Genomic DNA, 57,061 nt, shown 5'->3' on the forward strand with positions numbered 1-57,061 from the left:
TCTGGGCACTGGTTCGGCGACGCCCGCGCAAGGCCTGGTCGAGCGCGGCCGTCTCGGGTGGCTGGCTCAGCCGCGTGCGGCGGCCGAGTCTTGTGTGGTCGCGGCCGGGGGCCAGATCGGACGGCTCGGCCGCGGTCCTCCAGCCGGGCTCGGACCGCCGCCGAGCAGGCGCCGACCGCCGCGGCCTGGGTTCCGTGGGCCGAAGGCGGTGGATGCCACCTTGAGGAACTCGAAGTCGGCCGCGGTCTTCCAGGCGGCTCCGGACCTCTGGGCACTGGTTCGGCGACGCCCGCGCAAGGCCTGGTCGAGCGCGGCCGTCTCGGGTGGCTGGCTCAGCCGCGTGCGGCGGCCGAGTCTTGTGTGGTCGCGGCCGGGGGCCAGATCGGACGGCTCAGCCGCGGTCCTCCAGACGGGCTCGGACCGCCGCCGAGCAGGCGCCGACCGCCGCGGCCTGGGTTCCGTGGGCCGAAAGCGGTGAAGGCCACCTTGAGGAACCCGAAGTTCCCCAAGGTGGCATCCACGGCTTCCGGCACCGGGAACTGTCGGACCCCGCGGCTAAACTGGAGACCGGGGGGCGCAGCCCGTCACGCCAGCTCCGCCCGCACCTCCGCCGCCGCGGTGACCAGGTTGCGCAGGGCCGGTTCCACCTCCGCGTAGCCGCGTGTCTTCAGGCCGCAGTCCGGGTTCACCCACACCCGCGAAGCCGGCACCGCGCCCACCGCCGTCCGCAGCGACTCCGCCACCTCGGACACCGGTGGCACCCGCGGCGAGTGGATGTCGTACACCCCCGGGCCCACGCCGCGGGCGAAGCCGGCCGTGGCGAGGTCGGCCAGCACCTCCATCTTCGAGCGGGCCGCCTCGATCGACGTGACGTCCGCGTCCAGCGCGTCGATCGCCGGGAGGACCTCGCCGAACTCCGAATAGCACATGTGCGTGTGGATCTGGGTCGTGTCCGCGATCCCCGACGTCGCCAGCCGGAACGCCGAAACCGCCCACCCGAAGTACTCCGCGTGCGCGGAACGCCGCAGCGGCAGCAGTTCCCGCAGCGCCGGCTCGTCGACCTGGACGATCCGGATGCCCGCCGCCTCCAGGTCGCGGACCTCGTCGCGGATCGCCAGCGCCACTTGCCTTGCGGTCTCGGCCAGTGGCTGGTCGTCGCGGACGAACGACCACGCCAGGATCGTCACCGGGCCGGTCAGCATCCCCTTGACCGGCTTGCGCGTCAGGCCCTGCGCGTACCGGGCCCACGCCACGGTCATCGGCGCCGGCCGCGAGACGTCGCCGTAGAGGATCGGCGGGCGGACGCAGCGCGAGCCGTACGACTGCACCCAGCCGTGCGCCGTCGCGGCGAACCCGCCCAGCTGCTCGGCGAAGTACTGCACCATGTCGTTGCGCTCCGGCTCGCCGTGCACCAGCACGTCCAGCCCGAGCTCCTCCTGCAGCCGGACGACCCGCTCGACTTCGCGGCGCATCGCGGCGTCGTAACCGGCGTCGTCGAGCGTCCCGGCCCGGTGCGCCGCCCGCGCCCGGCGCACCTCGGCGGTCTGCGGGAACGAGCCGATCGTCGTGGTCGGCAGCGGCGGCAGCCCGAGCGCGGCCTGCTGGGCGGCGGCGCGCTGCTCGTAAGGCGCCCGGACGTCCTCCTCGAGCGCGGCCAGCCGGGCCCGGACGCCCGGATCGGCCAGCTCGGCCGCCGAAGCCCGGTCCGCGACCGCCGCCCGCGCCGCGGCCAGGTCCGGCGAGCCGCCCCGCAGCGCGCGCCCGAGCAGCACGACCTCGTCGACCTTCTGCCGCGCGAACGCGAGCCAGCTCTTCAGCCGCGGGTGCAGGTCTTCGCGCGAGACGTCGTAGGGCACGTGCAGCAGCGAGCACGACGTCGAGACGCTCACGGACTTCGCGACGCCGAGCAGCGTCGCGGCCTTGCTCAGCGCCCGGTGCGGGTCGGTCCGCCAGACGTTGCGCCCGTCGACGACCCCGGCCACGACCTCCTTGTCCCGCAACGCGGGCTCGGCCGCGACAGTGTCCACAAAGGACTCATCGCTGACGAGGTCGACGGCCAGCGCGTCGATGGGCGCGCGGGCCAGCACGCCGAGCCCGCGGCCCAGTCCGCCGAAGTAGCCGGCCACCAGCAGCTTCGGCCGGGCCGTCGCCTTCCCGAGCCAGTGGTACGCGCGGATCAGCGCGTTCAGCTCGGCCTCGGTGCGGTCGGCGGCGAACGCGGGTTCGTCGAGCTGGACCCACTCCGCGCCCTCGTCGTGCAGCTTCGCGAGCAGGTCGGCGTAGCGGGGGAGCAGCGCGTCGAGCAGTTCCAGCGGGGCGAACCCGCCGGTTCCCTTGCTCAGCAGCAGGAACGTGACCGGGCCGACGAGCACCGGCCGCGTCTCGATCCCGAGGGCGCGGGCCTCCCAGTACTCGTCGAGGGGTTTGGTGCCGGCGAGCGTGAACTCGGTGTCCGGGCCCAGTTCGGGGACGAGGTAGTGGTAGTTCGTGTCGAACCACTTCGTCATTTCCAGTGCCGGCGCGTCCTGCACACCCCGCGCCGCGGCGAAGTAGGTGTCGAGCGGCGAAAGCCCCGGCCGGGCGGGCAGCGCACCGAACAGTTCGGCGGTGTCGAGCACGTGGTCGTAGTGCGAGAACGTGTTGGACGGGATCGAGTCCAGCCCGGCGTCGCGCAGTTCGCGCCAGGTGCGTTCGCGCAGGTCCCGGCCGGTGGCGAGCAACGCGGCCGCGTCGATCCCGCCCGCCCAGTAGCGCTCGAGGGCGCGTTTGAGCTCCCGGTCCGGGCCGATCCGGGGGTAGCCGAGCACAGTGGTGCCGATGGTCACAGCTCTCTCCTCGCGAGCTAGTCCGAAGAGCCCGGACGCGCGCGAAGGCGAGCGTTTCGGTCGTGCCCATCCCGCGAGGCCCGGACTCGCGCACGCCGTCGGCGTCCGCACCACGGGCAGGTCTTCGGACTCGTGGGCGCACTGCGCAGTTCTACCGGCCGTCGCTTCCCAAGCTCACGCTCAGTGCTTCATGACGGCTTTCGTTCCCACTCACCGCTGCGGGGCAGTCCCGGATTCGCACCGGGTTCCCTGTTGCCTCCCCCACGACGCAGCTCGGCCACGCCCTGGGGGAACCAGTGGCGTGGCCGAGCCTAGCGGGAGAGGTCAGTCCCAGTCGAGAGCGCCGCCCGACTGGTACTCGATGACGCGGGTCTCGAAGAAGTTCTTCTCCTTCTTCAGGTCCATCGCCTCGGACATCCACGGGAACGGGTTCTCGGTCTCACCGAAGATCGGGGCGAGCCCGATCTGCTGCGCGCGGCGGTCGGTGATGAAGTGCATGTACTGCTCGCACAGCTGCGCCGACAGGCCGAGCATGCCGCGCGGCATCGTGTCGCGGGCGTACTTGACCTCGAGCTCGCACGCCTCCTTCAGCATGCCGCGGATCTCTTCCTGGAACTCGGGGGTCCACAGGTGCGGGTTCTCGATCTTGATCTGGTTGATGCAGTCGATGCCGAAGTTCAGGTGGATCGACTCGTCGCGCAGGATGTACTGGTACTGCTCGGCGATGCCGACCATCTTGTTGCGGCGGCCCAGCGACAGGATCTGCGCGAAACCGGTGTAGAACCACATGCCCTCGAAGATCACGTAGAACGCCACGAGGTCACGCAGGAACGCCGTGTCGGCCTCCGGCGTGCCGGTCTCGAAGTCCGGGTCCTCGAGGTGCTGCGTGTACTTCAGCGCCCACGCGTCCTTGTCCGAAATGGACGGAACCTCGCGGTACATGTTGAACAGCTCGCCCTCGACCAGGCCGAGGCTTTCGCAGATGTACTGGAAGGTGTGCGTGTGCACGGCTTCCTCGAACGCCTGGCGCAGCAGGTACTGGCGGCACTCGGGGTTGGTGATCTGGCGGTACACCGCGAGCACGATGTTGTTGGCCACCAGGGACTCCGCGGTCGCGAAGAAGCCCAGGTTGCGCTTGAGCATCTGCCGCTCGTCCTCGGTGAGGCCGTCCTTCGACTTCCACAGCGCGATGTCCGCCTGCATGGCGACCTCGGTCGGCATCCAGTGGTTGTTGCAGCCGGCCAGGTACTTCTCCCAGGCCCACGTGTACTTCATCGGCAGCAGCTGGTTGACGTCGGCGCGCGCGTTGATCATGCGCTTGTCGTCGACGTTGATCCGGGCGGCGCCGACCTCGATCTCCCCGAGGCCGGTGGCGCCCGTCGTCTCCACGTTGGTCATGTTCTTCGGGTTCCTTACTGGCAGGATTCGCAGTCGGGGTCGTCGATGCGGCAGGCGGCGCCGTCGGTGGCGACGAAGTCGACGTCGGGCTCCGGCTTGGGCGCCGGGGCGGGCGTCGGGACCGGGGCGGGGGCCGGGGTGGCCGCCGCGGGGGCCGGGGTGGCCGAGACGGCGTTCAGCTTGCCGTCGGTGCCGCGCAGGGTGCTCTTCTCCACGTGCGTCGCCGACTGCGCGCGCAGGTAGTACGTGGTCTTGAGGCCCTTGTGCCACGCGTAGCGGTACAGCTGGTCGAGCTTGCGGCCGCTCGGCGCCGCGATGTAAAGGTTCAGCGACTGCGCCTGGTCGATCCACTTCTGGCGCACCGAACCGGCGTCGACGATCCACTTCGACTCGATCTCGAACGCCGTGGCGTACAACGCCTTCAGGTCGTCCGGCACGCGGTCGATCTGGCCGAGGCTGCCGTCGAAGTACTTCAGGTCCGACACCATGACCTCGTCCCACAGCCCGCGCTGCTTGAGCGAGCGGACCAGGTGCGGGTTGACCACGGTGAAGTCGCCGGACATGTTCGACTTGACGAACAGGTTCTGGAACAGCGGCTCGATCGACTGCCCGACGCCGGAGATGTTGGAGATCGTCGCGGTCGGCGCGATCGCCATCACGTTGGAGTTGCGCATGCCGACGGTCTTGACGCGCTCGCGCAGCGGCGCCCAGTCCAAAGTGGACGAGGTGTCGACGTCGAGGGCGTCACCCTGGCGCGCGTCGATGAGCAGCTGCAGCGAGTCGATCGGCAGGATGCCCTTGCTCCACAGCGATCCCTCGAACGACTGGTACTGGCCGCGCTCCTCGGCGAGGTCGGTCGACGCCGAGATCGCGTAGTAGGACAGGTGCTCCATCGAGACGTCGGCGAACTTCACGGCCTCGTCCGAGGCGAACGGGACGCCGATCTCGAACAGCGCGTCCTGGAAGCCCATGATGCCCAGGCCGACCGGGCGGTGGCGCAGGTTGGAGCGGCGCGCCTCCGGGATCGTGTAGAAGTTGATGTCGATCACGTTGTCCAGCATGCGGACGGCCGTGCGCACGGTCTTCTCGAGGCGCTCGGTGTCCAGACCGGACGGGGTGACGTGCTTGAGCAGGTTCACCGAGCCGAGGTTGCAGACCGCGACCTCTTCGCTGTTGGTGTTCAGCGTGATCTCGGTGCACAGGTTGGACGAGTGCACGACGCCGACGTGCTGCTGCGGCGAGCGCAGGTTGCACGGGTCCTTGAACGTGATCCACGGGTGACCGGTCTCGAACAGCATGGTCAGCATGCGGCGCCACAGCTCCACCGCGCGGATCTTGCGGAAGACCTTGATCTCGCCGCGCTCGGCCTTCGCCTCGTACTCGCGGTAGCGGGCGGCGAACTCGTTGCCGTAGAGGTCGTGCAGGTCCGGCGTCTCGTTCGGCGAGAACAGCGTCCACTCGGCGTTGGCCTCGACGCGGCGGAGGAACTCGTCGGGCACCCAGTTCGCGGTGTTCATGTCGTGGGTGCGGCGGCGGTCGTCACCGGTGTTCTTGCGCAGGTCGAGGAACTCCTCGATGTCCACGTGCCACGTCTCGAGGTACGCGCACGCCGCGCCCTTGCGCTTGCCGCCCTGGTTGACCGCGACGGCGGTGTCGTTGGCGATCTTGAGGAACGGCACGACACCCTGGGACTGGCCGTTGGTGCCCTTGATGTGCGCGCCGAGGCCGCGGACCGGGGTCCAGTCGTTGCCGAGGCCGCCCGAGTACTTCGCCAGCAGCGCGTTGTTCTTGTACGCCTGGAAGATCGAGTCCAGGTCGTCGTCCACCGTGGTCAGGAAGCAGGACGACAGCTGCGGGCGCGTGGTGCCCGAGTTGAACAGCGTCGGCGTGGACGCCATGAAGTGGAAGCTCGAGAGCAGCTCGTAGAACTCGATCGCGCGGGCTTCCTTGTCGGCCTCGCGGATGGCCAGGCCCATCGCGACGCGCATGAAGAACGCCTGCGGCAGCTCGAAGCGGGTGCCCTCGTGGTGCTGGAAGTACCGGTCGTACAGCGTCTGCAGGCCGAGGAAGCCGAAGTCGAGGTCGCGCTCGGGCCGGATCGCGGCGGTGATCTTGTCCAGGTCGAAGCGCAGCAGCTCGGCGTCGACCAGCTCCAGCTCGACCGCGCGGCGCAGGTAGGCGCGGAAGTACGGCGCGTACTCGGTCGTCATCTCGTCCTGGCTGGCCTGGCGCGGCTTCTTCGCCAGGTAGCTCAGCGCCTCGCCGCGCAGCTTGTCCAGCAGCAGGCGGGCGGAGACGAAGGAGTAGTTCGGCTCCTGCTCGACCAGCACGCGGGCGGCCAGGACCTGGGCCAGGGCCAGCTCGTCGGCGCTGATGCCGTCGTAGAGGTTGCGCTTGGCCTCGGCCAGCACCGGCTCGGCGGAGACGTCTTCGAGGCCGGCGACGGCCTCGCCCACGACGTGGGACACACGCGCCCAGTCGAGCGGGCGCAGGACGCCGTCGGCGCCCTTGACGTTCAGCGCGGCTTCGGTGGTGGCGGGCTTGGCGGCCTCGCGGGCCTTGCTGCGCTCGTCGCGGTAGAGGACGTAGGCGCGGGCGACCTTGTGGTGCTCGCCGCGCATGAGGGCGAGCTCGACGATGTCCTGGATCTGCTCGATGTGCAGGGCGGTCTCGGGGCCGGCGTGGCGCAGCAGGGTGGCCTCCACCTGCTGGGTCAGCTCCGCGACGACGTGGTGCACGCGGGAGGACGCGGCGGCGTCGCCACCCTCGACCGCGAGGAACGCCTTCGTCAGCGCGACCGAGATCTTCCCGGCGTCGAACGGCGACACGCTGCCGTCCCGCCGGATGACCCGGATCGCGGTGGGCGTGTCGGCGGCGGCAGGCCGCTGACCGGTTTCGACTGACATGCGTGTCTCCAAATTTGGGCGCGTTGGATCGCCACACGGCCTCACGAGGCCGTGCGCAGGTCTTTCTCCAGGCTGCTTGGCAGGTCTTGCGCAGCGGTCTCCCCGTCGCTGGGGCCTGCCGGTTCTCAGAGACTACATGTAGGGGTGCCTGCCCGCACGGGCCCCCAGATGGCGTGTCGCGAGTTCACTCTGACGGGATTGCGTGATCACCCAGAGAAGCACTTCACCGCGCGATCGCGGGGTCTCGCGGGTAGGTTTCGCAGCCGTTCAGGCGCCGAAGCGCAACGTCGAAGAAGGAAGTTCGAGGCTCGCCACCGGGCGGCGGCCGTCGAGGTAGCCGAGCGGGCCGTCCGGGTTGAAGCTCCAGTCCGCCGACGCCGGGCGCGGGCGGACCTTCGCGCCCACCGGGGTCCGCAGCAGGCCGTCGCGCTCCTGGACGACCTCGAACGACGTCGGCAGCCTGACCGGCAGCGCGGGGCGGCGCTTGAAGGCCGCCGTCGCGATCCAGTGCTCGGCCGTCGCCGCGGTGGCGGTGAAGGTGGGGCCGCTCGTGAAGTCCAGGGTGGCCAGGCCCTTCGGGATGGCCCACAGCTCGCGGCCGCCGGCCATCGAGGCTTCGCTGTCGACCCAGATCCCGGTGATCGAGCAGGAGACCCGGCGCGCCTTGACCGACACCGCGGCCAGCAGTTCGTGGTACGCCAGCTGCCCGGGCGGGGTGTAGTCGATCCACGCCGTGAACACCGACGCCCGCCCGGCGACCAGCAGCGGTTCGGCACCCGCGGGCAGGGCCGGGAGTGCGGCGGGCGGCACGCGCCAGATCGAGACGCGCGCGTCGGCGGTCAGGTGCCAGGGCTGCGGCGGGTAGAGGCTCATGCGTCCAACCAGGGGAGGTACGGGGGCAGGTCTTTCTCGACGCGCATGCCGAACTCCGGCGGGCGCTTCTGCAGGAACGACATGACGCCTTCGACGGCGTCGGGGCTCGCGCCGAGCCCGCCGATCAGCTTCGAGTCGAGTGCGTGCACGGGGAACGGCGACTCGGCGCCCGCCATCCGGTAGAGCAGCTGACGGGTCACCGCGACCGACACCGGCGCCGTCGTCGAGACGATCTCGCGGGCCAGCGCGTACGCCTCGTCGAGCACGGTGCCGGCCGGGAAGACCTTGTGCACCAGGCCTTTTTCGAGGGCTTCGGCGGCGGTGAACACCCGGCCGCTGATCATCCAGTCGAGTGCGGTGCCCATGCCGACGAGCCGGGGGAGGAACCACGCGGACGCGCCTTCGGGGTAGATCCCGCGGCGCGTGAACACGAAGCCGAAGCGCGAGTCCTCGGCGGCGAGCCGGTAGTCGCACGACAGCGTGATCGTGACGCCGCCGCCGACCGCGGCGCCGTGCAGGGCGGCGATCACCGGCTTGTTCATCGTGAAGATCCGCTTCGAGCACCGGCCGGCGGGCTCCTGCCACGCCGCGTCGGGGCCGGTCGACGGGTCGAAGTCGAAGCCGCCCTGGGAGAGGTCGGCGCCCACGCAGAAGTCCTTGCCGGCGCCGGTGAGCACGACCACGCGGACGTCCTCGTCGCGGTCGGCGCGGTCCATCGCCGCACCGAGCTCGTCGGCCATCCGGATCGTGTAGCCGTTGCGCGCTTCGGGGCGGTTCAGCGTCACGGTCGCGATCCGGTCCGCGACGGCGTAGGTGATCTCGGCGTAGTCGGCCATGGCGACGAACGTATTGCAGCCCGACGCTACTGGCAAGATGTCAATAGTGTGTCCGCAGCGTGCCGGGCGAAACAATCAGGCGTGCTTGATTTTTCCGCCGGCCGGTGCGACGCTGGGCGCCAGGACGCAAGGAGGCGGCTGATGGCGGATCTCGGCGTGATCCTCGGGGATCTCGACGCGGAGACACGGACGATCGACGACGTGGTGGCGGACCTGCCGGCGGCGGACTGGGCGCGGGCGACCCCGGCGGCGGGGTGGACCGTCGCGCACCAGATCGCGCACCTGGCCTGGACCGATCGCAAGGCCCTCATCGCGGCCGCGCACCCGGAGAACTGGCAGGCCGAGGTCGAGGAGCTGCTCAAGGCGGGGGAGACCTACGTCGACGACGGCGCCGCGGCGGGGGCCGAACGGCCGCCCCGGGAGGTCCTCGAAGACTGGCGGGCCGGGCGCGCGGCGCTGGCCGAGGCGCTCGCCGCGGTGCCGGCAGGGCAGAAGGTGCCCTGGTACGGGCCACCGATGAGCGCCGCCTCGATGGCGACCGCGCGGCTGATGGAGACCTGGGCGCACGGGCAGGACGTCTTCGACGCGCTCGGGCTGGTCCGCGAGCCGACCGCGCGGCTGTGGCACATCGCCCGCTTCGGCACCCGCACCCGCGACTTCGCCTACAAGGTCCACTCGCTCGCGCCGCCGGCCGAGGAGTTCCGAGTCGAACTGAGCGCGCCCGACGGCACGACCTGGGCGTTCGGCCCGGAGGACGCCGAGCAGAAGCTGACCGGCAGCGCGCTGGACTTCTGCCTGGTCGTCACGCAGCGGCGGCACCCGGCCGACACCGATCTCGTGGCCCACGGCGCCGGCGTCGAAGAGTGGCTGACCATCGCGCAGGCCTTCGCCGGGCCTCCTGGCGAAGGGCGGAAGCCGGGGCAGTTCGCATGACCTACCGCATCGGCAACGCGTCGGGGTTCTACGGCGACCGGTTCTCCGCGGTCCGCGAAATGCTCACCGGCGGGCCCCTCGACGTCCTCACCGGCGACTACCTGGCCGAGCTGACCATGCTCATCCTCGGCCGCGACCGGATGAAGGACGCCCATCGCGGCTACGCCAAGACGTTCCTGCGCCAGATGGAGGAAAACCTCGGCCTGGCGCGGGAAAAGGGCGTCAAGATCGTCGCCAACGCCGGCGGGCTCAACCCCGCCGGGCTCGCGGACGCCCTGCGTGAGCTGGCCGCGAAGCTGGGGCTCGACGTCCGGATCGCGCACGTCGAAGGTGATGACCTGGTGGCCCGCGCGGACGAGCTGGACCTCGGGAAACCGCTGACCGCCAACGCCTACCTCGGCGCGTGGGGCATCGTCGAGTGCCTGAACGCGGGCGCCGACGTCGTCGTCACCGGGCGCGTCACCGACGCCTCCGTCATCGTCGGCCCGGCCGCCGCGCACTACGGCTGGGCCCGCGACGACTTCGACGCCCTCGCCGGCGCGGTCGCCGCCGGGCACGTCATCGAATGCGGCGCCCAGGCCACCGGCGGCAACTACGCCTTCTTCACCGAGCACACCCTGGGCGTGCCGGGCTTCCCGATCGCCGAGATCGAGGCCGACGGCACCAGTGTCATCACCAAGCACCCCGGCACCGGGGGCGTGGTGAACACCGGGACGGTCAAAGCGCAGCTGCTGTACGAAATCACCGGCGCGCGGTACGCCGGCCCGGACGTCACGACCCGCTTCGACAAGCTCTCGCTGACCGAAGACGGCCCCGACCGCGTGCGCATCTCCGGCGTCCGCGGGGAAGCTCCGCCGCCGACGCTCAAGGTCGCGCTGAACACCCTGGGCGGGTTCCGCAACGAGACGACGTTCGTCCTCACCGGACTCGACATCGAGGCGAAAGCCGCACTGGTGCGAGAACAGCTCGAAGCGTCCTTGAAGGACCGGCCGCCCGCCGACGTCCGCTGGACCCTCGCGCGCACCGACCACGCCGACGCCGACACCGAGCAGACCGCGAGCGCGCTGCTGCACGTGGCCGTGAAGGACGCCGACCCGAAGGTGGCCGGCCGCGCGTTCACCGGCGCCGCGGTCGAGCTGGCGCTGGCCAGCTACCCGGGCTTCCACGTCACCGCGCCGCCTTCGGACGCCTCGCCCTTCGGGGTCTACACCGCGGCTTACGTGCCCGCGGACCAGGTGCCCCACGTCGCCGTGCTGCCGGACGGGATGCGGGTCGACATCGCGCCCGCGCTGTCCACTCAGGACCTGTCCGAAGTGGACGAGCCCGCGCTGCCCGAGCCCTTGGCCCACGGACCGGTGCGGCGCGTCCCGCTGGGCACGATCGCCGGGGCCCGCAGCGGGGACAAGGGCGGCAACGCCAACCTCGGGGTCTGGGTGCGCTCCGAAGCGGCGTGGCGCTGGCTCGTGCACCGGCTGACCGTCACGGAGTTCAAGCTGCTGCTGCCCGAGACCGCCGACCTGCCCGTGACCCGCTACCTCCTGCCGAACCTGTGGGCGATGAACTTCGTCGTCGAGGGCATCCTCGGGCAGGGGGTCGCGTCGCAGGCGCGGTTCGACCCGCAGGCCAAGGCGTTCGGCGAATGGCTGCGCTCCCGCGAGATCGACGTTCCCGAGGTGCTCCTGTGACCGACCCGTTCCGGACCCCCGAGCGGTCCGAGCTGCGCAAGACCGTCCGCAAGTTCGTCGAGCAGGAGGTCCTGCCGCACCTCGACGACTGGGAGCGCGCCGGCGAACTGCCCCGTGACCTGCACCGCAAGGCCGGTGCGCTGGGCCTGCTCGGCGTCGCCTTCCCCGAGGAGATCGGCGGCGGCGACGGCAACTACCTCGACGCGCTGGTCGTCGCCGAGGAGATGCACTACGCGGGCGGCTCCGGCGGCCTCTTCGCGTCGCTGTTCACCTGCGGCATCGCCGTCCCGCACATCGCGGAGGCCGCCGATCCCGTGCAGCTCGAACGCTGGGTCCGCCCGACCCTGGCCGGCGACAAGATCGGCTCGCTGGCCGTCACCGAGCCGGACGGCGGGTCGGACGTCGCCGGGATCCGGACCACCGCCGTGCGCGAGGGCGACGAATACGTCATCAACGGCGCCAAGACCTACATCACCTCCGGCTGCCGCGCGGACTTCGTCACGACGGTCGTGCGCACCGGCAGCGACGGCGTGCACGGGCTGTCGCTGATCGTCGTCGAGCGCGGGACGCCCGGGTTCACCGTGTCCCGCAAGCTCGAAAAGATGGGCTGGCTCTGCTCCGACACCGCCGAACTGTCCTACGTGGACGTCCGGGTGCCGGTGGAGAACCTGGTGGGCACCGAGAACAGCGGGTTCGCGCAGGTGGCCACCCAGTTCGTCACCGAGCGGCTTTCGCTGGCCGTGCAGGCGTACGCGCACGCCCAGCGGGCCCTAGACCTGACGCTGGACTGGTGCCGGCTGCGCGAGACGTTCGGCCGCCCGCTCGTTTCGCGGCAGGTCGTGCAGCACAAGCTCACCGAGATGGCGCGCAAGGTCGACGTCGCCCGGACCTACACCCGGCAGGCCGCGATCCGGCACGTCTCGGGCGAAGAGGTCATCGCCGAGGCCTGTTTCGCCAAGAACACCGCCGTCGAGGCCGCCGAATGGGTGGTCAACGAAGCCGTCCAGCTGCACGGCGGGCTCGGCTACATGCGCGAGGCCGAGGTGGAACGGCACTACCGCGACGTCCGGATCCTCGGCATCGGCGGCGGTACCAACGAGATCCTCACCGGCCTGGCCGCGAAGCGATTGGGATACACCTCGTGACTACCTTGAGGTCCACTGTGGACACGCGGGCCGCCGAGTTCGGCGCCAACCGCGAGGCGATGCTGGAGAAGCTCGCCGAGATCGGCACCGAACAGGCCAAGGCCGTGGCCGGTGGCGGCGAGAAGTACGTCGAGCGCCACCGCAAGCGCGGCAAGCTCCTGGCCCGCGAGCGGATCGAGCTGCTGCTCGACCAGGACTCGCCGTTCCTGGAGCTCTCGCCGCTGGCCGCGTGGGGCACCGACTACCGCGTCGGCGCGAGCCTGGTCACCGGCATCGGGGTCGTCGAAGGCGTCGAGTGCCTGATCTCGGCCAGCGACCCGACGGTCAAGGGCGGCGCGAGCAACCCCTGGACGACGAAGAAGTCCTTCCGGGCGGCGGACATCGCCGCGCAGAACCGGCTGCCGTCGATCAACCTCGTCGAGTCCGGCGGCGCGGACCTGCCCACGCAGAAGGAGATCTTCATCCCGGGCGGCCGGATCTTCCGCGACATCACGCGGGCTTCGGCCGCGGGCTGCCCGACGGTCGCGCTCGTCTTCGGCAATTCCACCGCGGGCGGCGCTTACCTGCCGGGCATGTCCGACTACGTCGTGATGGTCAAGGAACGCGCGAAGGTGTTCCTCGGCGGGCCGCCGCTGGTCAAGATGGCGACCGGCGAGGAGTCCGACGACGAGTCGCTCGGCGGCGCCGAGATGCACGCGCGGACGTCCGGCCTGGCCGACTACCTGGCCGTCGACGAGCAGGACGCGATCCGGCTCGGGCGGAACATCGTCAAGCGGCTCAACTGGACCAAGCAGGGGCCGGCGCCGAAGCCGGACTACGCCGAGCCGCTGTACGACACCGAGGACCTGCTCGGCATCGTGCCGACCGACCTCAAGGTGCCCTTCGACCCGCGCGAGGTCATCGCCCGGGTCGTCGACGGCTCCGACTTCGACGAGTTCAAACCGCTGTACGGCTCTTCGCTGGTCACGGGCTGGGCGAGCATCCACGGCTACCCGGTCGGCGTCCTCGCCAACGCCCAGGGCGTGCTGTTCGGCGAGGAGTCGCAGAAGGCCGCGCAGTTCATCCAGCTGGCGAATCAGATCCACACGCCGCTGGTGTTCCTGCACAACACGACCGGGTACATGGTCGGCAAGGAGTACGAGCAGAGCGGCATCATCAAGCACGGTGCGATGATGATCAACGCCGTGTCGAACTCGAAGGTGCCGCACCTGTCCGTCCTCATGGGAGCGTCCTACGGCGCCGGGCACTACGGGATGTGCGGCCGGGCCTACGATCCCCGCTTCCTGTTCGCGTGGCCGAGCGCGAAGTCCGCGGTGATGGGCCCGGCGCAGCTGGCCGGCGTGCTGTCCATCGTGGCCCGCGCGGCCGCCGAAAGCCGCGGCCAGGAGTACAACGAGGAGCACGACAAGGCCATGCGCGCCATGGTGGAAGGCCAGATCGAGGCCGAGTCGATGCCGATGTTCCTCTCCGGCATGCTCTACGACGACGGCATCATCGACCCGCGCGACACCCGCACCGTGCTGGGGCTGAGCCTGTCCGCGATCCACAATGGACCAGTGAAGGGCGCCGAGGGCTTCGGCGTCTTCCGGATGTGAGTGAGCGATGATCCAGAACCTGCTGGTCGCCAACCGCGGCGAGATCGCCCGCCGCGTCTTCTCGAGCTGCCGCGACGCCGGGATCGGCACGGTCGCCGTGTTCTCCGACGCCGATGCCGCCGCCCCGCACGCCCTCGAAGCCGACGCGGCCGTCCGGCTGCCCGGCAACGCGCCGAGCGAGACGTACCTGCGCGCCGAGCTGCTGGTCAAGGCCGCGGCCGACACCGGCGCCGACGCCGTCCACCCGGGCTACGGCTTCCTGTCCGAGAACGCGGCCTTCGCGCGGGCTGTGCTCGACGCGGGTCTCACCTGGGTCGGGCCGCCGCCCGAAGCCATCGAGACCATGGGCTCCAAAGTGGAGTCGAAGCGGCTGATGGCCGCCGCCGGCGTGCCCGTGCTGTCCGAACTGGACCCGGCGTCGGTGACCGAAGCCGACTTGCCGTTGCTGGTCAAGGCGTCCGCCGGGGGTGGCGGGCGCGGGATGCGCGTGGTCCGCGAACTCGGTGAGCTGGCCGAGGCGGTGGAAGGCGCGAGCGCCGAGGCGGGGTCCGCGTTCGGCGACCCGACCGTCTTCTGCGAGCGGTACCTGGAGACCGGGCGGCACATCGAGGTCCAGGTCATGGCCGACCGGTTCGGCACGGTGTGGGCGGTGGGCGAGCGGGAGTGCTCGATCCAGCGCCGTCACCAGAAGGTCGTCGAAGAGGCACCTTCGCCGTTCGTCGACGACGCGATGCGTGCGGAGCTCTTCGACGCCGCGCGCAAGGCCGCCCAGGCGATCGACTACGTCGGCGCGGGCACGGTCGAGTTCCTCGCCGGGCCGGACGGGCGGTTCTACTTCCTCGAGATGAACACCCGGCTGCAGGTCGAGCACCCGGTCACCGAGAACGTCACGGGGCTGGATCTGGTCGCGCTGCAGCTGCGCGTCGCGGAAGGGGAACGGCTGCCCGCCGACCCGCCGCCGACCGTCGGGCACTCCATCGAGGTCCGGCTCTACGCCGAAGACCCGGCCGCGAACTGGCAGCCGCAGAGCGGCACCCTGCACACCCTGGACGTGCCCGAGGTGGACCGTGCGTTCACCCACGGTCCCGGGCTGCGCCTGGACTCCGGCTTCGAGAGCGGGTCCGTCGTCGGCGTGCACTACGACCCGATGCTGGCCAAGGTGATCACCTGGGCGCCGACCCGCGCCGAAGCGGCCCGGCGGCTCGCGAAGGCACTGGCGGCGGCGAAGATCCACGGCGTCGTCACCAACCGCGACCTGCTGGTGACCATCCTCCGGCACGAAGCCTTCCTGGCGGGGGAGACCGATACGGCGTTCTTCGACCGCCACGGCCTCGACACCCTGGCCGCTCCGCTGGCCACTGTGGACACCGAACGGCTCTCCGCTCTCGCGGCAGCCTTGGCCGATGCGGCGGGTAACCGGGCGTCGGCGACCACGCAGGGCCGGCTGCCCAGCGGCTGGCGCAACGTCCGCTCGGCCGGGCAGCGCAAGGTCTTCACGGTGGCCGACCGCGAATACGAGATCGTCTATTCGCTGACGCGGGACGGTCTGAAAGCGGACGGTTTCGAGGCCGAGCTGGTCACCGCCGAACCCGGCCGGGTCGTCCTGGACGTCGCCGGAGTGCGGCGCACCTTCGACGTCGCCCGCCACGACGGCGTGTCCTACGTGGACTCCGCGCTCGGCTCGGTCGCGCTGACGGCGGCGCCGCGGTTCGCCGACCCGGACGCCGCGCTGGCCGCCGGGTCGCTGGTGGCGCCGATGCCGGGCACCGTCGTCCGGCTGGCCGTGCAGGCCGGGGACCCGGTCAAGGCCGGCGATCCGCTGCTCTGGCTCGAGGCGATGAAGATGGAACACCGGATCGCCGCCCCCGCCGACGGCGTGGTGACGGAACTTCCGGTGACGGTCGGACAGCAGGTCGAAGTGGGCACGATCCTCGCGGTGGTAGGAGAAGAAGCATGAACGCGATGAACTTCATCGAGCCGGAGGAGCGGATCGCGCTTCGCAAGGCCGTCGCCGAACTGGGCACCAAGTACGGGCACGAGTACTACGCGCGCAAGGCGCGGGCGGACGAGAAGACCCACGAGCTGTGGGACGAGGCCGGCCGGCTGGGCTACCTCGGCGTCAACATCCCCGAGGAGTACGGCGGCGGGGGCGCGGGCATCGCCGACCTCGCCGCGGTGCTCGAAGAACTCGCCGCGGCGGGCTCGCCGCTGCTGCTCATGGTCGTCTCGCCGGCCATCTGCGGCACGGTGATCTCCCGGTTCGGCACCGACGAGCAGAAGAAGCAGTGGCTGCCCGGGATCGCCGACGGCAGCAAGCGGATGGTCTTCGCGATCACCGAACCCGACGCCGGGTCGAACTCGCACAAGATCACCACCACCGCCAAGCGCGACGGCGACGGCTGGGTCCTCAGTGGACGCAAGGTCTACATCTCCGGCGTCGACGAGGCCGACGCGGTGCTCGTCGTCGGGCGCATGGAGGACTCGAAGACCGGCAAGCTCAAGCCGGCGCTGTTCATCCTGCCGACCGGCACCGACGGCTTCGAGTACACGAAGATCCCGATGGACATCATCGCGCCGGAGAACCAGTTCTCGCTGTTCCTCGACGACGTCAAGCTCCCGGCCGAGGCGCTGGTCGGCGAAGAGGACGCGGCCATCGCGCAGCTGTTCGCGGGCCTCAACCCCGAACGCATCATGGGTGCGTCGTTCTCCCTCGGCATCGCGCGCTATGCGTTGAGCAAGGCCGTCGGCTACGCGAACCAGCGGCAGGTCTGGGGCACCCCGATCGGCTCCCACCAGGGCCTCGCGCACCCGCTGGCCGAGATCAAGATCGAGCTGGAGCTGGCGAAGCTGATGACGCAGAAGGCGGCGTCGCTCTACGACTCCGGTGACGACTTCGGCGCGGGGGAGTCGGCCAACATGGCCAAGTACGCCGCCGCCGAGGTCGCCATCCGCGCGACCGACCAGGCCGTGCAGACCCACGGCGGCAACGGCCTCGCCACCGAATACGGCCTCGGCACCCTGGTCACGGCGGTGCGCCTGGGCCGGATCGCCCCGGTCAGCCGCGAGATGGTGCTCAACTTCGTCGGCCAGCACAGCCTCGGCCTGCCCAAGTCCTACTGACCCGAGGCGGCACTTTCACGTGAAAGTGCCGCTTCTTCACGGAGGTTTCACATGGCTGGATTGGACGGCAGGACGATCATCATGTCCGGTGGCAGCCGGGGGATCGGCGAAGCGATCGCGCTGCGGGCCGCGAAGGATGGCGCGAACGTGGCGCTGCTGGCCAAGACCGCCGAACCGCACCCGAAGCTGCCCGGCACGATCTACACGGCCGCGGAAGCGATCGAGAAGGCCGGCGGGCACGCCCTGCCGATCCTCGGCGACGTCCGCGACGACGAGGGTGTCGCGGCCGCCGTGGCGAAGACCGTCGAGCAGTTCGGCGGCATCGACGTCGTGGTGAACAACGCCAGCGCGATCGACCTGACGCCGACCGAGCAGGTCGGCATGAAGCGCTACGACCTGATGCAGGACATCAACGCGCGCGGCACGTTCCTGCTGTCCAAACTGGCCATTCCGCACCTGCGCGCTTCGGAGAACGCCCACATCCTGACGCTGTCGCCGCCGATCAGCCTCGACGAGAAGTGGTTCACCGCCGGGCACCTCGCGTACAGCATCGCGAAGTACTCGATGAGCCTGGTGACCGTCGGGCTGGCGGCGGAGCTGAAGGGCGACGGCGTCTCGGTCAACTCGCTGTGGCCGCGCACGACGATCGACACCGCGGCGATCCGCAACGTCGTCGGCGCGGAGCTGGCTTCGCGCAGCCGCACGCCGGAGATCATGGCCGACGCCGCGTACGCGATCCTGACGAAGCCGAGCGGCGAGGCCACCGGGAACTTCTTCCTGGACGACGAAGTGCTGCGCGCGGAGGGCGTCACCGACTTCGCGAAGTACCGCGCCGGCGACACCGCGGAGGAAGACCTGCAGCTCGACTTCTGGGTGGACCCGGCTTGACCGGCGTCCGCGAACCCCAGCAGGAGCGCAGCCGCACCACGCGGCGGCGGCTGATCGAGGCCGCGCTCGACAGCTTCGGCGAGCGCGGCTGGCACGGCGTGACGGTGGCCGGGATCGCCGAGCGGGCGGGCGTTTCCCGTGGCGCGGCCCAGCACCACTTCCCGGCCCGCGAGGACCTCGTGGTGGCGGCGGTCGACCTGCTCGGCCAGTCCCAGATCGACGAGCTGCGCGCCCAGGCGGCGGACCTGCCGACCGGCGCGTCCCGGATCGAGCGCGTCGTCGAGATGGTGCTGAACCTCTACACCGGCCCGCTGTTCCGCGCGGCCCTGCAGCTGTGGGCGGTCGCGGCGACCGACGACGCCCTGCGCGAGGTGCTGGTGCCCCTGGAGGCCCGGGTCGGCCGCGAGGCGCACCGCGTGACGGTCGAACTGCTGGGCGTCGACGAGTCCCGGCCCGGGGTGCGCGAGCTCGTCCAGGCCACTTTGGACCTGGGCCGCGGGCTCGGGCTGGCGAACCTGCTGACCGACGACACCAAGCGGCGCAAGCAGATCGTGCGCGAGTGGGCGCGGACGCTGGAGCTGCGGATCGCGGTCACCGGAAGCGCTTGAGGTCCTCGAGGGCGCCCGTGGTTTCGGGGTGCTCCGGTCCGAGCACGCGGCGCAGAACCGGGATCAACTCCTCGAGCGCCGCCACGGCTCCGGACGGGTCCCCGGTTTCGCCGCGCAGGGTGGCGTGGGTGTGGCGAGCCGTCAGCGTGGTGGGGTGCTCCGGCCCGAGGACGCGGTCCAGGTCCGGCAGGAGGTTCTCCAGTGCCGCCAGGGCTCCCGCCGGATCTCCCGCCCAGCTGCGGAAGCGCGCGAGGTTGTGCCGGGTGGTCAGCACGTTCGGGCTGCCCGGCCCGAACACGCGGCTCAGGTCCGGCAGCATCTCCTCGACGACGGCCGCCGCTCCCGCCGGATCCCCGGCTCTGGCCCGCAACGCGGCCAGGTGGTGCCGGCTGGTGAAGAGGGCGGGGTGGTCCGGGCCGAGAACGCGCTGCTGGTCCTGGAGCAACGTCTCGTAGGCGGTCACGGCCGGCGCCGGATCGCCGGCCAAGCCCCGGAACCACGTGAGGTGGTGGCGCGTGTCCAACGTGTCGGGGTGGTCGGGACCGAGTACGCGTTGCTGGTCCTGCAGCAGGAGTTCGAGCCGGGCGGTCGCTCCGGCCAGGTCCCCCGACTCGGCCTGCAGCACGGCCGAAGCATCGCGGGTGGTCAAGGTGGCGGTGTGCTCCGGCCCGAACACCCGCTCCAGGTCCGGCAGGAGGCTCTCGTAGGCGGCCAGCCCGCCGGTGAGGTCCCCGGTGGCGGCCCGGAGCCGGGCCGCGGCGATGCGGGTGCTGAGGGTATCGGGGTGGTCCGGTCCGAGCGCGCGATGCCGATCCTGGGCCAGCCGCTCGACCTCGGCCAACCCGGACGGGTCGCCGGCGGCGTCCCGCATGACCGCGAGGTTCTGCCGGCTGGCCGAGGTGGCTTGGTGCTCGGCCCCGAGCACCCGCTCGAGGTCCGGCAGGAGGCTCTCGTACACCGCCACCGCCCCGGCGAAGTTCCCCGTCTCGCCCAGGTACCTGGCCAAGGTGCTGCGCGCGGTCAACGTCAGCTGGTGCGTCCGCCCGGGGACCCGGTCCAGATTCGCGAGGAGGGCGCTCAGCGCCTCGACAGCTCCGCGCGGATCGCCGGCGGCGCCCAGGGAAGCCGCCAGGTCGTAGCGTGCGATCGAAGTGTCGAGGTGCTGGGCGCCGAGCCGATCCGCCGCGGTGCGGCCGAGCTGCCGGAAGTACGTGATCGCCGGGCCGAGTTGCCCGTTCTCGCGGAGACTCCGTCCCGCCTGCAGGAGCACCACGTGACACCCCCGGCGCCAGAGCTGCTGGGGGTCACCGGTGGCCTGCAACGCGAAAGTGCTGCGCCGCAACGCCTGCGCCAGCGTCCGGTCCGACTCGATCTCCGGCCACGCCTGCGTCAGCGCGTCTGCGGCGGCCCGCGTGATCCGCGCGAAGTCCTTGGGGCGCAGGTCGTCCCGGGCCGCGCGCTGCACCAGTGCGTGGACGCGGACCGCGTGCGGGTCGAGGCCGACGAGGTTCAGGCGGTGCAGGCAGCCCAGTGCGTCGCGGGCGTCTTCCGCGGTCGGGCGCCGGCGGGTTGCTTTGCGCAGGAAGTCCAGCGCGGCCGGCGCGGTGAGCACGGAATGGGGGATGCCGTGGGGATCGAGGACGCTCAGGAACCGCAGCAGCGGGCCGGCCAGGCCCGCGGGTTCGAGCCGGTCGGCGTGGGCGATCGACAACGCCCAGGTCGCCGTCACCGTGGCCTGGTGGTCGTCGGGCAGGACCGCCGCCAGCTTGCGTTCCCGGAACCGCTGACGGTACGCCGAACAGGGCAGCTCGCGGTCGAGGACGTACGCCGCGGCCTGGGCGAGCGCCAGCGGCAGGTGCCCGAGGTCGTCGGCCAGCCCGGCGACGTCGTCGGCCAGGTGCGGGCGGGCGGCGAGCTTGCGGTTCAGGTACGCCCGCGACTCCGCAGCGGTGAACTGGCCGACGTCGACGATCCGCCGCCGGTCGCCGGCGAGTGCGGCGTCGCGCCGCCGGGTCGTGAGGACCACCCGCCCGGCGGCCGGTGGCCAGAGGCCGTGCAGGTCCGCGGGGTGCTGCACGTCGTCGAGCACCAGCAGCCAGCGCTTCGGGGTCGAGGCGAGCCACTCCAGGAGACGGCGCGCGCCCTGCTCCGGGTCGGCGTCGTCGATGCCGGTGAGCGTCTTCGCCAGCTGCGCGTAGGCCGTCAGGATCGCGTCGCGGGACTCTGCGGTGATCCAGGCCAGGAGGTCGACTTCGCGGGCGGCCCACGCGCGTTCGGCGAAGTCCGCGGCCAGCTGCGTCTTCCCGACGCCGCCCAGTCCCGACAGCACTGTGATGGCGTCGAGCGTGACTTCGCGGTCTTGGAAGCCGTCCGCGCGGGCGGGGACCACGCCGGCCCGGTGCGGCCAGTGCACGCCCGTCGTCACCCCGCCGGGCCGGGCCGGGACTTCGACGGCGAGGGCCAGCGCGAACGCGGCGGCGTGCGCGGCCGCGGTCACTTCGGCGCCGTCGTCGCCGATGCCCCGGACGGTCAGCACCGGCAGGCCGTGGTTGAGGTGACCCGCTTTGGCGACGCCGGCGCTTTCCATTTCGATCGCGGCCGCGTCGTCGTAGGCGGTGCGCAGCCGGGCGGCCAGGGGAGCGGTGCGGGAGCCGAGCACGACTTCCCCGGCGGCGATCGGCCGGAAGTGCACCGGCGGCGGAGGTCCGGGGGAGTCCGGGAGCCAGCGCCCTTCGCGGGCGACGTGCCGGGCGATCTGGTCGAGCTCGTGCGGGATTTCCCAGGCCTGCGGCCGGTTCCGGAAGCCGTCGTCCTCGTCCTTGCCGCCGTGGTAGCCGTAGACCTTGGTCGCCACGACGACGTCGCCGGGGCCGAGGTCGTCGTGGAGCGCCCCGGCGATGCCGACGAACAGCAGCGCGCTGGGCGCGAAGGTCGCGATCGCGCGTTCGGTCAGGACGGCGGCGCCCTGGTTGCCCTGGCCGGTGAGCGCGAGCACGATCGTGGCCCCGCCGGCGGGTGGCACGCCCACCTCGAACCGCGTGCCCGACGGGTGCGCCGTGACGCGGCGGTCGCCCAGCACCGCCCGCACGGCCGCGTATTCCGTTTCGAGGGCGGTCAGCACCACGACCGTGGGGGTCACGGGAGCTCGGCGGCGAGGGCGAAGGCGAAGGCCGCCGCGTTCGCCGCCGCGACGGGCTGCCAGCCGGCCTGGTCGGCAGCGTGCTTGTGGCCGTCGGCCTTGTCGCTGATGCCCCGGACGGCGACCACGGGCAGGTTCCGGTTGAGGTGACCGGCCTTGGCGACGCCGGCGCTTTCCATCTCGATCGCGGCGGCGTCGTCGTAGTTCGTGCGCAGCTGCTCGGCCAGGGGAGTGGTGCGCGAGTTGAGCACGACCTCCCCGGCGGCGATCGGCCGGAAGTGCACCGACGGACGGCGCCCCTCCGGGAGCCAGTCCTCCTCGCGGGCGACGTGCCGGGCGATCTGGTCGAGCTCGTACGGGATCTCCCACGCCTGCGGCCGGGCGCGGAAGCCGGTGTCCTCGTCCTTGCCGCCGTGGTAGCCGTAGACCTTGGTGCCCACGACGACGTCGCCGGGCTCGAGGTCGTCGTGCAGGGCACCGGCGACGCCGACGAACAGCAGCGCCCGCGGGTCGTAGGTGGCGATCGCGCGTTCGGTGAGGATGGCCGCCGCCTGGTTGCCCTGGCCGGTCAGCGCGAGGACGGCCGACCCCCGGCCGCGCGGCGGGCGGCCCACCTCGAACCGGGTGCCCGAGCGGTGGGTCTCCACCCGGCGCCCGGCCAGCAGCGCCCGCACGGCCGCGTACTCCACCTCCAGCGCGGTCAGCACCACGATCGTGGGTTCCGGAACGTCGTTCACGCGATCTCGCTTTCTGCGTCGTTCAGGTTGTGCCCGCGCAGGATCGGCGGGTGCAGGACCGTCGCCGGGCCACGCCGGTAGAGCGCGGCGGGCCGGCCGCCGTCCCGGGCCGTGCGGTCGCCGGTGGGCACCAGGAACCCGGTCACCCCCGTGATCTTGCGGTGGAAGTTGCGGTGGTCGAGCCGGTGGCCCCAGACGATTTCGTAGACGCGCCGCAGCTCGCTGATGGTGAACTCGGGCGCGCAGAACGCCGTGGCGAGCGTCGTGTACTCGAGCTTGCCGCGCGCCCGCTCCACCGCGTCGGCGATGATCGCCCGGTGGTCGAAGGCGACCGGCGCGTCCGTGCCCTCGACGTCGGCGACCGCTTCCCAGCGCGCGGCGCGCGCGTCCCCGCCCGCCGCCGGGATCGGCAGGTCGGGCACCAGCGCCAGGTAGCACACGGTCACCACCCTCCCCCGAGGATCACGGTCCGGCCCGCCGTAGGTCCGCAACTGTTCCAGATGCAGCCGATCGGCCGCCAGGCCGGTCTCCTCGGCCAGCTCGCGGGCGGCCGCGACGTCGATGTCCTCGTCCTCGGAGGCGATGAACCCGCCCGGGAGCGCGAGCTGCCCGCGGTAGGGCGCTTCCGCGCGCTCGACGAGCAGGATGTTCAGCCGCTCTTCGCGGACGGTGAGGATCGCGAGGTCGACGGCGACCGCGACCTTGGGGATCTGCCATGTCGTGTCCTGGGCCACGCCGCAAGCCTAGCTTCATGTCAGCTTGACGCAAAGTCGGCTCGGGTTCTAACCTGAGTGCACTTAATGTCGAAACGACGAAAAGGGTCCGCGATGTGTGTGCACCTACCGGTCTCGCTCGCCTGCAAGCTGGCCGCCGTCCTCCTGTTCGCGGGGCTGGTCAGCGGGTTCTGCCTCGCCTCGGCCTGGCAGGCGCCCACCGCCACCGCGAGCGGCTCGCCCGGGATGGCGGTGGGTCATGCCGCGCGCTGAGAAGCCCTTGGCGCCGGACGGCTCCGCGCTGACCGCGTTCGCGGCCGGCCTGCGGGCGCTGCGGGAGAACGCGGGGAACCCCTCGTACCGCGAACTGGCGCGCCGGGCGCACTTCTCCGCCACCACGCTGTCCGACGCCGCGGGCGGGCGCCGGCTGCCGAGCCTGGCGGTGACCCTGGCGTACGTCCGGGCCTGCGACGGTGACGCCGGCGAGTGGGAACGCCGCTGGCGCGCGACGGCGGCCGAGCTGACCACCCCGGCCCCGGCCGAGACCACCGCTCCCTACCGCGGGCTCGACGCCTACGACCGCGAGGACGCCGGCCTGTTCTTCGGCCGGGACCGGCTCGTCGACACCCTGGTCGCCGCCGTCGCGGCCCACCGCTGCGTGGTCGTGACCGGTCCGTCGGGCGCCGGGAAGACGTCGCTCCTGCGCGCCGGCCTGCTGCCGCGCTTGAGCGGAGCGGTCGTCTTCACGACCGCGGGGGAGCGGCTGCCCGAGGGGGACGCGCTGGTCGTCGTCGACCAGTGCGAAGAGCTCTTCGCGCCCGGCCGCGACGACGACCGGGCGCGGTTCGCCGCCGCGCTGCGCACGGGCGGGCCGCGGGTCGTGCTCGCCGTGCGCGCGGACTTCGCGGACCGCTGCGCGGAACTGGCCGGCCCGCGCGAGACGCCGGCCCGCGTCGAGGTCGGGCCGATGACCGCCGACGAGCTGCGGCAGGCGATCACCGCCCCGGCCGCGCGCGCCCGCTGCCTGGTCGAGACGCCGCTGCTGACCACGGCCGTCGCCCTCGCCCACGGGCGGCCCGGCGCGCTGCCGTGGCTGTCGCACGCGCTGCTCGAGACGTGGCGGCGGCGCAGCGGCACCCGGCTGACCCTCGCCGGTTTCCAGGCGGCGGGGGAGTTCGGCGGACCGGCGGCCGGCGCGGCGGAGGCCGTGTTCGACGCGCTCGGGCCACCCGGGCGGGCCGTCGCCCGCGACCTGTTCCGCCGGCTCGCCGACCCCGGGGAAGGCGCCAGGGCCGTCAGCGCCGACGAACTCGACGACACCCCGCTCGCCGCCGGCGTCGTCGAGCGGTTCGTCCGGGCGCGGGTGCTCGTGCGCGACGCCCACCGGCTCCGGCCGGCCCACGAGACGCTGCTGGGTGCCTGGCCGCGCCTGGCCGCGTGGCTGGAAGAGGACGGCGCGGGGCGGCGCACCCACCGCGAACTCACCCAGGCGGCCGCCACCTGGCGCCGCCACCACCGGGACCCGAGCCTGCTCCTGCGCGGCGCTCACCTCGCGGCCGTTCGTGCGTGGGCCCGGCACCCGCGGCACCTCACCGTCCACGAGCGGGCTTATCTCGACGCCAGCACCGCCGCCGAGACGCGCCCCCGGCGCCGGGGATGGCTGGCCGCGCTGCTCGCGGCCCTGTGCGTCCTCTCCGCCGCGGCCGGGCTCGGCGGCCAGCCGGTCTGCGGTCCGGTCGCCCTGCCGCGCGCCGATCGTTGTCCGGACCTTTGTCGTCCGGCGGCCGCGGCCCCGGCGCCGGACAACGCCGAGGCCCTAGACCTGGGGTAGCAAGCCCGGTCCGCGGGGGGCGGACCGGAACGGAACGAGGGAGGAAACCATGAGAGCAGCAGCAGTGGTGGCCGCGGTGGCCGTGGCGGCGACGGTGGGGGTCGGCGCCGCTGGGCCGGCCGAGGCCGCGTGCCAGGCGCAGTACGCGTGCATGTACTCGAACTCCGATCTGGGCGGCTACAAGTTCGAGAACTTCAACAGCCAGGCCAACTGGGGGAGCCTGCGGTACGCCGGCACCAGCATCCCGCTTTGGGCGGGCGACGGCACGTACAACAACGTCAGCTCGATGGAGAACAAGGACACCAACTCGCCGATCGCCGTCTACTACAACTCCCAGTACCGGGGGTCGTGCTTCACGATCCGGTCGAGCGGCACGGTGCGGAACTTCGCGAACGTCCGGCTCTCCGGGGACAACCACGACGGCTGGGTGGCCAACGACGTGATGAACTCCCACCACTTCAACATCGCGTGCGGCACGTACTACGGGTGAGGGCGGCGCGGATCGCCGCGGCGGTCGCCGTCGCGGCGCTCGGGTGCGGCGTCGCCTTGTCGGCGGGCGACGCCGCGGAGCCCGGGCCGCCGCCGATCGGGCCGGTGCGGCCGGTGGTGTCGGGCGCGGACGTCGTGCTGCCGTTCGACGCCTACCGGCACCCCGCCGCCGAGGTCAACGTGATCGAGCGGGCCACCGCCGCGCTGGCGGGGAAGTGCCTGGCGCGCTTCGGGTACGACTGGACGCCGCCGTCGATCGACGCGGTCGACACGTCCCGGCCGGCGGCGGGGGGCCGCTACGGGATCGTGGACGCCGCCGAGGTCGCCCGCCTCGGCTACCACGCGGCGCAGCCGCCGGACCGCGCGGCGCAGGCGCAGCCCCCGCTGGACGTGCTGGTGGTCTACACCGGCAAGGGCACGTCGGAGGTGCGCGGCCGGCCGGTCCCCGAGGGCGGCTGCGTCGGGGAGGCCCGCCGCCGGCTCGAGGAGGGCGTGCCGGCGGCCTTGCTGGGGGAGGCGTTCGCGGAGCTCGACCGCGAGCTCTACCTGACGGCGCAGGCCGATCCGCGGGTTCAGGCGGCGATGGCCGGCTGGCGTGCCTGCATGGCGGAAGCGGGGGAGCGGTACGCCGACGTGTGGGCGGCCAACGACGACGTCCGGTGGAGCGGCCCCGCGCCGGCCCCGGCGGAGATCGCGGTCGCGAAGGCGGACCTGGCGTGCCGGACGCGGACCGCGTTGCCCGGGACGTGGCTGGCGGTGGAAACCGCCTACCAGCAGCGGGCGATCGCGGACCGGCGCGGCGAGTTCGACGCGCTGGCGCAGGCGCTGCGGGCGCGGCTGGCCAACGCCCGGCGGGCGCTGGAGCGGTGAAGGAGGGGGCGGGGAACGGGACACCGGACCCCGCCCCCTTCGGCGTGCCCGACCCGGCGGAACCGCACTGGCACCCGAAACGTCATAGTGCCGTAAGTAACACAATCAGCCCAACGGGCGAATGACTATGCGTAGTGGTTCCGAGGAGAAAGGCAGTCCGGTGTCCGGTTCAGGAGTCGAGCTCACCCACCGCGCCATGGCGATGCTGAGGGCGGTGGCGGCGGGACGCGCGCAGATGTCGTGCAGCTGCGAGCCCGACCTCTTCATCGACGGATTCGCCTGCTGCGATCAGATGACCGCGCACGCACTCGCCCACGGCGGCTACCTGCGGCCCGCCGCCGAAGCCGCCACCGGGCGCGTTCCGGCCGAGCTCACCGAGGCCGGCCGGGCCGCGCTGGAGATCGTTGTCGCCGCCTGAGCGACGTCACCGAGCGTCGCCGGTTCGCTCATCCGTTCCCGTCGGCGAGTTCCGCTTCGCGCCGGGTGAGCACGAGGGGAGCGCCCTCGGTGACGGCGATCGTGTGCTCGGAGTGGGCCGTGCGGGAACCGTCGGCCGAGCGGATCGTCCAGCCGTCGGGATCGAAGACGATCCGGTCGGTCGTGGCCGCGAACCACGGCTCCAGCGCGAGGGTCAGCCCCGGCCGCAGCTTCATTCCGCGCCCGGCCGTGCCCTGGTTGGGAACGTGCAGGTCCTCGTGCATGGTGCGGCCGATGCCGTGCCCGCCGAACTCGGTGTTGACCGGGTAGCCGTACTCGCGGGCCACCGCCCCGATCGCCGCCGAGATGTCGCCCAGCCGGTTGCCGGGGCGCGCCGCGTCGATCGCCGCTTCCAGTGCCACCTCCGTCGCCCGGATGATCCGCAGGTCCGCCTCGGCGGGGGTGCCGACGATCACCGTGCGTGCCGAGTCGGCCGCCCAGCCGTCGATGCTGACCGCGAGATCGGCCGTGACCACGTCACCGTCGCGCAGCACGTAGTCGTGCGGCAGGCCGTGCAGGACGGCGTCGTTGACCGACAGGCAGATGACGTTGCGGAACGGGCCCTCGCCGAAGGACGGCGCGTAGTCCCAGTAGCACGACTCGGCCCCGCGCCGCTTGATCATGCCGCGCGCGTGGTGCTCGAGGTCCATGAGGTTGACGCCCACGTCGGCGAGCCGGCCGACCTCGGTCAGGATCTCGGCGACGAAGCGCCCGGCGACGTGCATGCGGTCGACTTCCGCAGGCGTCTTCAGTTCGATCACGAAAACCTCGCGTTACCAGAGTCGGTATAGTTATACCGGAACGGTAGCACGTTTCCGGTATAGAAATACCAGTCGGGTCCGGAATGGGGACGAAAACCCGCCCGACCTGGCAGGCTTGGGCCATGGCGGAACCCCCACCACCGGTCGACGACGACGCGACGGTCTTCCTCCCCAGCGAGCTGCGCGGCCCGCATTGGCCGACCCGCGACCTCGACGTCTCGCACCGGCCCTACGACGAGTTCGCCACCCAGATCGTCGCGCGCCCGCCCGCCTCCCCGGTCAGCGCCGGGCGCGGCGAGGGCGCCGGGTCGTCGCTGGCCCGCTCGAGCGGGCGGATGGCGGTCGCGTCCGCGGTCAGCCGGGTCACCGGGTTCGTCGCCAAGCTGCTGCTGGCCGCCGTGGTCGGGACCGGGGTCGTCAACGACTCCTTCACCGTCGCGAACACGCTGCCCAACATCGTCTTCGAACTGCTCTTCGGCGGCGTGCTCGCCAGCGTCGTCGTGCCGCTGCTCGTGCGCTCCCACGACGACCCGGACGGCGGCCGCGCGTACACGCAGCGGCTGATCACGATGGCGCTGGTGCTGCTCACCGTCGGCACGGCGGTCGCGGTGGCGATCGCCCCGGTGTTCACCGCGCTTTACGTCGACAAATCGTCCGCGACCGCCAACCCGGGGCTGACCACGGCGCTCGCGTACCTGCTGCTGCCGCAGATCCTCTTCTACGGCCTCTTCGCGCTGCTGTCGGCGATCCTCAACGCGCAGAACGTCTTCGGCCCGCCGGCGTGGGCGCCCGTGCTCAACAACGTCGTCGTCACCGGCACGCTCGTGGTGTTCGCCGTGGTGCCCGGCGAGCTGGTCCTCGACCCGGCCCGGATGAGCGACCCGAAGCTGCTCGTGCTCGGCCTGGGCACCACGCTCGGCATCGTCGCGCAGGCCGTCGTGCTGATCCCGGCGTTGCTGCGCACCGGGTTCCGGTTCCGCTGGCGCTGGGGCTTCGACCCGCGGATCAAGGAGTTCGGCGGGCTCGCCGCGTGGATCCTCGGCTACGTCGTGGTGAGCCACGTCGGGTTCGTCGTCACCACCCGGGTGCTGACCGGCGGCACCAGCGGCGGGGTCACCGCCTACAGCTACGCGTCGCTGCTCTTCCAGCTGCCGTACGGGATCCTCGGCGTTTCGCTGCTGACCGCGTTGATGCCGCGGATGAGCCGCGCGGCCGCGGACGGCGACACGGGTTCGCTCGTCGGCGACCTTTCGCTCGCGTCCCGGATGTCCACGGTGCTCTTCGTGCCCATCTCGGCGGTGCTGGCCGTGGTCGGCACCCCGATCGGCATCGCGATCTTCACCTGGGGCCGCGGCACGCTCGAAGACGCCGAGCGGCTCGGCCAGACCCTCGCCGTCTCGGCCGTCGGGCTGCTGCCGTTCGCGCTGGTCATGTTGCAGCTGCGGGTGTTCTACGCGATGAAGGACGCCCGGACGCCGACGCTGATCATGCTCGTGATGACCGCCGTGAAGATCCCGCTGCTGCTGCTCTGCCGGGGATTGCTCGACGGCGAGCACATCGTCTACGGCGTGATGCTCGTCAACGGCGCCGGGTTCGTGGTCGGCGCCGTGCTCGGCCAGGTCTGGCTGTGGGTCCGGCTCGGGCACCTGCGCAGCAAGCGGTCGCTGCGGGTCGGCCTGATCGTGCTGGGGGTCAGCGCGCTCGGCGTCGGGGCCGCGGTGCTGGCCGGCTACGCCGTGCCCGGCTCGCTCGGCCCGATCCCCGCCGCGTGGGTGAAACTGCCGGTCCAGACCTTGCTCGGGATGGCCGTGCCGTTCGGGTTGCTGGCGCTGCTGAAGCTCCCGGAGTTCAGCCCCGTGACCCGGCGCGTGGGCGCTCTCCTGCGGCGGTTCGCGCCTCGTTGACGACTACGGCCGGGAAGGCGATCCGGATGTCTCGGAACGATTACGAGACCGCTGCGATCAGCGCGTTTACAATTCCGGCGCGGCTTCCTACGATCCACCCGGTGCAGCTACGGGGCGGAGGTCGTGCATGACGCGCAGTGCGCGCAGGCGGCGGGATCGGGTCACGGTCGACGAACTGCTGCGGGCGGCGGGTGCGCGGCCGCGCAAACCCGGTTCGCGCTCGGCCGAAACGGCGGCGCGGCGCGGCACCGAGCCCGGGCCGCGCGGGTCGGGCGGCCGGTTCGCGCTGGCGGCGGCGGTCTTCGTCGTGCTGGGCGGGCTGGTGCTCGCGCTGGCGACGCGGCCGGAACCCGTGCCCGGGTCGACGCAGTTCCCGCAGCTGCAGCCGGCCACCGGCGCCCCGTCGTCGAGCGCGGTCGCCGCGCCGACGAGCACGACCACGCCGTCCCCGGTGGTGATGCACGCGCGCCGGACGCCGACCGCCACGCCGGCGCCGACCGTGACGGTGGAGCTGCCCCCGCCTTCGACGGCCACGGTCACCCTCCCGCCGCCGACGTACGACTGGGGCCGGTGCTCGCCCTACGGCTGCCGCCGCGACGGCACGCCGGTGCGCTGACGGCGCAGCAGCAGGTAGGTCCCGGCGGCGAGCACGAACCCGGCCGCGAACGTCAGATCACCGGTGCCGGGCACGGCTTCCGGGATCGGCGCGGTGTAGAGCGCCTGGTTCGCGAAGAGGCCGACGGAGACCACCAGGCCGACCAGGAACGCGGTGAACCCGGCGACGTTGCGGTGGTTCTCGTCGGCGAGCAGCGCGCCGAAGTCGGTGCCGCGGCGCAGGTGGTGGTCGGCCAGCAGAACGCCGAGCCACGGGCCGATCCAGTAGGCGATGACCAGCAGGAAGTTCTCGTAGGCGTGCCCGGCGTCGCCGAGCCCGAGCCAGGCGAGCACGAACCCGACCGCGCCGAAGGCGAGCGCGACGGCCGCGCGGCGCCAGGCCAGCGGCAGCCGGACGCCGAGGGCGAGGAAGGCGAGCGCTCCCGAGTAGACGTTCAGGACGTTCGCCGCGACCGCGCCGAGCGTGATGGCCAGCAGCGTCGCCGCGGCGAGGAACCCGGGCAGGTGCCCGGTGAACGCCGTCGCCGGGTTGGCGTCGGCCGGGCCGCCGATGGTCGTCGACGCGGCGCCGGCGAGCATCAGCACGGTGGTGGACAGGAACAGCCCGAGCCCGGCGTAGCGGCCGATCGCGCGTTTCGACGCGGTCTTCGGCAGGTAGCGCGTGTAGTCGGCGGCGTAGGGGTTCCAGCCCGCGGTGTAGCCGAACGCGGTGCCGACGGTGAGCAGGAACCCGCCGACGCTCCCGGTGTTCGCCGTGGCGCCCGACTTCGTGAACACGACCACGCTCGCCGCGGCGAACACGACGGCGAGGACGGCGAAGACGTACTTTTCGTAGGCCTGCACGAGGTTGTGCCCGAAGAAGGCGATGGCGATCTGCAGCGCGACGACGAGCACGAGGCAGGCGAGCACGGGCAGCCCGGTGAGACCGGCGAGGGCGAAGGCGCCGCTGACGCTGTTGACGGCGAACCAGCCGATGCCCGCCATCACCGACATCAGCGCGGCGGGCAGGAGGTTGCCGCGGTAGCCGAACGCGGCCCGCCCGAGCACCATCTGCGGCACGCCGTAGCGCGGCCCGCGCGCGGACAGGAGGCCGTGCGCGAGCGCGCCCAGCCCGTTCCCGACGACGGCGGCGAGCGCGGCCTGCCAGAACGTCAGCCCGAACGCCGTGACGGCGAGGACGCCGACGAAGACGGTGGCGAACTCGAGGTTGGGGGAGGCCCAGGTCCAGGCCAGTTGCCGCGGCGTCCCGTGCCGGTCGGCGTCGGCGACGGGCTCGACCCCGCCCGGCTCGACGGCCACCACCTTGTCGCCGTAGTTCTTCGTCATGGGAAGACGGTAGGCGCCCGACATTGCGCCGGTGTGACGGTTTCGCGGTTCCCGCTGACCGGTACCCGGCTGTGCCGTCCGAAGCCCCGCGAAGGCCCCCTCACCGGCCCCGATGCCGGTGAGAGGGCCTCCGACAGCCCCACTACGGGCCGGTGTCAGCCGGTGTAGCCGGCGACGATCTTGGTGAACGCGTACTTGTCCTGCGTGATGCCGCTGCATTCGCCGCCGCCGCTGCAGTCGCGGTTGGTGGCCCAGAACGTGAAGCGGGCCAGGTGGTGGCTCGTCGCGTAGCCGCGGATGGAGGTGAAGTTCGCGACCGTGACGGTCTCGCCCGCGTTGTCGGTCTTGCCGTTCATCGAGGAAAGGCCGCTGTGCCGGTAGGCGGTGTCGTCGTTCCAGCCGAACGTGGTCTTGAGCTGGTTCTTCAGCCCGTCGACCGCGGACTTCGTCAGGGCGGCCATGTCGCCGCCGCTGGAGAAGTCGAACGGCATGACCGACCAGACGTCGACGCCGGCGCCGATCGCCTTGGCCTGGTTGATCAGGCGCTTGCCCCACGAGTCGGGGCCGGTCGTGGTGGTGCCGATGGTGATGACGACCTTCAGGTCCGGGTTCTTCTGCTTGGTCAGCTTGACCGCGTTGAGGATGCGGTCCTGCACCGTGTTGTTCTGGAACTCGTCGGTGTTCTCGATGTCGAGGTCGATCGCCTTGAGGCCGTAGGCGTCGATCACCTTCTGGTACGCACCCGCGAGCGCCGAGGCCGACGTGCACTTCGAGCCCAGCTTGGTGCCGGACCAGCCGCCGAAGGAGGGGATCACGTCCCCGCCCGCGTTGCGGATGTTCTGGATCATCGTCTTGTCGGAGCCGGTCAGCGAACGGCTGCCGTCCCACTTCGGGTTGCAGGTGCCGTCCGACAGGACGAAGGCGAGGGTAAACGCTTTCACGCCGGTCGCGGACATCGCCGCGGTCGGGCTGGTCTGCCCGCCCCACTGGTACAGGTACGGGGAAGCGAGCACCGGGTCCACCGCGGCCATGGCCTGCGGGGCGAGACCGACCGCCGTCGCCATCGCGGCTCCGGCCGCGACCGCGAGGGTCACCAGACGGCGCAGGGATTTCATAGGGGTCCTCCAAACGAGCAGGTTGGAGCACCTCCGGTTTGAGGCGGCGGGATCATCCCGGGAGGAGCGTTGTGTGCCACCCCACAGTGGACTAGACCAATGTTGTGTGTCAACCCTCCTTCGGCCGGAAAATGACGCACGGTGCGCGCGCGGCTCCCGAGCGTCGGCGGGTGTGAGATTCCCCTGAAGGCGGATCGACAGGGCCGGGCATTCCGGCTACTTTGCCGAAATGGTGGGGGATTCGGTCGCCGCCGGCGGAGGACGCCGCCCGGGCCGGTTCCTGCCCGCCGTCGTGCTGGCGCGCTGGGCGCTGTGGCGGCTGCCGCGCCGCGGTCAGGTGCTCTACCTCGTCGCGGTCGACGTCCTCGCCGTCGCCGCCGTCGCGCTCGCCGCCGTCCGGTTCCCGCCCCTGCCCGCGATGCTGGGGCCGTTCGCGCTGCTCCTGGGCGGGCTGCTGGTGTCCGCCGAGCTCGCGCGGCCGGTGGAGCGCCACCGCGAGGACACCCTGCTCGGCCCCGGCGTCGACACCCCGTGGATCTTCGCCGGCGTGCTGGTGCTCCGGCCCGGCCTCGCGGTCGCCCTGGTCGTGCTGTCGGCCGTGCACCAGTGGTTCCGGGTCCGCAGAAGACCCGTGTACCGGCAGGTGTTCGGTGCCGCGTCGACGGCGCTGGCCGGGCTCGTCGCGGGCGCGTTCCTCACCGCGACCGGCGTCCGGCCGCTGGGGGCGGTCCTCGACTCCCGCACCGTCCTCCTGCTGACCGCCGCCGTCCTGGTGTTCCTCGCGGTGAACGCCGCGCTCGTGACCGCCGCCGACGGCCCCCGCCGCCCGCGCGAAGCCGCGCCGGGCCACGCTTTCGACGCCGCGATGACCGCGTTCGGCCTGCCGCTGGCCTGGGCCACCGCGGCGGCCCCGCTCCTGGTGCCGGTGCTGGCCGGCGCCACGGTGGTGCTGCACCGCGGCGGCCTCGGCCTCGGCCGCCGCGACCACGTCACCCTCGACCCCGGCACCGGCGTGCTGACCGCGGCGTCGTGGCGCGGCGCCGCCGAAGCCCGGCTGGACCGCCTCGCCGGAGCCGGCCCCGGCCCGGCGGTGCTGCTGCTCGACCTCGACCACTTCCGCCGCCTCAACGACCGCTACGGCGCCCGCATCGGCGACGCGGTCCTGCGCGCGGTGGCCGACACCCTGCGCGACGAGGTCCGTTCGGCCGACCTGGTGGGCCGCTCCGGCGGCGAGGAGTTCGCGGTCCTGCTGGCCGGCGCCGGCCGCTTCGACGCGATGGCCATCGCCGAACGCATCCGCCTGCGCATCGCCTCGACCCTGGTGGCGCTGAAGTCCTCGGCCGACGGCCCCCAGTTCGTCGGTGTGACCACGTCGATCGGGGTCGCGGCGTGTGCGGCGGACGGTCGCTTGTCGGGTGCGCTGCTGGCGGCGGAGGCGGCGTTGCTGCGGGCGAAGGCGGCGGGGCGGAACCGGACGATCTGCGCCGACCCCGGCTCGTGAGTGGTAAGGGCGGTTCCCACCGCCCTGAACACCCACGACGACTCAGCCGACGGTGATCGCGGTCAGCTTCTCCCGCAGGTACTCCGCCGCGATCACCTCGGGGTACGTCCGCTTGCCCAGCGGCGGCGCGAGCGACGTGATCCGGGCGTCGTGGTCGGTCTCGTAGAAGAAGATCAGCGACACCAGGTCCTCGTCCGGGGCGGTGGCCGCCGGGGGGAGGACGCGGTGGCGCGTCGATCGCCAGCGGTCGCCGGTCCAGCGGGCCATCAGGTCGCCGATGTTGACCGTGAACGCGTCCGGGTGGAACGGCGCGTCTTCCCACTCGCCGTCGGCCGTGCAGACCTGCAGGCCGCCCACGCCGGCCTGGCGGTCGAGCACCGTCACCGTGCCGAAGTCGGTGTGCGGGCCGATCCGGAACTGGTCCGCCTCCGGCGCGCCGACGTGCGTCATCGGCGGGTACCAGTTGATGTTGAACGTGTACGTCGGGTGCGCCGTGTGCCGCGTGAAGTGGCTCTGGGCCAGGCCGAGCGCCGCGGCGAAGATCTCCAGCAGGTGGTCCGACAGCGCGCGCATCCGGCGCATGTACTCCGTCGCCGTCTCGGCGAAGCCGGCCACCTCGCCGGGCCAGACGTTGGGCTGGAACCAGAACCCGTCGATCTCGGCGACGCCCACGCCGTCGTCCGCGCCGGCGGAGTAGGACTCCTTGAGGTCCGGCGGGGTCTCGGTGCCCTCGGCGTAGCCGTTGGCCTCGACGCCGGGCGGCAGCCAGCCGCGCCCGCCGACCGTGACCGCGTAGCGCTGCTTGACGTCCTCGGGCAGCGCGAAGAACTCCCGCGCCAGCTCGCGCGTCCGGTGGCGCAGCTCGTCCGGCACGCCGTGCCCGGTGACCAGCAGGAAACCGGACTCCCGCAGCGCGTGGTCGATCTCGCCGGCCACGTCGGCGCGGCCTTCGGACGTCCCCCCGAACCACGGCGAAAGGTCCACGAGCGGAACGGATGACGGCATACCGGCTCCTCGCAACAGCACTGTCCTATTCGGACTTCTCGACCCCGATGTCCTCGAACCACAGGTCCGGGCGCGCGGCGATGAACTCGGTCATCAGCGCGGTGCAGGCGGGATCGTCGAGCACGGTGATTGCCACGCCGAGCCCGGCGAGCCAGTCGTGCCCGCCGTGGAACGTCGTGGCCTCGCCGATGACGACGCGCCCGATCCCGAACTGACGGACGAGACCGGAGCAGTACCAGCACGGCGACAGCGTCGTGACCATGATCGTGTCGCGGTAGTGCGGGCGCCGGCCGGCGTTGCGGAACGCCGCTGTCTCGGCGTGCGTCGACGGGTCGGCGTCCTGCACGCGCCGGTTGTGCCCGCGGCCCAGCAGGGTGCCCGCGGTGTCGAACAGCGCGGCCCCGATCGGCACGCCGCCTTCGGCCTTGCCCAGCTCGGCTTCCTCGCGGGCGACAGCGAGCAGGGCGTGCGGGTCGATCGGCATGCGTCACTCTTTCCGGCCGGGGCGGTGCCTGGCAAGTGTTGACCGCACGGCTGCACCATCCGGCGGATCGAGGACCGGAACTGTCCTCGATGTCTGGCACACTGCGTGCCATGTACGGCACTTCGGAACGCCTGCTCCGGTTGCTCTCGCTGCTCCAGGCGCGGCGCGACTGGCCGGGCGCGGACCTCGCGTCGCGGCTCGACGTCGACGTCCGCACGATCCGCCGCGACGTCGAGCGGCTGCGTTCCCTCGGCTACCCGGTGCACGCGACGCCCGGGGTGGCCGGCGGCTACCGGCTCGGCGCGGGCGCCGCGCTGCCGCCGCTGCTGCTGGACGACGACGAAGCCGTCGCGGTCGCGGTCGGCCTGCGCACGGCGGCGAGCGGCACGGTCAGCGGCATCGAGGAGACGTCGGTGCGCGCGCTGGCGAAGCTGGAGCAGGTGCTGCCCGCCCGGCTGCGGCCGCGCGTGGGCGCTCTGCAGGCGGCGACGGTCTCGCTGCCCGGCGCCGGGCCGATGGTGGACGCGTCGGTGCTGACCGCGATCGCGGCCGCCTGCCGCGACCACGAGCGCCTGCGCTTCGGCTACGGCGACCGGTCCGGCGCGGAGACGGAACGCTCGGTCGAGCCGCTGCGCCTGGTCCACACCGGCCGGCGCTGGTACCTGGTCGCCTTCGACCTCGACCGCGCCGGCTGGCGCACCTTCCGGGTCGACCGGATCACCGGGGTGCCGGCGGCGAGCTTCCGCTTCACCCCGCGCGAACCCCCGGCCGAAGACCTCGCGGCGTACGTCTCGCAGCAGATCTCGATGGCGCCGTACCCGCACCAGCTCGTGCTGCGCGTGGCCGCCCCGGCCGACGTGCTCGCGCGCCGCATCCCGCCGACGTCCGGTGCCGTGGAGGCGATCGACGAGCACAGCTGCCGGGTGCGGACCGGGGCGAACACCCTCGACACGGTCCCGTACCACCTGGCGCAGTGGGGGTACGACTTCGTGGTGGAGGAGGCGCCGCCGGGGCTGGTGGAGCTGCTGCGCGAGGTGGCGGAGCGGTTCGCCCGCGCGGTCGGTTAGCCCGCTTCGACCCGGACGCGATCGCTTTCGCCGTCGGAGAGGAACGACGCCAGCTCACCGCCTTCCACCGTGACGGCGGCCCGGTCGGCTTTCGGCAGGCGCCCCAGTGGCTTCACGACCACCGTGCCGTCCGCCACCTGCCACGTCGCCGCCACGCGGCCGTCGACCAGCACCACCCGCTCGCCGGCCACCGAAAGCCCGCGGTGGGCGTCGTCGATGATCCGGCTCCGGTCGTCGTAGCCGAGGATCGCGTTGTCGAACGCGGGCAGGAACCGCACCGGCGCCGGGGTGCCCGGGTCCGGGCGCGGGGCGTCGGGCAGGTCCAGCAGCTCGCGCCCGCGTTCGTCGCGGAACACGACCAGCTCCTCGCGCACGGCCTTCACCGCCGCGGGCAGCCCGGCCAGGCCGCTCCACGCGCGCAGGTCGGCGGTCGCCGCGGGACCGTACGCCGCGAGGTAGCGCCGCACGAGCGCCTGCCCGGCCTCGTCGTCCGGGGCGAGCGGGTCGACGTCGCGGCCCAGCCAGGCCGTCAGCGGCAGGTTCCGCACGCCGGCCTTGACGCGCCACAGCCCGCGCGGTGGCAGCTGGGCCACCGGGATGAGCGCGGCGACCAGCATTTCCCCGAGCGGCCGCGGCCCGGCGCCGGGCCAGCGTCCGGCGACCGCGCGGGCGAGGTCGCCCATCGAGCGCGGCTCGCCGTCGGCCAGCACGGCGCGGCCCGCCGCCGCGAGCTCGCCGAGGTCGACCCCGGCGAGCTCGCGGCGGTAGGTGCCCAGGACGCGCTGGCGCAGCATCGCGTCGAACCGCGTCCGCCACGCCAGCACGTCCTCGGCGGCGAGCAGGTGGACGGTGCGGCGCATCAGGTGCGTCCGCACCACGCGCCGCCCGGTCAGCAGCTCCGAAAGCGCCGCCGGGTCGAAGGCGCGCAGCCGCGACCACAACCCGGTGAACGGCTCCTGCGGCTCCTGCGCCTGCAGCCCACCGAGGTGGGCGACGGCGTCGTGCACCGGCAGTCCGGCGCGCTCGAGCAGCAGCTGACGGGCGAGCGTGGCGCGGTTGAGCGCCCGCGTGTCCAGGACGGTCACGTCGACTTCTGACCGTCCAGCGCCTCGCGGATGATGTCCGCGTGCCCGGCGTGCTGCGCGGTCTCGGTGATGACGTGCAGCAGCGCCCGCCGCGCGCTCCACGTCGTGCCCGGCTGGTTCCACGGCGCGTCGGGCAGTGGGTGCGTGACCGACAGGTCGGGCAGGCTGGTGATGATGTCCTCGCTGCGCTTGGCGACGTCTTCGTAGCGGGCCAGGATCCCGGCGAGGGTGTCGCCGGGCTGCATGGCGAACTCGTTCTGGTGGTCGATCGCCCACTGCGGGAACTCGCGAGCGGTGCCGGCCGCCATGTCGGCCCAGGTCACGCCCTCGGGGAGGTCGTAGCGCATCGCGGAGGGGCCTTCCAGGGCGAAGCGCAGCCAGTTTTCTTCCATGGAGGCGACGTGCTTGAGCAGGCCGCCCAGGCACAGCGCGCTGACGGTCGGCCGCGCGCCGGCCTGCTCGTCGGTGAGGTCGCGCGCCGGGGTGGTGAGGGCGGCGCGGGCGGCCGCCAGTTCGGCGATGAGGTCGTTGCGTTCGGTGTCGTTCTGCACGAGGACCACTCTGACAAGGGTAGCGGACAGGGTGTGTCCGCTATTCCTGGGAAGATCGGCGCATGCCGAAAACTTCCGGACGGCTGCTGGCTCTGCTGTCGCTCCTCCAGGCCCGCCGCGACTGGCCTGGTGCGCTGCTGGCTTCGCGGTTGGAGGTCAGCGAGCGCACGGTACGCCGCGACGTCGACCGCCTGCGAGAGCTCGGCTACCCGATCGCGGCGGTGAAGGGCCCGGACGGCGGGTACCGCCTCGACGCGGGTTCGCAGCTGCCGCCGTTGTTGTTCGACGACGACCAGGCGGTGGCCCTGGCAGTCGCCCTCCGGACGGCGAGTGGCGCGGGAATCGAGGAGGCGGCGGCGCGGGCGTTGAACACGGTCCGGCAGGTGATGCCGGCGCGGCTGCGCCATCGGGTGGACGCGCTGCGGGTGACGGCTGCGGACCGGGCCGGGCCGCGGGTGGACCCGTCGGTGCTGGCCGCGTTGAGTGCCGCGGTACATGCGCGGGAGGTGCTGCGGTTCGACTACGTGAGCGGTGGGCCGGTGCGGGGGACTGGTGAGGTGCCGCGCGCCGACTCTGCGGCCGGTGGGGCGCCCCGAGCCGGTGAAGTGCCTCGCTCGAACTCCGTGCCCGACGGAGCTCCCCGCGCCGGTGAGGTGCCCCGCTCGAACTCCGTGCCCGCTGGGCCGCCGCACCGCGAAGTGCCCCACGTCGACTCCGTGGCCGCCGACTCGCCGTCCCGGGGCGAGCCGCGCGTCGAACGTGGGCCCGCCGGGCCGCCGCGCCGGGTCGAGCCGCATCACGTCGTCACCTGGGGCGGCCGGTGGTACCTGGTGGCGTGGGACCTCGACCGCGCGGACTGGCGCACCTTCCGCGCCGACCGGATCACCCCGCGCGTGCCGGCCGGCCCGCGGTTCTCCCCGCGCGAGCTGCCCGGCGGCGACGTGGCGGCCTTCGTCGCGAGCCGCTTCACCGGCAAGGACCTGTCGGGCGACTGGCCGTGCCGCGGCGAAGTGCTCCTCGACCTGCCGGCGCACGTGGTGTCCGAGTACGCCCGCGACGGCGTCGTCGAGGAACTGGGCCCGGACCGCTGCCGCCTGGTGCTGGGTGCCTGGTCGTGGATCGGCCTGGCCGCGACGATCGGCCGCTTCGACGCGGACATCGAGGTCGTCGGGCCACCCGAACTCCGTGAAGCGTTCGCGCGCCTGGCGCGTCGTTACACGGCCGCTGCTGACCGACCGCTCAGTCTGTGACCGGTGTCACGCCGAGCATCCGCAGTACGAGCCCGCCGTACTCCTTGCCGAGCGCGGTGGGCGTCTGCCGGGCGCGCTCGCTGTACCAGCGGGCGACGTCGACGCCGAGCGAGAGCACTGCTCTCGCCGAGATGTGCGGGTCCGAAACGGTGAAAACGCCCTCTTCGACGCCGTCCGCGATCACCTTGCGCACGATCCGCTCGATCCGCCGCCGCAGTTCGGCGACGACTTCGAACTCCTGCTCGGGCAGTGCCTGCAGTTCGTACTGCACGACCCGCGCGACGGTGTGCCGCCGCGCGTGCCAGGCCACGAAGTCCTCCACAATCAGCCGGATCCGCTCGACGGGATCGGACACCTTCGCGACGACGTTCTCGACCAGCGCGAGGGTCTGCTCGTGCCCGTACCGGCTGATCGCGAAGAGCAGCGCGGCCTTCGAGGGAAAGTGCACGTAGAGCGCGGCGGGCGACATCCCGGCAGCCCCGGCGATGTCCCGCGTGGTGGTGGCGTGGTACCCCCGCTTGGCAAAGGCCTCCACCCCGGCGAGCATGAGCCGCCGAGCGGTCTCCGGCTGCACGTCCGGCCACAGTTCGGCCGAGAGCGACATCGTCATCCGGTGATCCTTCCAGAGAGCCCCACCGCAAGTGGCGGCCCCGACGGCCGGCCGGGACTTGCCCATTGTAAGCAAGCGCTAACCTTCGGATCTGAGGGATGTAATCCGCAGAACGGGATGACCAGCCAGCGGGCCACGGCCCCGGTCGGTCGTGGCCCAGGTCCGCGGACAGTTCAGCCACGAGCTCACCGTGGGCCGCTGCGCTGCCGAGTCGCGTCGCAGGTGAACCCGGGCTGCGCACCCGGTTGCCGGCGACGCCCGTCTTCGACCACCCGAACCCGCGGGCGCTCACCAGCGCGTGACCGCGCGACTCGCTGTTCAGCCCGGATGCCGCCCTGCTCGGCGACGGCCGGGTCGCCGACCTGCTCCGGGCACGCCCTGCGCTCACCGTGCCCGGGATCGACTGGCCGCCGGTGGTCGGCTCCGCCGCGGAGATCATCATCGGCGTCGAGGAATCCCACGCCCTCAACGAAAGCGTCGCACCCCTGGGAGGAGGGTGACGCCGGACCACCTCCGTCACTCCAGGTCGACGGAGGTGGTCCGGTCCGTGTCCGCCGGCGCGGGGACGGGCACGCTGTGCACCACGCCCGCGGCGGCGGACGTCGGACCGCCCGGGCGGGCCGGGCCAGGGCGGTACCGCCCGTAGAGCAGTCCGAGCGCGACGCCCGCCCCGGACACGATCGCCATGAGCAGCGCGGTCCTGGCCACGCCGTCGACGAGTGCGGCGCCCCGGTTCGCCCCCTCGATCGAGGCGGCGCCGCCGTAGATCGTCGCTGTCACGGCGGTGAGCAACGCGGCCCCGACGTACCGGGCCATGTTGGAGATCCCGGACGCCCCGCCGACGTCGTTGGCGGGCACCGAGGACGTCGCCGCGGCGGACGCGCATCCGTTGGAGAGCCCCATGCCGGCCGCGACGGCCACCAGCGGGAGGACGAACACCCCGTAGCCCCAGCTCTCTTCGAGGAACACCAGCGCCACGAAGCCGCCGGTCGTGATCGCGAACCCGAGGACGATCACGCTCCGGGAGCCGATCTTCTTCGCCAGGCTGCCGACGAAGGGCGCGATGAGAACGATGCCCGCCGCCGCGGGCAGCGTCGCCAGGCCCGCCTGGAGCGGGGACATCGCGAACGCCGCGGGGTCCTGGAAGAACAGGCTCATGACGTACATGAGGCCGTTGATGGCACCGGCGACGATCAGGATCACCAGCGTCGAGCCGACCAGCACCTTGTTGCGCAGGAGCCGCAAGTCGACCAGCGGCGCCCGGACCCGGCGCTCGACGGCGGCGAAACCCCAGCCGGCGGCCGCGGAGACGATCAGGCACGTCCACGTGGGCGCGGACAGCCAGCCCCAGTCCGAGCCGCGGCTGAGCGCCAGCACCAACGGCACGAGGCAGGCGGCGACGAGCAGCATCCCGGCGAGGTCGAGGGACCGCGGCCGGGTCTCGTCGCGCGACTCCGGCACGGTGGCCAGGGTGAGCGGGATGCACGCGGCCGCGATCGCGGCGTCGATCCAGAAGAGGCCCTGCCACCCGGTCGTGTCGACGAGCAGGCCCCCGGCCAGTGGTCCGGCGGCGGCGCCGACCGCCGAGGCGGCGCCCCAGAGCGAGACGGCACGGACCTGAGCGGTTCCGCTCGCGGCGACCGAAAGCAGGCTGAGGCCGCAGGCCAGCAGCGTCGACCCGGCCGCACCCTGGATCGCCCGGCCCGCGATGACGGCGGCGCCGCTGCCCGCGAGCCCGACGACGACGCAGGAGAGCACGAAGAGCAGCAGCGCTCCCGAGAAGACCCGGCGCCGGCCGGCGATGTCGCCGAGCGCGCCGCCCGTGACGATCACGGCGGCGCCCACGAGCGAGTACCCGGTGACGGCCCACTGCAGCGTCGTGGCCGAGGCGCCGACGTCGTGGCTGATGGCGGGCAGCAGGATGGTCACCGCCGAGGTGTTCGCGTTCACGACGAGCGCCGAAACGCAGGTGACAGCCAGTACTGCACCGCCGGCCGGTGCCGGCGACGTCGATTCGGAAGCCATGCCGGCATGGTTGCCGCGGGATCGCCGGACCGCGTCACCTGTGCGGGGTGAGCCCGCCGGGCAGCCTGCAGCCGAGCGCCGCTCGCGCCTGCTCCGGTTCGCCGAACGAGTGGACGGTCGGCCGCCGGCCCTCCGGGGACGAAGCGGGGGTCATCCACCACGGGTGACGACGCGGGGGCGCCCGGCCCGCAAGGTGGGCGGCGGAGGTGCGGTGATGGCGGATCGGGCGGACGGGCGGCCGTCGGTCGGCCGGCGGGTGGGTGCGGGGATCTCTTCGGTGGCGCTGTTCGCGGCGTTCGCCGTGGTGTCCGGCGCCCTGATCCGCCATCCGGTGCACCTGGTGCTCGCGGTGCTCCTGCTCGGGGGCGTGCTCGGCGGGGCTGGGCGGCACTGGTGCACCGGAGCTTCCCGCAGGTGGCCGCGGCGGCGCTCGGGGGCGTCGCCGCGGTCCTGCTCGTACTGCTGCCCGGTGTGCACGTCTACGCCTTGATGGCGACCGCGGCCGCGCTCGCCTGGGTGTCGCTCGCGATCGCCGGGGCCGTGCTGGGCCAAGACCTCCCGCAGCCACCCGGAACCTGCCGCGCCGAACCGGCGCGGACCGGGGTGCTCCTGCTCAACCGCGACCTTCGGTGCCGATGCCGCGCCGCTGCACGATTCCGGCGACGTCGATGCCGACCTCGCCGGCTTCCTCGAAGCTCTCGCCGCCGCGACCGCGAGCCCGCAGGGCCGGGCTCTGCTGACCGTGGTGGCCTCGGCCCGGGAAGACCCCGAGCTGCGTGCCGTCGTCGACGAGGTCTTCGAACGCCGCCTCAGTGCGCTCGACCGCCGGCTGCAGGTGGCGATCGAACGTGGTGAGCTGCCCCCGGTCGAGAGCTCCTTCGTCGCCGAGTTGCTCGCCGGGTCGGTCCAGCTGTCCGTTACCCGAGGGGCCCGTGCGTTCACCCGTGCCGACGCCGTCCGGGTGACCGGCGTCGTGCTCGCCGGCATCCGGGCCACCCACAGCACCTGACACCGGACGTCCTGGCACCGGACCCGGTGATGCTGCACGCGGCGCCTTCTTCCTGCCCCACCTGTCGCCGATCCTGAAAGGACTTCGGATGCTCACCCGTGGTGAATGGCCGGGGAGTGCCCAGCGGCACGGTCCGCCCCGGACTTCCGGCGGCGGAGGGGTTGCGTGTAGGGCTACGGGCAAGGCTGTGGCCAGGTCGCCGCTCGTCGAACGCTGATGGTTGCGAAGGACGACTGCGGTGGCCGCGGGGGAGTGTTAGCTCAGGCGTACCGGGTCGGCCTGGGAAACGGGGCGGTCATCGAGGCGGAGAGTACCGCTTCGAAGTCGGGCGGTGGTGTCCATGATGGCCCTGCGGCCGGAATGGGCTCGCCGCGCGCGGCTTGGCACAGCGAGTACTGCGCGAACGTGACGAGGGCGTGAGTTTCCGGGCCGGGATCGCGTAGCTGCCGCAGCGCGGTGCGGTACCGCTCGGCGAGTCCGGTGTCCTTGACGAGGTGCAGCAGCGGGTCGTCGCCGTCGGGCAGCCTCGCCTCACGCGTGAAGCTCGTCAGCCGGCGCAGCATGAACACCGCGACGGCTTCGCCGGTGAGCTGGTCGGTGATCTCCTGGACGTCGTCGGGATCGTAGACGTCGATCGCTTGGGTGTTCCCGTTCATGGCGGCGGCCCGGGGCACGAAGGCATCGCATCGGACGCCGAGTTCGTCCGCGATCACGGGCACGTCGTCGGCGGGGACTTCCCACACCGCGGCGACTTGCGTGCGCCGCCACCAGCGGTCGCGGGTGGGATTGACGCGGTCGACGACCTTCCGGTGTTCGACCTCCACGCCGGGCAGGCTGCTCAGCCATTCCGCCAGGGTCCGGGCGTCCACGTCGATCCGCTCGGCGCCCCGGACGGTCTCGTCCGCCGTGCGGACCTCCACTTCGACACCGGCGGGTTCGGCGAGCTTCACGTGTTCGATGACGGCGACCGACCGCAACGCACTGGTTCGCGTCGCCCCGGACAGCCGTTTGACGAGCACCCGCGCCGGGGTTAGCTCGATCCACCGCGCGTCGGAACGCAGGCTCCACGGCATGGCGACCGACAGCACCAGACCGAGCGCAGCGAGGACGCCGCCGAGCACCAGGGCGGTGTGCCCCATCGTGGTCCACCCGAAGAAGACGGCCACCACGGGCAGGACCACGAAGGCGAGCAGCGGGCCGGCCACCGCGAACGGGATGGCCAGGCTGCCGGCCCACGTCTTGGTCAGCAGGCGCGTGACGCGCGGCACGAACACCAGCCGCACCGCTCCGGACGACGTCGTCACCACCGGGCGCAGGTCCTCGGGAACGGCTGAGGAAACGTCCACCGGCATCTCCCTCGATCGGGGCCACGGGTCGCCAGATTACCTCGATCAGCCCGGTCCGTTGCCGAATTCCGGGTGCAGGTAACGGCTCCGTCAGTACAAGACGTGACGCGCGCCGGGTCGGTCGCGGGGAACGTGGCCCGGCTCGGTCTGCGGCGCCATTCCGGGTCGCAGCGTCGCCCGCGGCCCGGCACTCGGGTGCTCGACCTGGCCTGCGGCTCGGGCGAGCTGCTGTGCACCTGGGACCGCTACGTCGCGGCTCAATGGCTCAACACCCGCCGCCGGCCGGACGCCCATCCCGGTGCGCCCGGCGGACGACCGATCAGCAGCACAAGAGTGGGTTATTCGCTGGCCGCAGGACGGGCGTCGGCTCACACTGGCGGACGATGACCGACGACACGGACGCTGGGAACGACCACTGGTACTACGCGCCCGCCAAGTCGTTGCGGGGAGCTCTGCAACGCGGCTGCGGTGCGGCCGGCGCATGGGTTGCGGCTCATCCGGTCGCACCGGAACTCGTGGTGGACTGCGTGCGCCGGGACTACCGGTGGGACCGGCAGGTCGACGAGCGGACGGTGTATCTCGTCCGGCTGGTCCTCGACGTCGAGTTGTCCATCGACCCTGTCGTCGACCAGCTCTGGCGAGCTGGGCGGAACACCGGCTACGCCGGCAACCGGTTCGGCCAGAGCGTCGAGGTACTGGCTGCCCTTGCCCGGACGGGCGTTACCGCGGCGGTGGACGCTTTGTGCCAGTACGTGTGTGAGGGTGAACGGTGGGTCGAGGTCCTGCAGGCCGTGGCCGGCCACTGGCCCGGCGAATGGTGGGACGACCTCGCTCCGATCGTTGCCGGCCGTGCGGCGAACGCCTCGCCGGAGGACGTCTTCCCCGGTCGGGAACCATGGTCGAGGTGGGCGGGCAGCGACCGCCGGATCGACGTTCTGATCCAGCGGGCCCGACCGCCGGTCGACTGGCGGTGCCCGAGTCTGCCCCATCGAGGCGCTCCGGTCTCCGGGTTGCTCAGCCTGCTCGCGGATCCGGATGCTCCCTCCGAGACGCTCTCGGCGGTGCTGCACGAGTTCGCGCGGCACCGCGATCCGGAGCGGCGGTTGCTCGACGTCGCCGACCAGTTGGCCGCCCGCCCGGACGCCCGGGCGATCGGGTTGGTCCACGCGCTCACGAAACTGGGTCCGCAGATCGTGAGGCATGCTCGCCAATGGGCCCGCAGCCCGTCCCATCCACTGTGGTGGAGAGCGGTGGTAATGCTTACCGAACACGGTGATGCTGCCGACGTTCCCGCACTACTGGACGCCCTCGACCGGCTGGACAGTGACAAAGACGAATGGTGTGGCTACGACGACCTGGCTCGCGGGTTCGCACGCTTGGGTGTCACGGAGTCCGCCCCACGGCTTCGCTCGTTGTGGCGCCAGAGTCCGCACTCTTACGAACGGACCGCCTATGTGAACGCGTTGCTGACTCTGGATCCTGACAGCACAAGGCAATGGCTGCCCGATGCGCTGGCAGACTGCGAGGGCGGCGTCCGGGTGCTGGCCGCACGACACGCGCCGCTCACCGGCGAGGTCCGCCGACAGCTCGGCCGGCTGCGTGATTCTCTTATTGAGAACGCGGACGTGCGAGAGGCCGCCGCCGAGCGGCTCGCCTCGGCGTAGGCGATCACTGCACTGGTGGCGGCACCCCGACGCCGCAGTCGTCAGTGTCCGCTCCGCGGCACGAGCGGGTGTCGGCCTGTCGGTGTGCAGCCGCCACACAGCCCGACGACCCGCCACTTCGGGCTCGGCGAGATCCAAAAGACGCGGAGGCGCCAGGTACGCCGCCAGGATGTAGTTCGGGTGCCGGTCGAGGTTGTTGCGGGCGCGGTCGTAGCGCGAGAATCATCCAGAAGAGATAGGGAAGGTCGGGCCGGCTGCCCGTGGAGGGGGCTTCGACGGCGCGGTGAGCTCCGATTCGGGCGTGACGTGCGGGATTCATCCCCGGCGGCCGATCCCGGTCAGGTCAGGCTCACCGACACGCCGGTCTGTCCGGTGGGGACTTTGCCGTGATGCGGAATCGCTGTGCCACTTCGACGGCAGAGCCGTCTCGGAGGGTGATGATCCCCAGGGTGAGTGGGCCGTTGAGGCCCTTGCCGCCGGAGAACCGGCCTTTGAGGACAGTGCCATTCCTGGCGCCGATCTGTTCTGCCACAACGGCGGATCCCGGCGACTCCTCCGGCCGGTAGCCCGTGATCGCAAGGGCCCGCGCCATCGGCTCGGCGCGGGCCCTTGCGATCGCCGCGGCTATTGGCTCAATTCGGTCCAGGGACCTTGCAGATTGCCGTCCTTGACCGAGATTCGTCCGTCTCGGACGACGGCGATCCTCGGGCCGGTGATGCCGAACGCCGTGGTCCGGTCGGCCTCGGCGAACCAGCTCGCGTTCGCCGACTGGTCGTCCTTGACCTGGACGACGCCGTTCGCCAGCAGGAGACCGATGCGCGCGCCGTCGATGTCGACCTTGGTCACCGCGCCGTCCTGCGGATCCCACTGGGTGCTCCAGCCGCCGAACAGGTCGCCGTCCTTCAGCAGGGCGAATCCGTCGCGGAGGACGGCGATCCGGCTCCCGGACAGGTCGAACCCCGTGACACGGTCGGCTTGGTCGGTCCACGGCGAGCGGGCAGCGTCGTCCCTCACGCGCAGGTGCTGGTCGGCGGTGAGGACGCCGACGCGCGCGCCGTCGACACCGACCGCGGTGGCCGCCCCGGACCGGGCGTCCCATTCGGTCGTCCAGCTCCCCTGGAGGTTGCCCTCCTTGAGGTACGCCGAACCGTCCCGCACGGCGGCGACCCGGTCGCCGGACAGGGCGAAGTCGGTGACGGCGTCCGATTCGCGGACCCAGCCGAGAGCCGGCACGTTGTCGTCCTTGACCCACAGGTCACCGTTCGCCAGCAGGACGCCGATGCGGGCACCTTCTGCGCGCAGCTTCGTCACCGCACCGGAGCGGGCGTCCCACAGCAGGGACCAGGCTCGGTCGCTCACGTCGTTCAGCAGGTACGCGGAGCCGTTCTGCAGCCGGGCGATCCGGCCACCGGTCAGCGAAACATCGGTGACGCGGGTGATCTGCCCGACCCAGCCCGTCACGTCGTCGACGCGGACAGCGGTGGTGCCCTGCCGGGTTTCCGTCTCGCCGAGGCAGCCGTGCTGCCACGACGCGCTGCTGACGGCAGCCAGCTCGACCCGGCCACCGCTCTCCCGCACCACCGGGCCACCGGCGTCGCCCTTGCAGGTGTCGGCCCCGCCGTCTCCGGCGAGCGCCGTCGTCGTGGCGGCAGCGGACGTCACCGCGAAGGTCGCGGTGTGCAATCTGCTGGGCACCCACTCGGTTGCGGTCCGCCCGTAACCCGCGACGCGCAGCTTCTCACCGGCGGCCGGCGGGGTGGCGGCGAGTGCGGCCGGCTCGACGTCGGTGACCGCGTCGGCGAGCTTCGCGAGCGCGAGATCGCGGTCGCCGCGCACCGCGACCGCGGAGACCGTGGTCTGGTACCCGCTGGTGCCGTTCAGATCGGTGCGGCCGACGATCGCCGTGACGGCGGTCGCCGGCGCCCCGCCGTCGGCCGTGCCGGGAAAGCAGCTCGCGGTGGTGAGCACCCAGTTCGGCGCGACGAGCACACCGCTGCAGGCCCGGCTGCTCGAGGTGAGCTTCGCGGCAAAGGCGTAGGCACCGTCGACGGCGGGCGCGCCTCCGGAGACGGCCTGCGCCGGAACGGCAGTGCCGAGCCCACCGAGGACGACCGCGCCGACGAGCAGCGCGGGTTTGAGACAACGCATCGATCCCCCCTTGGATCTTCGATGCCGGATTCGGACCGGCACGACAATCTTGTCGATCGAAGCGGGAGTGTCAGCGTGATAATGCTCTCTGTAACGAATGACGAGCCCGGGACGAGTAGCCGGCGCGGAAAAGCGGTGGGTGGGGAGGAGGCGAACGGACCGCATCGCCCTGGCTTGGCCTGCCCGCGACCCTGGTCGTCGATCAACCCGGTGCTGAGTTCGGGCTCCGTGCCTGGTCCCCACTCGCCCTCGACGCGTGCCCGAAGGACTCCTCCGCGCGGACTTCGGCGTTGCTTCAAGAACGTTCTTCGGAAGCGCGTTCCTGAAAAGCCGGCCGGACTCGGCTCCACAAGCGGTCGGTCGGTACCGCGTCGTGCAGCGGGCATGGGCAGGATATGGGCGGTCCCTCGGCAGGAGGTGCGGCTCGGCTGGACGCACGTGAGCGCATCTGGCGGATCAGCCAGCCCCAACCGCCGAGTTCACGCGATGTCGCCAGGCGCGCCGCACGGATGACCGTTCGCGCGGCCGCCCATGGTTTGGTGCGGAGCTGCACGATCACCAGCTGGCTGAGGAACAGCAGCTCACCGCGGACGAAGTTGTCCCGCCGTGCCGACTCGGTCGCCCTGCTCAGCAGGAATTCGGCACGATCGAGGTCGCCGTCGGTGCGGGCGAGACGGGCCAAGGCGGCGTCGAGTTGTGCTTCGGCGCTGCTGCGCTGGCGGACGGTGTGGAAGATCCGTCCGGCTTCCTCGAAGTGGGACATCCCTTGCTCTCGCTCGCCGCGACTGACCAGGATCTCGCCGACGCGCAGGTGGAAGAAGCCGACCTGTGTCCCTTCGACCGCCACGGCCTCCTTGATGCGTTCGGCGAGCACCAGGCAAGCGAGCGCCTTTTCGTGGTGGCCCCTCGAGAGTTCGATCCGCCCGGTGAAGTGCAAAGCGACTGCCGTGGCGAGGTGGTCATCCGCGGATGCGAGCTCGCTCGGCGGGGTCACCGCTTGCCGGAAACACTCCATGGCGCGATCTTCATCGCGGTAGAAGTACGCCGTTCCCCGCGCCGCGGCGAGCTGCCGACGGAACGGATGCCGGGGCGAACCCGCGATCATCGCGTCACAGCGGTCGAGGATCAGGTGTGCGGTGCCGTAGTCGCTGATGTCGATGCAGAACAGTGCTTTGACCCGAAGTGCTCGAAGTCGCTCGTCGTCGTCCCTGGCCTCGGTGACGGCCCGGTCGATCAGAGCGACTCGTCGTGCGCTGCCGACCGACGCGGATGCGCTGTAGCGCGCGCACTCCAACAGGATGTCCACAGTGGATTGACCGTTATCGTGCAACACCGTGGCGACCTGCTCGATGAGCCGGAGAAACTGCGCGTCTTCGGGAAATTCTCCGTCGCGTCCGAGGTTGGTGACCACCTGCACGAGTCGTTCGGTGAAGGTCGCCAGTGATCCGTCCGGAACCCCGACGTCGCGCTCGTGGGCACTGCGGAGGACGGCGAAGTAGCTGTTCATGCTCAACGGTGTATGCCGGTTCTCCACGTAGGCGCGCAGCTCGCGGGCGTAGACGACCAGCGCTCGCTCCGCGCAGCGGTCGGCCTGCCGGCGCAGCCGAGCGCGCATCGTCGCTTCGGCGGCCGCGGTCACGGCAGACCGCAGGTGAAGTCGTAGAGCAGGCTGTGGATGGTGTAGCCCCGGTCCAAGGTGGCTTCCGATGCGTCACCGAACGAGGTGATGAGGGACAGCTGGCACGCGGTGGACAGAACCGCGCCGAACCCGTCCTCGTCGTCGATGCCCGAAACCTCCCCGAGCTCGGCGAACCGGAACGCGTCACCGCGCCCTTTGACGCAGAACGCACCCAGCAGGGCGTCGGCGAACTCCTCGCCGTGCCTGCGTTCCAGTTCGCGCAGGGACTCGACGTAGAGGTACGAGCGAACCTGAGCGGCCAGGTCCGGCGCGGCCTCGTCGCGCAGCTCGCGCAACCGGTGCAGTACCTGGTCGAGCGGGTGATGGCTGGACAAGTACTGCCGGACGGCGAGCCTGATGAGGAACGGCGTCCCACCGGTGACGTCCAGCACCGGCTGCAGAGCCGAGTCGGGGGCGGATCGCAGGCCCGGATCGTTCGCCCCGATGTGGCGGACCAATGCCAGCGCATCAGCGGAACTCAGCGGCGAAACGCGGTGCTCACGCACCGTGTCGACGTGCGGCGTCAGTTCCCAGCGGGTGGTGACCACCAGCCGGTGCGGGTTGGTGATGCCGAAACGGCGAAGCTGCTGTACCGCGTCCGTCGCGTCCGGGACGGTCTCGAGGTTGTCCACCACGACCAGTAGCCGCTCGCCCGGGTCGAGTCCGGCCACGCGCCGGCCGAACTCCGCGCTCCAGAGCGCTCGGCTCGGTCCGAGGTCCAAGCCGAGCTGTGTGGCGATCTCCAGTTGGAGATCGGACCAATAGGTGACTCGATAGGGCTCACTTCCGGAGTTCCCCGCTCCGCTGTGCGGCTTCGTCGCCGACACCCACGCCACCCGGGTGAACCCGCCGGAGCCGACGGCGGCCTGCACCGCCTCGTAGCTGATCGCGGTCTTGCCGACGCCTCCCTCGCCGACGACGCTCACGACGTCGCCGCCACGTTCGTTCATGATCGCGGCGGTCACCGCGTCGACGGTGTCCCGCGCACCGAACAGCTTGTCGTGGTTGACGTAGGCGTGGCGTCTCCAATCAGCAGCCGGCCGCTGCGGCATCCGCCGGGACACCGACTCGGACGCTTCGGCGGGGAACAGCCGAACCCACACCGGCGCTGTCGTCTCCTTGACCGTCACTTCATCCGCGGTGAACCGGGCACTGACGCGTGGTTCGAGGTGGCGGACCACCTCGTCCTGGATCCACGCCGAAACGACCAGCACCACCGACGCATCCGATTTCGCCAGCAGCACCCTCACCCGCGATGCGTCCAGCATCCGAAACGCGTGCACGATTGCTGAACCGGCCACGCCGTGGGCGTCGAAAGTGACCTCGCCGGCGTGCACGGCCATCCGCATCCGCATCGCCGCACCGGGCTCGGCAGCCTCGTTGTGCCGGGCGAGCGCGTCGGCCAATGCTCTCGGCAGGAGGTCCACCAGCGTCGACTTGGGCACCTCGGGCGGCACCAGCACCAGAACGCCGTCACCGCTGTCGTCGACGTGGCATGAAGACAAGTCCGCACCCGCGGTGCCGAACGCCTCTCGAAGGGCTTGGTGCATCCCGGTTCGCACTTCGAGCCGATCGGCATCGGTGCGCCTGCGGGCACCGAACCCCTCGATGTCCACTGCGACGATCGACCGGTGCACGGCCTTGCCGTCATGTGCCACGACACCTCACCAGAAAGCTCGACTCCTGACGGACAAGACGGTCGTGTCCGGCGGCCCCTGCTTGGTCGGTGAGTCCGGACGTCCACGACAACCCCATCGTCGCAGCAGGCACCTGAGCTGTTACTGCGTTCGTGAACTCTTCACCAGAGAGGACCGCACCTCGGCGAGTGGCTCGCCGGTGCTCGCGATGGTGTCGGCGATGTGGTGCTCGCCTCCGCCGTCCCCGGAAAGGCCGGGCGACGCGCCATGGAGAACTGCCGCCGTGCGGTGGCTGAGGACCAGGCGGCCGCGCAGTTTCGCGAGTCCGTCGAATCTCGGTTGATCCTCGATGTCGCCACGCACCCGCCGGACGACCACGACGCGCGTGCACGAGTCGGCGTAGTCGCCGCCCGTGAGCTGTGTTCTCTCTCGTCGAAACTCCGATATTTTCTGGTCGGCTTCAGCTTCACTGAAACAATTGCCGTACATCTACCTTGATTTTCGGTAGTGCAAAAACTGACCAAGTTGCCTAATTCGAGGTCCAGGGTTGCCGGGGTGGTACGGAGGGCGGTGGATCAGTTACTCGTTGTCATTGACGGGAGGGCTGCTAGGTCCCCTGTTGGGGTGGTGACATGCTCCGTTGGACGTGTCGCCGGCGCCAAAAATCCGGCAGGGTGGGCGAAAAGTGGACAACGGGCAACACGTTCGGTCCAGGTCTTTCTAGTCCGAACGGGGTAATTTGCGACGTCCGGCTTGTCGTGAACGTTAACGTAACGCTTCACTGCGATGACGTGCATATTCGTGCGGAGCGCCGGCGTGGGAACGGTGGTCGGCAGGCTGAAGTTGGCGTAGCTTTATTCTAGGAACGCCCTTGTTGTCGCCGCAGGGGTGCGGTTGCTGACAGTGAGTTGACGTTCGCGGGGGGTGAACGGATTGACTATTCGTGCGAAGAGCGTGACTTCGGATTTTCCAAAGCTTACTGAATCTGGTTCGAGTCGTCTGGTGCTGGGCGCCTCATGACAGCTGTGCGATTCGATGTGCTGGGACCCCTGAAGATACGCCGGGAAAATGTGCTGTTGCCGGTCACGGGGCTGAAAAGCAGAACGATCATCGCTTGCCTGGCGCTCAATCCCGATGAGCTCATCGACATACAGACACTTCTCAACGCCGGTTGGGAGAGTCCGCCGCCGCGCAGTGCCGTGCACCAGGTCCGCAAAATCGTGTCAACACTTCGCTCCAACCTCGGGGAGGGCTGGGACACGATCGCCACGTTTCGCGAGGGGTACATGCTCAAGCCCCCGCCGGAGCTGTCCGATGTCGTCCAGTTCACCCGCCTGTACGCGCAGGCGATGGCGAATCCGATGGCCACCGATGAAGATCTCAGCCGCGCGTACAAGGCTCTTGCTCTCTGGCGGGGCAGGCCTTGCGAAGGTTCCGAGCCGCGGGGAAGTGACAGCCGCATCGCGGAACTGCTGGCGCAGCACCGTGCCCTTCTCGACCGCACTCTCAGGGCCTTCGGCGAGCGCGGACGCTGCGACGAGCTGCTGGCCGTCGTGCAGACCGCTTCGCGCATCCACGCCGATCTGCCGGACCCGTTGGTGGGTGACAAGCCGGCGGACTCGCCGACGTTTCCCGAGCAAAGGTCTGCGGGAGCCACTGGGCCGACCGGCCTCGGTCGCGCCTCCGTTCGCGGTGGCGGCAGCTGGTGCCTCCCTCGTGATTTGCGTGATTTCAGCGGCAGGGCGGACGAGGTGCGCCAGCTGGTCGAGTGGCTCTCGGGTTCTCGTTCAAGCGCCGGCTTGGTGACGGTGCACGGCATGGGCGGGGTCGGCAAGTCGACGCTGGCCGTGCACGTCGCTCATCGGATCGCACCGGAGTTCCCCGACGGGCAGCTGTTCGTCAACTTGGGTGCCTCGGTGCCGTCGGCGACTTTGACGGTGCGCGACGCCGCGGGAATCCTGTTGAGCCAACTGCGTGTGCCGGACGAGGACATCCCGCCTTCCGAGCAGGGCCGTCTCGCGCGCTGGCGCGATCTGACAGCTCGGAAGCGGCTCCTGATCGTTCTTGACGACGCCGAGTCGGCGGCACAAGTCGAGTCCCTGCTCCCCGCGTCGCCGAGCGTGTGCATCACGACATCACGAGTCGACCTTCACGCGATCGATGCGCCGCACTACCTGCGCCTCGAGGTCCCGCCGGACCACGACTGCATCGCGATGTTGCGGGGTATGCTGGGCGACCGGCGCGTCGACGAGGAACGGGAACAGGCGCTCGAACTCATTCGCCGTTTCGGCAACCTCCCCCTCGCGCTGCGACTGGCGGCGGCACGGCTGACGACCCGGGAATTCGGCACGCTGAGCGAGCTGTTGCTGGCCCTGGCCCAGTCCGCCTCTCCGGCGGACGACCTCGAAGTCCCTGGCCGGAGCCTCGTCGAATCCTTGAACATGTCGCTGAACTCGCTGGACGGGACGGATCTCGGTGCGTTCCTCCGGTTGTGCCTCCTACCGGCGCCGGAGTTCGACGAAGCGGCGGTCGCGGCCGGGCTGGGAAAGGACCTCGACTCCGCTCGGCGGGTGTGCCGGCGCCTGACGGATCGGGCCCTGCTTCAGAGAGTGGCCGCGGGCGCCTACCGCATCCACTCGCAACTCGCCGAAGCGGCGCGTGCGCACATCCCCAGCCGTGTGCGGGTGGAAGAGCAACGCCGGGTGGTGGCCGACGCCATGACGTACTACGGGGCCGCCTTCGGACTGGACGATTCCGGTCGATCGAGTTCCTCGTCCATCCCGAGATCGGATGTGCTCTTCGCGACGGTGCGGCGATCTTCCGAACTGGCGGGCCAGTTGGGTCTGCTCCCCGGCTTCGCCGAGCTCTGCCTGGCGTGGGAGCGTCCACTGACCTTGTACCTCGATGCGGAACAGCAGAAATTGGTTTGGGGACTCGCCTGCGAGGGGGCCCGGAATCACTCCGAGCCGCTGGTCCGGGGAAGGGTGCTCCTGGCCGCTGCCCGCGGCCACTGGCACGGAGGTGACGCCGCCGCCGGCCTGAAATCCGCGCGACGCGCGTGGGAGGAAGCACGCCGGGCCGACGACGATCTGCTCCGAGTCCACACTCTTTTGTGGTACAGCTCGTTCAACTGGCTCTGCCGGGAGGTCACGACGGGAGTGAGCCACATCGCCCGCGCCAGGATGCTGCTCGAAGGATGCGGCGACGACGCGGATGAGCGGGAGATTCGTCGCCTGAGCCTCGAGATGGACTCGAACGAGGCCGCTCTCCGGGTGCAAGAGGGGCAGTTCGACCTCGCGGCCGGCCTGTGCCGAAAGGTGTTGGACGTGGCCGACATCGATCCCAGGGTCCGGATCATGGCCGGTGCCACCCTGGCCGAGAGCAGGATCGGCACCGGGCAGTACGGAGACGCTCTGATCGCGAGCTCGGCAGCGCTGCGTGAAGCGGAACGGATCAGGTCCCCCTACGGCCGGGCCCTCGTGTTGCAGCAGACGGCGGTCGCGCTGCGGGCGCTGGCGAAACCCCGGGAAGCGGTGGACGCGGCAGAGCGGGCGCTGAGCATGGCGAGCGACGTGGGATCGGTACGCCTGATCAACGAACTGACCGCTTTCCTCGATGAGGAATCCGAATTGTCCGGCTGTGAGGAGGGTTCGTCCGCGCCGGGAAAGCCCTGACCGTCCAGGGAAAAAGGGGTCAGGGCAGAGTCTCGTCGCGGACGGCTTCCCACGTGCGCCGGATGCCGTCTTCGAGGCTCGTTCGCCGCGAATCGCCGAACTCCTCGACATAGCGTGAGGTGTCGAGAACGGAGGCACGGACGAAGCTCGGCGGGGACGGCTCGTTGCGCAGCAGCAGCGTTCGGCCGGTGACGCGCTCGATGACCTCGAACACCTCGTGCAACGCGGTGCCGGTCCCGCTGCCGAGGTTGTAGGCGTCGTGCCGGTGTCCGCGCCACACGTTGAGGATCATGGTCATCAGGTCGTCGACGAACAAGTAGTCGCGGACCATGCTCCCGTCGCCGAACTGCGGCAGGACCACGCCGTCGCGGGCGGCGCGCAAAGCGATGGGGATGATGCCCTGGAGCTTGCGCGGCTTCTGCCCGGGCCCGTAGGGGTTGGAGATCCGCAACGACACCGACGGCAGGCCCCGTTGGTGGTGGAAGTACTGGAGGTAGTTCTCCAGGGAGACCTTGCCTATGCCGTGCGGCGATACGGGACTGCGCGGGCACTCTTCGCCGTGCGGGGGAGCGGAGGTTCCGTAGACCGTGCCGCCCGAGGAAGCGAAGAGGACGCGCTCGACTCCCGCGTCGGAGCAGAGCGAGAACAGCTCCACGCCGGCCGTCACGTTGGTTGCGATGTCGATGACCGGATCGTGTGCTGAGTCGCGAGGACTGGTGACGGACAGGAAGTGGAACACGTCCTGGGCTCCGGCGACAGCGGCCGCCAGACTGCTGCGGCTCATCAAGTCGCCCTGGAAGACGGTCGTGTTCTCGGACATCTCGTGCCTGGGTGTCGTGGAGTAGCGGTCGAACGCCCGGACGGTGGCTCCGAGCCGGATGAGCTGGTTGACCAGTGGTGTGCCGAGGAAGCCGTTCGCGCCGATGACGGTGACGGTTCGGCCGAGGGGATCGAACATGCGCGTGTCAGCTCCTGACCGGTCCGGTTTTGGCACTTCTGGCGAGGCGGCGGGACATCTCGCCGGCCGCCGCGGTGAGCTCCGGAGGGCCCTCGATCACGAAGTCGCAGCTGAAGGTGCACAGCAGCCCGAGTAGCCCGGCCCAGGACCACGCACCCATCGTGATCCGCGTGGTCGACTCGTCGATCGCCGCCAAGTTCGCCCCGCCGGGGGCCCATTTCGCCACGAGCTCGACCGGGCAGTCCATGCGCACCGTGCCGCGGCACGGCCAGGCGTCGGAATCGTCGCCCCGGTCCGGCTGCAGCTGGATGAACGCCGTCACGTCGTCGGCGGGGAACTGCCGGGGAGTGAACCGCCAGCCCGGCACGTGGAGGTTCTCCACCCGGTCGAGCCGGTAGGAGAGCCACGACCGTTCGCGCTGGTCGTACCCGATGAAGTACCAGCGGCCCGACCAGACCACGAGCTTGTACGGCTCGACGACAGCCGCGACGTCCTCGGCCGCGTCACCCGAACAGGCGCGGTAGGAGAAGCTCACGAGCTGCAGCTGCTGCGCTGCGGTGCTCAAGCACGTCAACATTCC

The 57,061-nt window shown here is 71.5% G+C and carries 46 protein-coding genes and 1 riboswitch (1 of these 47 cut by a window edge); of the genes, 22 read left to right on the forward strand and 24 right to left on the reverse strand.

Features of this window, described 5'->3' with window-relative positions:
* Positions 1 to 584 precede the first annotated feature (584 nt).
* The 5 genes from metE to ACLJQM_RS36335 all read right to left on the reverse strand — a co-directional run bounded on the left by metE (position 585) and on the right by ACLJQM_RS36335 (position 8,838).
* Positions 585 to 2,825, reverse strand: a complete 2,241-nt coding sequence (gene metE / locus ACLJQM_RS36315) for a 5-methyltetrahydropteroyltriglutamate--homocysteine S-methyltransferase (RefSeq protein WP_410634840.1) — start codon at positions 2,823 to 2,825, stop codon at positions 585 to 587.
* A gap of 97 nt (positions 2,826 to 2,922) precedes the next feature.
* Positions 2,923 to 3,138, reverse strand: a riboswitch (cobalamin riboswitch).
* 11 nt (positions 3,139 to 3,149) lie between these two features.
* Positions 3,150 to 4,223 carry a ribonucleotide-diphosphate reductase subunit beta gene (locus ACLJQM_RS36320; protein ID WP_247011401.1) on the reverse strand — a complete coding sequence of 358 codons (1,074 nt, stop codon included), beginning with the start codon at positions 4,221 to 4,223 and terminating at the stop codon, positions 3,150 to 3,152.
* A 14-nt stretch (positions 4,224 to 4,237) separates the two neighbouring features.
* The gene (locus tag ACLJQM_RS36325) at positions 4,238 to 7,129 is read right to left on the reverse strand and encodes a ribonucleoside-diphosphate reductase subunit alpha (RefSeq protein WP_410634842.1); all 2,892 of its coding nucleotides are present in this window, start codon (positions 7,127 to 7,129) and stop codon (positions 4,238 to 4,240) included.
* Between the two features lie 267 nt (positions 7,130 to 7,396).
* Positions 7,397 to 8,002, reverse strand: coding sequence for an acetoacetate decarboxylase family protein (locus tag ACLJQM_RS36330; protein ID WP_247011399.1), 606 nt, complete (start codon positions 8,000 to 8,002; stop codon positions 7,397 to 7,399).
* Complete coding sequence (locus ACLJQM_RS36335; protein WP_360773178.1) at positions 7,999 to 8,838, reverse strand: enoyl-CoA hydratase-related protein; 840 nt, start codon at positions 8,836 to 8,838, stop codon at positions 7,999 to 8,001. The genes ACLJQM_RS36330 and ACLJQM_RS36335 overlap by 4 nt, the downstream gene beginning before the upstream one ends.
* Before the next feature lie 141 nt (positions 8,839 to 8,979).
* On the opposite strand from ACLJQM_RS36335, the gene ACLJQM_RS36340 reads away from it, so the two are divergent.
* Genes ACLJQM_RS36340 through ACLJQM_RS36375 form a run of 8 tightly spaced genes read left to right on the forward strand, consistent with a single transcriptional unit; the run spans position 8,980 to position 18,812 of the window.
* Positions 8,980 to 9,771, forward strand: coding sequence for a TIGR03084 family metal-binding protein (locus ACLJQM_RS36340; protein ID WP_360773175.1), 792 nt, complete (start codon positions 8,980 to 8,982; stop codon positions 9,769 to 9,771).
* Positions 9,768 to 11,456, forward strand: coding sequence for an acyclic terpene utilization AtuA family protein (locus tag ACLJQM_RS36345; RefSeq protein WP_410634843.1), 1,689 nt, complete (start codon positions 9,768 to 9,770; stop codon positions 11,454 to 11,456). The genes ACLJQM_RS36340 and ACLJQM_RS36345 overlap by 4 nt, the downstream gene beginning before the upstream one ends.
* Positions 11,453 to 12,601, forward strand: coding sequence for an acyl-CoA dehydrogenase family protein (locus tag ACLJQM_RS36350; protein ID WP_410634845.1), 1,149 nt, complete (start codon positions 11,453 to 11,455; stop codon positions 12,599 to 12,601). Before ACLJQM_RS36345 ends, ACLJQM_RS36350 begins: the two co-directional genes overlap by 4 nt.
* The gene (locus tag ACLJQM_RS36355; protein WP_410634846.1) at positions 12,598 to 14,196 is read left to right on the forward strand and encodes an acyl-CoA carboxylase subunit beta; all 1,599 of its coding nucleotides are present in this window, start codon (positions 12,598 to 12,600) and stop codon (positions 14,194 to 14,196) included. The genes ACLJQM_RS36350 and ACLJQM_RS36355 overlap by 4 nt, the downstream gene beginning before the upstream one ends.
* A 7-nt stretch (positions 14,197 to 14,203) precedes the next feature.
* A complete protein-coding gene (locus ACLJQM_RS36360) occupies positions 14,204 to 16,153 on the forward strand; it encodes an acetyl/propionyl/methylcrotonyl-CoA carboxylase subunit alpha (protein ID WP_410634848.1) in 1,950 nt (649 codons plus the stop codon).
* Positions 16,150 to 17,316 carry an acyl-CoA dehydrogenase family protein gene (locus tag ACLJQM_RS36365; RefSeq protein WP_247011386.1) on the forward strand — a complete coding sequence of 389 codons (1,167 nt, stop codon included), beginning with the start codon at positions 16,150 to 16,152 and terminating at the stop codon, positions 17,314 to 17,316. Before ACLJQM_RS36360 ends, ACLJQM_RS36365 begins: the two co-directional genes overlap by 4 nt.
* Before the next feature lie 51 nt (positions 17,317 to 17,367).
* Complete coding sequence (locus ACLJQM_RS36370) at positions 17,368 to 18,204, forward strand: SDR family oxidoreductase (RefSeq protein WP_360773160.1); 837 nt, start codon at positions 17,368 to 17,370, stop codon at positions 18,202 to 18,204.
* Entirely contained in the window at positions 18,201 to 18,812 is a 612-nt protein-coding gene (locus ACLJQM_RS36375; RefSeq protein WP_360773157.1) for a TetR/AcrR family transcriptional regulator, read from the forward strand. The genes ACLJQM_RS36370 and ACLJQM_RS36375 overlap by 4 nt, the downstream gene beginning before the upstream one ends.
* Here ACLJQM_RS36375 and ACLJQM_RS36380 read toward each other — a convergent pair.
* Genes ACLJQM_RS36380 through ACLJQM_RS36390 form a run of 3 tightly spaced genes read right to left on the reverse strand, consistent with a single transcriptional unit; the run spans position 18,796 to position 23,422 of the window.
* The gene (locus ACLJQM_RS36380) at positions 18,796 to 21,951 is read right to left on the reverse strand and encodes a tetratricopeptide repeat protein (RefSeq protein ID WP_410634851.1); all 3,156 of its coding nucleotides are present in this window, start codon (positions 21,949 to 21,951) and stop codon (positions 18,796 to 18,798) included. The two genes, ACLJQM_RS36375 and ACLJQM_RS36380, sit on opposite strands and share 17 nt — an antisense overlap.
* Positions 21,948 to 22,688, reverse strand: a complete 741-nt coding sequence (locus tag ACLJQM_RS36385; protein WP_360773151.1) for a 5'-methylthioadenosine/S-adenosylhomocysteine nucleosidase — start codon at positions 22,686 to 22,688, stop codon at positions 21,948 to 21,950. The genes ACLJQM_RS36380 and ACLJQM_RS36385 overlap by 4 nt, the downstream gene beginning before the upstream one ends.
* Entirely contained in the window at positions 22,685 to 23,422 is a 738-nt protein-coding gene (locus ACLJQM_RS36390) for an NUDIX hydrolase (protein WP_360773148.1), read from the reverse strand. The genes ACLJQM_RS36385 and ACLJQM_RS36390 overlap by 4 nt, the downstream gene beginning before the upstream one ends.
* 93 nt (positions 23,423 to 23,515) lie before the next feature.
* Here ACLJQM_RS36390 and ACLJQM_RS36395 point away from each other — a divergent pair, with 93 nt between their 5' ends.
* From ACLJQM_RS36395 to ACLJQM_RS36415, 5 genes are all read left to right on the forward strand, one after another.
* Positions 23,516 to 23,674 (forward strand): hypothetical protein, encoded by a 159-nt coding sequence (locus ACLJQM_RS36395; protein WP_247011379.1) that lies wholly within the window; start codon positions 23,516 to 23,518, stop codon positions 23,672 to 23,674.
* Positions 23,661 to 25,232 carry an AAA family ATPase gene (locus ACLJQM_RS36400; RefSeq protein ID WP_410634852.1) on the forward strand — a complete coding sequence of 524 codons (1,572 nt, stop codon included), beginning with the start codon at positions 23,661 to 23,663 and terminating at the stop codon, positions 25,230 to 25,232. The genes ACLJQM_RS36395 and ACLJQM_RS36400 overlap by 14 nt, the downstream gene beginning before the upstream one ends.
* Before the next feature lie 49 nt (positions 25,233 to 25,281).
* Entirely contained in the window at positions 25,282 to 25,722 is a 441-nt protein-coding gene (locus ACLJQM_RS36405; protein WP_247025023.1) for a peptidase inhibitor family I36 protein, read from the forward strand.
* Positions 25,719 to 26,591: a hypothetical protein gene (locus ACLJQM_RS36410; protein ID WP_410634854.1), complete on the forward strand. Its 873-nt coding sequence runs from the start codon at positions 25,719 to 25,721 to the stop codon at positions 26,589 to 26,591. The genes ACLJQM_RS36405 and ACLJQM_RS36410 overlap by 4 nt, the downstream gene beginning before the upstream one ends.
* A 160-nt stretch (positions 26,592 to 26,751) precedes the next feature.
* On the forward strand, positions 26,752 to 27,009 hold the full coding sequence (locus ACLJQM_RS36415; RefSeq protein WP_247025021.1) for a hypothetical protein: 258 nt from the start codon (positions 26,752 to 26,754) through the stop codon (positions 27,007 to 27,009).
* 28 nt (positions 27,010 to 27,037) lie between these two features.
* Here the strand turns inward: ACLJQM_RS36415 and map are convergent, their stop codons facing one another.
* Positions 27,038 to 27,829, reverse strand: coding sequence for a type I methionyl aminopeptidase (gene map / locus ACLJQM_RS36420; protein WP_247025020.1), 792 nt, complete (start codon positions 27,827 to 27,829; stop codon positions 27,038 to 27,040).
* Positions 27,830 to 27,951: 122 nt separating this feature from the next.
* Between map and murJ the strand changes: the two genes are divergently transcribed.
* Both murJ and ACLJQM_RS36430 read left to right on the forward strand, forming a co-directional pair.
* A complete protein-coding gene (gene murJ / locus ACLJQM_RS36425; RefSeq protein WP_410634856.1) occupies positions 27,952 to 29,733 on the forward strand; it encodes a murein biosynthesis integral membrane protein MurJ in 1,782 nt (593 codons plus the stop codon).
* Between the two features lie 127 nt (positions 29,734 to 29,860).
* Complete coding sequence (locus tag ACLJQM_RS36430; protein WP_247025018.1) at positions 29,861 to 30,349, forward strand: hypothetical protein; 489 nt, start codon at positions 29,861 to 29,863, stop codon at positions 30,347 to 30,349.
* Here the strand turns inward: ACLJQM_RS36430 and ACLJQM_RS36435 are convergent.
* Complete coding sequence (locus ACLJQM_RS36435; protein WP_410634858.1) at positions 30,313 to 31,674, reverse strand: purine-cytosine permease family protein; 1,362 nt, start codon at positions 31,672 to 31,674, stop codon at positions 30,313 to 30,315. The two genes, ACLJQM_RS36430 and ACLJQM_RS36435, sit on opposite strands and share 37 nt — an antisense overlap.
* Before the next feature lie 155 nt (positions 31,675 to 31,829).
* Complete coding sequence (locus tag ACLJQM_RS36440) at positions 31,830 to 32,789, reverse strand: chitinase (protein ID WP_410634859.1); 960 nt, start codon at positions 32,787 to 32,789, stop codon at positions 31,830 to 31,832.
* Positions 32,790 to 33,018: 229 nt separating this feature from the next.
* Here ACLJQM_RS36440 and ACLJQM_RS36445 point away from each other — a divergent pair, with 229 nt between their 5' ends.
* A complete protein-coding gene (locus ACLJQM_RS36445) occupies positions 33,019 to 34,290 on the forward strand; it encodes a sensor domain-containing diguanylate cyclase (RefSeq protein WP_360773126.1) in 1,272 nt (423 codons plus the stop codon).
* Positions 34,291 to 34,332: 42 nt separating this feature from the next.
* On the opposite strand, the gene ACLJQM_RS36450 is transcribed toward ACLJQM_RS36445, so the two are convergent.
* A complete protein-coding gene (locus ACLJQM_RS36450) occupies positions 34,333 to 35,295 on the reverse strand; it encodes an isopenicillin N synthase family dioxygenase (protein ID WP_360773123.1) in 963 nt (320 codons plus the stop codon).
* 25 nt (positions 35,296 to 35,320) lie between these two features.
* Complete coding sequence (locus tag ACLJQM_RS36455) at positions 35,321 to 35,779, reverse strand: nucleoside deaminase (RefSeq protein WP_360773120.1); 459 nt, start codon at positions 35,777 to 35,779, stop codon at positions 35,321 to 35,323.
* A gap of 110 nt (positions 35,780 to 35,889) precedes the next feature.
* On the opposite strand from ACLJQM_RS36455, the gene ACLJQM_RS36460 reads away from it, so the two are divergent.
* Entirely contained in the window at positions 35,890 to 36,846 is a 957-nt protein-coding gene (locus ACLJQM_RS36460) for a helix-turn-helix transcriptional regulator (RefSeq protein WP_410634862.1), read from the forward strand.
* Here ACLJQM_RS36460 and ACLJQM_RS36465 read toward each other — a convergent pair.
* Complete coding sequence (locus ACLJQM_RS36465; RefSeq protein ID WP_410634863.1) at positions 36,843 to 37,931, reverse strand: winged helix DNA-binding domain-containing protein; 1,089 nt, start codon at positions 37,929 to 37,931, stop codon at positions 36,843 to 36,845. The genes ACLJQM_RS36460 and ACLJQM_RS36465 overlap by 4 nt on opposite strands.
* A complete protein-coding gene (locus ACLJQM_RS36470; RefSeq protein WP_360773111.1) occupies positions 37,928 to 38,491 on the reverse strand; it encodes a DinB family protein in 564 nt (187 codons plus the stop codon). The genes ACLJQM_RS36465 and ACLJQM_RS36470 overlap by 4 nt, the downstream gene beginning before the upstream one ends.
* Before the next feature lie 53 nt (positions 38,492 to 38,544).
* Here ACLJQM_RS36470 and ACLJQM_RS36475 point away from each other — a divergent pair, with 53 nt between their 5' ends.
* Positions 38,545 to 39,732: a helix-turn-helix transcriptional regulator gene (locus tag ACLJQM_RS36475; protein ID WP_410634865.1), complete on the forward strand. Its 1,188-nt coding sequence runs from the start codon at positions 38,545 to 38,547 to the stop codon at positions 39,730 to 39,732.
* Here ACLJQM_RS36475 and ACLJQM_RS36480 read toward each other — a convergent pair.
* Positions 39,722 to 40,342, reverse strand: a complete 621-nt coding sequence (locus tag ACLJQM_RS36480; protein WP_247025008.1) for a TetR/AcrR family transcriptional regulator — start codon at positions 40,340 to 40,342, stop codon at positions 39,722 to 39,724. The two genes, ACLJQM_RS36475 and ACLJQM_RS36480, sit on opposite strands and share 11 nt — an antisense overlap.
* A 516-nt stretch (positions 40,343 to 40,858) precedes the next feature.
* A complete protein-coding gene (locus ACLJQM_RS36485) occupies positions 40,859 to 42,367 on the reverse strand; it encodes an MFS transporter (RefSeq protein ID WP_410634867.1) in 1,509 nt (502 codons plus the stop codon).
* A gap of 214 nt (positions 42,368 to 42,581) precedes the next feature.
* On the opposite strand from ACLJQM_RS36485, the gene ACLJQM_RS36490 reads away from it, so the two are divergent.
* Both ACLJQM_RS36490 and ACLJQM_RS36495 read left to right on the forward strand, forming a co-directional pair.
* Positions 42,582 to 42,857: a hypothetical protein gene (locus ACLJQM_RS36490; RefSeq protein ID WP_410634868.1), complete on the forward strand. Its 276-nt coding sequence runs from the start codon at positions 42,582 to 42,584 to the stop codon at positions 42,855 to 42,857.
* Positions 42,858 to 43,013: 156 nt separating this feature from the next.
* The gene (locus tag ACLJQM_RS36495) at positions 43,014 to 43,376 is read left to right on the forward strand and encodes a TetR-like C-terminal domain-containing protein (RefSeq protein ID WP_410635062.1); all 363 of its coding nucleotides are present in this window, start codon (positions 43,014 to 43,016) and stop codon (positions 43,374 to 43,376) included.
* A 260-nt stretch (positions 43,377 to 43,636) separates the two neighbouring features.
* Here the strand turns inward: ACLJQM_RS36495 and ACLJQM_RS36500 are convergent, their stop codons facing one another.
* The gene (locus ACLJQM_RS36500; RefSeq protein WP_410634870.1) at positions 43,637 to 44,722 is read right to left on the reverse strand and encodes a hypothetical protein; all 1,086 of its coding nucleotides are present in this window, start codon (positions 44,720 to 44,722) and stop codon (positions 43,637 to 43,639) included.
* A 383-nt stretch (positions 44,723 to 45,105) separates the two neighbouring features.
* Between ACLJQM_RS36500 and ACLJQM_RS36505 the strand changes: the two genes are divergently transcribed.
* The gene (locus tag ACLJQM_RS36505) at positions 45,106 to 46,386 is read left to right on the forward strand and encodes a hypothetical protein (protein ID WP_410634872.1); all 1,281 of its coding nucleotides are present in this window, start codon (positions 45,106 to 45,108) and stop codon (positions 46,384 to 46,386) included.
* 624 nt (positions 46,387 to 47,010) lie between these two features.
* On the opposite strand, the gene ACLJQM_RS36510 is transcribed toward ACLJQM_RS36505, so the two are convergent.
* The 4 genes from ACLJQM_RS36510 to ACLJQM_RS36525 all read right to left on the reverse strand — a co-directional run bounded on the left by ACLJQM_RS36510 (position 47,011) and on the right by ACLJQM_RS36525 (position 52,338).
* Positions 47,011 to 48,534 (reverse strand): S1 family peptidase, encoded by a 1,524-nt coding sequence (locus ACLJQM_RS36510; protein WP_247024998.1) that lies wholly within the window; start codon positions 48,532 to 48,534, stop codon positions 47,011 to 47,013.
* 295 nt (positions 48,535 to 48,829) lie between these two features.
* Entirely contained in the window at positions 48,830 to 50,173 is a 1,344-nt protein-coding gene (locus tag ACLJQM_RS36515; RefSeq protein ID WP_247024997.1) for a tetratricopeptide repeat protein, read from the reverse strand.
* Positions 50,170 to 51,870, reverse strand: coding sequence for an NB-ARC domain-containing protein (locus tag ACLJQM_RS36520; RefSeq protein ID WP_410634873.1), 1,701 nt, complete (start codon positions 51,868 to 51,870; stop codon positions 50,170 to 50,172). The genes ACLJQM_RS36515 and ACLJQM_RS36520 overlap by 4 nt, the downstream gene beginning before the upstream one ends.
* A 120-nt stretch (positions 51,871 to 51,990) precedes the next feature.
* Positions 51,991 to 52,338, reverse strand: a complete 348-nt coding sequence (locus ACLJQM_RS36525) for a hypothetical protein (RefSeq protein WP_247024995.1) — start codon at positions 52,336 to 52,338, stop codon at positions 51,991 to 51,993.
* Between the two features lie 536 nt (positions 52,339 to 52,874).
* Here ACLJQM_RS36525 and ACLJQM_RS36530 point away from each other — a divergent pair.
* Complete coding sequence (locus ACLJQM_RS36530) at positions 52,875 to 55,523, forward strand: NB-ARC domain-containing protein (RefSeq protein ID WP_247024994.1); 2,649 nt, start codon at positions 52,875 to 52,877, stop codon at positions 55,521 to 55,523.
* A 19-nt stretch (positions 55,524 to 55,542) separates the two neighbouring features.
* Here the strand turns inward: ACLJQM_RS36530 and ACLJQM_RS36535 are convergent, their stop codons facing one another.
* The gene (locus ACLJQM_RS36535; RefSeq protein WP_247024993.1) at positions 55,543 to 56,481 is read right to left on the reverse strand and encodes an NAD-dependent epimerase/dehydratase family protein; all 939 of its coding nucleotides are present in this window, start codon (positions 56,479 to 56,481) and stop codon (positions 55,543 to 55,545) included.
* Positions 56,482 to 56,488: 7 nt separating this feature from the next.
* Positions 56,489 to 57,061 carry the 3' portion of a helix-turn-helix transcriptional regulator gene (locus ACLJQM_RS36540; RefSeq protein WP_410634875.1) on the reverse strand. Its footprint extends 420 nt past the window's final position, so the window shows 573 of its 993 coding nt (coding positions 421-993); its start codon lies beyond the right edge, outside the window — the gene reads right to left on this strand; its stop codon occupies positions 56,489 to 56,491.

Origin of the sequence: Amycolatopsis sp. cmx-4-83 (assembly GCF_046548815.1) — a bacterium.
Lineage (GTDB): Bacteria > Actinomycetota > Actinomycetes > Mycobacteriales > Pseudonocardiaceae > Amycolatopsis > Amycolatopsis pretoriensis_A.

Bases quoted from the DNA above. Each gene is read 5' to 3' on its own strand.
- ACLJQM_RS36320 (WP_247011401.1), bottom strand. From the start codon at position 4,223: ATGACCAACGTGGAGACGACGGGCGCCACCGGCCTCGGGGAGATCGAG.
- ACLJQM_RS36325 (WP_410634842.1), bottom strand. From the start codon at position 7,129: ATGTCAGTCGAAACCGGTCAGCGGCCTGCCGCCGCCGACACGCCCACC.
- ACLJQM_RS36330 (WP_247011399.1), bottom strand. From the start codon at position 8,002: ATGAGCCTCTACCCGCCGCAGCCCTGGCACCTGACCGCCGACGCGCGC.
- ACLJQM_RS36335 (WP_360773178.1), bottom strand. From the start codon at position 8,838: ATGGCCGACTACGCCGAGATCACCTACGCCGTCGCGGACCGGATCGCG.
- ACLJQM_RS36340 (WP_360773175.1), top strand. From the start codon at position 8,980: ATGGCGGATCTCGGCGTGATCCTCGGGGATCTCGACGCGGAGACACGG.
- ACLJQM_RS36345 (WP_410634843.1), top strand. From the start codon at position 9,768: ATGACCTACCGCATCGGCAACGCGTCGGGGTTCTACGGCGACCGGTTC.
- ACLJQM_RS36360 (WP_410634848.1), top strand. From the start codon at position 14,204: ATGATCCAGAACCTGCTGGTCGCCAACCGCGGCGAGATCGCCCGCCGC.
- ACLJQM_RS36365 (WP_247011386.1), top strand. From the start codon at position 16,150: ATGAACGCGATGAACTTCATCGAGCCGGAGGAGCGGATCGCGCTTCGC.
- ACLJQM_RS36370 (WP_360773160.1), top strand. From the start codon at position 17,368: ATGGCTGGATTGGACGGCAGGACGATCATCATGTCCGGTGGCAGCCGG.
- ACLJQM_RS36395 (WP_247011379.1), top strand. From the start codon at position 23,516: ATGTGTGTGCACCTACCGGTCTCGCTCGCCTGCAAGCTGGCCGCCGTC.
- ACLJQM_RS36400 (WP_410634852.1), top strand. From the start codon at position 23,661: ATGCCGCGCGCTGAGAAGCCCTTGGCGCCGGACGGCTCCGCGCTGACC.
- ACLJQM_RS36405 (WP_247025023.1), top strand. From the start codon at position 25,282: ATGAGAGCAGCAGCAGTGGTGGCCGCGGTGGCCGTGGCGGCGACGGTG.
- murJ (WP_410634856.1), top strand. From the start codon at position 27,952: ATGGCGGAACCCCCACCACCGGTCGACGACGACGCGACGGTCTTCCTC.
- ACLJQM_RS36430 (WP_247025018.1), top strand. From the start codon at position 29,861: ATGACGCGCAGTGCGCGCAGGCGGCGGGATCGGGTCACGGTCGACGAA.
- ACLJQM_RS36435 (WP_410634858.1), bottom strand. From the start codon at position 31,674: ATGACGAAGAACTACGGCGACAAGGTGGTGGCCGTCGAGCCGGGCGGG.
- ACLJQM_RS36440 (WP_410634859.1), bottom strand. From the start codon at position 32,789: ATGAAATCCCTGCGCCGTCTGGTGACCCTCGCGGTCGCGGCCGGAGCC.
- ACLJQM_RS36445 (WP_360773126.1), top strand. From the start codon at position 33,019: ATGGTGGGGGATTCGGTCGCCGCCGGCGGAGGACGCCGCCCGGGCCGG.
- ACLJQM_RS36450 (WP_360773123.1), bottom strand. From the start codon at position 35,295: ATGCCGTCATCCGTTCCGCTCGTGGACCTTTCGCCGTGGTTCGGGGGG.
- ACLJQM_RS36455 (WP_360773120.1), bottom strand. From the start codon at position 35,779: ATGCCGATCGACCCGCACGCCCTGCTCGCTGTCGCCCGCGAGGAAGCC.
- ACLJQM_RS36460 (WP_410634862.1), top strand. From the start codon at position 35,890: ATGTACGGCACTTCGGAACGCCTGCTCCGGTTGCTCTCGCTGCTCCAG.
- ACLJQM_RS36475 (WP_410634865.1), top strand. From the start codon at position 38,545: ATGCCGAAAACTTCCGGACGGCTGCTGGCTCTGCTGTCGCTCCTCCAG.
- ACLJQM_RS36480 (WP_247025008.1), bottom strand. From the start codon at position 40,342: ATGACGATGTCGCTCTCGGCCGAACTGTGGCCGGACGTGCAGCCGGAG.
- ACLJQM_RS36485 (WP_410634867.1), bottom strand. From the start codon at position 42,367: ATGGCTTCCGAATCGACGTCGCCGGCACCGGCCGGCGGTGCAGTACTG.
- ACLJQM_RS36490 (WP_410634868.1), top strand. From the start codon at position 42,582: ATGGCGGATCGGGCGGACGGGCGGCCGTCGGTCGGCCGGCGGGTGGGT.
- ACLJQM_RS36505 (WP_410634872.1), top strand. From the start codon at position 45,106: ATGACCGACGACACGGACGCTGGGAACGACCACTGGTACTACGCGCCC.
- ACLJQM_RS36510 (WP_247024998.1), bottom strand. From the start codon at position 48,534: ATGCGTTGTCTCAAACCCGCGCTGCTCGTCGGCGCGGTCGTCCTCGGT.
- ACLJQM_RS36525 (WP_247024995.1), bottom strand. From the start codon at position 52,338: ATGTACGGCAATTGTTTCAGTGAAGCTGAAGCCGACCAGAAAATATCG.
- ACLJQM_RS36535 (WP_247024993.1), bottom strand. From the start codon at position 56,481: ATGTTCGATCCCCTCGGCCGAACCGTCACCGTCATCGGCGCGAACGGC.